The sequence below is a fragment of the Candidatus Binatia bacterium genome, from assembly GCA_036493895.1.
Taxonomy (GTDB): domain Bacteria; phylum Desulfobacterota; class Binatia; order UBA1149; family CAITLU01; genus DATNBU01.
Genome location: DASXOZ010000033.1, coordinates 1 through 55665, shown reverse-complemented (window position 1 = coordinate 55665; position 55665 = coordinate 1). Strand labels below are relative to the sequence as shown.

General features: G+C 64.9%; 60 protein-coding genes, 1 tRNA gene and 1 pseudogene (1 of these 62 only partly in view). 27 read left to right on the top strand and 35 right to left on the bottom strand.

Annotated features, from left to right (window positions below; genetic code table 11):
- The 4 genes from VGK20_08960 to VGK20_08945 form a co-directional block, all read right to left on the bottom strand.
- Positions 1–331, bottom strand: partial view of a glutathione S-transferase family protein gene (locus VGK20_08960; GenBank protein HEY2774166.1) — the 5' portion only. It extends 320 nt beyond the left edge of the window; the window shows 331 of its 651 coding nt (coding positions 1–331); it begins with the start codon at positions 329–331; its stop codon lies off the left edge, out of view.
- 442 nt (positions 332–773) lie between these two features.
- The gene (locus tag VGK20_08955; GenBank protein HEY2774165.1) at positions 774–1046 is read right to left on the bottom strand and encodes a DUF5985 family protein; all 273 of its coding nucleotides are present in this window, start codon (positions 1044–1046) and stop codon (positions 774–776) included.
- A gap of 1 nt (position 1047) precedes the next feature.
- Entirely contained in the window at positions 1048–1305 is a 258-nt protein-coding gene (locus tag VGK20_08950) for a DUF5985 family protein (protein ID HEY2774164.1), read from the bottom strand.
- A gap of 1 nt (position 1306) precedes the next feature.
- Positions 1307–1738: a hypothetical protein gene (locus VGK20_08945; GenBank protein HEY2774163.1), complete on the bottom strand. Its 432-nt coding sequence runs from the start codon at positions 1736–1738 to the stop codon at positions 1307–1309.
- Positions 1739–1892: 154 nt separating this feature from the next.
- Between VGK20_08945 and VGK20_08940 the strand changes: the two genes are divergently transcribed.
- Positions 1893–2492 carry a sulfotransferase gene (locus VGK20_08940; GenBank protein ID HEY2774162.1) on the top strand — a complete coding sequence of 200 codons (600 nt, stop codon included), beginning with the start codon at positions 1893–1895 and terminating at the stop codon, positions 2490–2492.
- Positions 2493–3036: 544 nt separating this feature from the next.
- On the opposite strand, the gene VGK20_08935 is transcribed toward VGK20_08940, so the two are convergent.
- The gene (locus VGK20_08935; protein HEY2774161.1) at positions 3037–3804 is read right to left on the bottom strand and encodes a hypothetical protein; all 768 of its coding nucleotides are present in this window, start codon (positions 3802–3804) and stop codon (positions 3037–3039) included.
- A 183-nt stretch (positions 3805–3987) separates the two neighbouring features.
- On the opposite strand from VGK20_08935, the gene VGK20_08930 reads away from it, so the two are divergent.
- Complete coding sequence (locus VGK20_08930) at positions 3988–4380, top strand: hypothetical protein (GenBank protein ID HEY2774160.1); 393 nt, start codon at positions 3988–3990, stop codon at positions 4378–4380.
- Between the two features lie 256 nt (positions 4381–4636).
- On the opposite strand, the gene VGK20_08925 is transcribed toward VGK20_08930, so the two are convergent.
- From VGK20_08925 to lipB, 10 genes are all read right to left on the bottom strand, one after another.
- Positions 4637–5587, bottom strand: a complete 951-nt coding sequence (locus VGK20_08925; GenBank protein ID HEY2774159.1) for a DUF1566 domain-containing protein — start codon at positions 5585–5587, stop codon at positions 4637–4639.
- A gap of 265 nt (positions 5588–5852) precedes the next feature.
- On the bottom strand, positions 5853–6380 hold the full coding sequence (locus tag VGK20_08920) for a hypothetical protein (protein ID HEY2774158.1): 528 nt from the start codon (positions 6378–6380) through the stop codon (positions 5853–5855).
- A complete protein-coding gene (locus VGK20_08915; protein ID HEY2774157.1) occupies positions 6377–8314 on the bottom strand; it encodes a hypothetical protein in 1938 nt (645 codons plus the stop codon). The genes VGK20_08920 and VGK20_08915 overlap by 4 nt, the downstream gene beginning before the upstream one ends.
- Entirely contained in the window at positions 8311–8799 is a 489-nt protein-coding gene (locus VGK20_08910; GenBank protein HEY2774156.1) for a CHC2 zinc finger domain-containing protein, read from the bottom strand. The genes VGK20_08915 and VGK20_08910 overlap by 4 nt, the downstream gene beginning before the upstream one ends.
- Before the next feature lie 127 nt (positions 8800–8926).
- Positions 8927–9226, bottom strand: a complete 300-nt coding sequence (locus VGK20_08905) for an AlpA family phage regulatory protein (GenBank protein ID HEY2774155.1) — start codon at positions 9224–9226, stop codon at positions 8927–8929.
- A gap of 76 nt (positions 9227–9302) precedes the next feature.
- Positions 9303–9965, bottom strand: a complete 663-nt coding sequence (locus VGK20_08900; protein ID HEY2774154.1) for a hypothetical protein — start codon at positions 9963–9965, stop codon at positions 9303–9305.
- Positions 9962–11158, bottom strand: a complete 1197-nt coding sequence (locus VGK20_08895) for an integrase arm-type DNA-binding domain-containing protein (GenBank protein ID HEY2774153.1) — start codon at positions 11156–11158, stop codon at positions 9962–9964. Before VGK20_08895 ends, VGK20_08900 begins: the two co-directional genes overlap by 4 nt.
- 194 nt (positions 11159–11352) lie before the next feature.
- Positions 11353–11429, bottom strand: a tRNA-Met gene (locus VGK20_08890).
- 125 nt (positions 11430–11554) lie between these two features.
- Positions 11555–12559 (bottom strand): methylmalonyl Co-A mutase-associated GTPase MeaB, encoded by a 1005-nt coding sequence (gene meaB / locus VGK20_08885; GenBank protein HEY2774152.1) that lies wholly within the window; start codon positions 12557–12559, stop codon positions 11555–11557.
- Between the two features lie 22 nt (positions 12560–12581).
- Positions 12582–13331: a lipoyl(octanoyl) transferase LipB gene (lipB, locus tag VGK20_08880; protein ID HEY2774151.1), complete on the bottom strand. Its 750-nt coding sequence runs from the start codon at positions 13329–13331 to the stop codon at positions 12582–12584.
- A gap of 105 nt (positions 13332–13436) precedes the next feature.
- Here lipB and VGK20_08875 point away from each other — a divergent pair, with 105 nt between their 5' ends.
- The 10 genes from VGK20_08875 (at position 13437) to VGK20_08830 (ending at position 24942) form a co-directional block, all read left to right on the top strand.
- Entirely contained in the window at positions 13437–13757 is a 321-nt protein-coding gene (locus VGK20_08875; GenBank protein HEY2774150.1) for a hypothetical protein, read from the top strand.
- Positions 13758–14046: 289 nt separating this feature from the next.
- Entirely contained in the window at positions 14047–15369 is a 1323-nt protein-coding gene (locus VGK20_08870; GenBank protein ID HEY2774149.1) for an ATP-binding protein, read from the top strand.
- Positions 15369–17249, top strand: a complete 1881-nt coding sequence (locus tag VGK20_08865; protein ID HEY2774148.1) for a hypothetical protein — start codon at positions 15369–15371, stop codon at positions 17247–17249. Before VGK20_08870 ends, VGK20_08865 begins: the two co-directional genes overlap by 1 nt.
- The gene (locus VGK20_08860; protein HEY2774147.1) at positions 17197–18600 is read left to right on the top strand and encodes a sigma-54 dependent transcriptional regulator; all 1404 of its coding nucleotides are present in this window, start codon (positions 17197–17199) and stop codon (positions 18598–18600) included. Before VGK20_08865 ends, VGK20_08860 begins: the two co-directional genes overlap by 53 nt.
- 138 nt (positions 18601–18738) lie before the next feature.
- Positions 18739–19938, top strand: a complete 1200-nt coding sequence (cofG, locus tag VGK20_08855) for a 7,8-didemethyl-8-hydroxy-5-deazariboflavin synthase CofG (protein ID HEY2774146.1) — start codon at positions 18739–18741, stop codon at positions 19936–19938.
- Positions 19935–21212 carry a 5-amino-6-(D-ribitylamino)uracil--L-tyrosine 4-hydroxyphenyl transferase CofH gene (gene cofH, locus VGK20_08850; GenBank protein HEY2774145.1) on the top strand — a complete coding sequence of 426 codons (1278 nt, stop codon included), beginning with the start codon at positions 19935–19937 and terminating at the stop codon, positions 21210–21212. Before cofG ends, cofH begins: the two co-directional genes overlap by 4 nt.
- A 49-nt stretch (positions 21213–21261) precedes the next feature.
- Positions 21262–22329: a 2-phospho-L-lactate transferase gene (gene cofD, locus VGK20_08845; protein ID HEY2774144.1), complete on the top strand. Its 1068-nt coding sequence runs from the start codon at positions 21262–21264 to the stop codon at positions 22327–22329.
- The gene (gene cofE, locus VGK20_08840; protein ID HEY2774143.1) at positions 22326–23075 is read left to right on the top strand and encodes a coenzyme F420-0:L-glutamate ligase; all 750 of its coding nucleotides are present in this window, start codon (positions 22326–22328) and stop codon (positions 23073–23075) included. The genes cofD and cofE overlap by 4 nt, the downstream gene beginning before the upstream one ends.
- Positions 23076–23080: 5 nt before the next feature.
- Positions 23081–24322 carry a metallophosphoesterase gene (locus tag VGK20_08835; protein ID HEY2774142.1) on the top strand — a complete coding sequence of 414 codons (1242 nt, stop codon included), beginning with the start codon at positions 23081–23083 and terminating at the stop codon, positions 24320–24322.
- On the top strand, positions 24319–24942 hold the full coding sequence (locus tag VGK20_08830) for a YceI family protein (protein HEY2774141.1): 624 nt from the start codon (positions 24319–24321) through the stop codon (positions 24940–24942). Before VGK20_08835 ends, VGK20_08830 begins: the two co-directional genes overlap by 4 nt.
- A gap of 21 nt (positions 24943–24963) precedes the next feature.
- Here VGK20_08830 and cysK read toward each other — a convergent pair whose 3' ends face one another.
- Positions 24964–25905, bottom strand: coding sequence for a cysteine synthase A (gene cysK, locus VGK20_08825; protein HEY2774140.1), 942 nt, complete (start codon positions 25903–25905; stop codon positions 24964–24966).
- Positions 25906–26133: 228 nt separating this feature from the next.
- Here cysK and bioB point away from each other — a divergent pair, with 228 nt between their 5' ends.
- On the top strand, positions 26134–27123 hold the full coding sequence (bioB, locus tag VGK20_08820) for a biotin synthase BioB (protein HEY2774139.1): 990 nt from the start codon (positions 26134–26136) through the stop codon (positions 27121–27123).
- A gap of 40 nt (positions 27124–27163) precedes the next feature.
- Complete coding sequence (locus tag VGK20_08815) at positions 27164–27976, top strand: phytanoyl-CoA dioxygenase family protein (GenBank protein HEY2774138.1); 813 nt, start codon at positions 27164–27166, stop codon at positions 27974–27976.
- A gap of 100 nt (positions 27977–28076) precedes the next feature.
- On the opposite strand, the gene VGK20_08810 is transcribed toward VGK20_08815, so the two are convergent.
- Positions 28077–28439: a cyclic nucleotide-binding domain-containing protein gene (locus VGK20_08810; GenBank protein HEY2774137.1), complete on the bottom strand. Its 363-nt coding sequence runs from the start codon at positions 28437–28439 to the stop codon at positions 28077–28079.
- A 132-nt stretch (positions 28440–28571) separates the two neighbouring features.
- Between VGK20_08810 and VGK20_08805 the strand changes: the two genes are divergently transcribed.
- On the top strand, positions 28572–30101 hold the full coding sequence (locus VGK20_08805) for a glycosyltransferase family 39 protein (protein HEY2774136.1): 1530 nt from the start codon (positions 28572–28574) through the stop codon (positions 30099–30101).
- Between the two features lie 18 nt (positions 30102–30119).
- Here the strand turns inward: VGK20_08805 and VGK20_08800 are convergent, their stop codons facing one another.
- The 14 genes from VGK20_08800 to VGK20_08735 form a co-directional block, all read right to left on the bottom strand.
- Positions 30120–30572, bottom strand: a complete 453-nt coding sequence (locus VGK20_08800; GenBank protein HEY2774135.1) for a hypothetical protein — start codon at positions 30570–30572, stop codon at positions 30120–30122.
- 132 nt (positions 30573–30704) lie between these two features.
- Positions 30705–32393 carry a hypothetical protein gene (locus VGK20_08795; GenBank protein ID HEY2774134.1) on the bottom strand — a complete coding sequence of 563 codons (1689 nt, stop codon included), beginning with the start codon at positions 32391–32393 and terminating at the stop codon, positions 30705–30707.
- 441 nt (positions 32394–32834) lie between these two features.
- The gene (locus VGK20_08790; GenBank protein ID HEY2774133.1) at positions 32835–33488 is read right to left on the bottom strand and encodes a superoxide dismutase; all 654 of its coding nucleotides are present in this window, start codon (positions 33486–33488) and stop codon (positions 32835–32837) included.
- Positions 33485–35098: an FAD-dependent oxidoreductase gene (locus tag VGK20_08785; GenBank protein ID HEY2774132.1), complete on the bottom strand. Its 1614-nt coding sequence runs from the start codon at positions 35096–35098 to the stop codon at positions 33485–33487. Before VGK20_08785 ends, VGK20_08790 begins: the two co-directional genes overlap by 4 nt.
- A 93-nt stretch (positions 35099–35191) precedes the next feature.
- The gene (locus tag VGK20_08780) at positions 35192–35524 is read right to left on the bottom strand and encodes a YtxH domain-containing protein (protein HEY2774131.1); all 333 of its coding nucleotides are present in this window, start codon (positions 35522–35524) and stop codon (positions 35192–35194) included.
- A 53-nt stretch (positions 35525–35577) separates the two neighbouring features.
- Positions 35578–35958 (bottom strand): hypothetical protein, encoded by a 381-nt coding sequence (locus VGK20_08775; GenBank protein ID HEY2774130.1) that lies wholly within the window; start codon positions 35956–35958, stop codon positions 35578–35580.
- A gap of 4 nt (positions 35959–35962) precedes the next feature.
- The gene (locus VGK20_08770) at positions 35963–36175 is read right to left on the bottom strand and encodes a hypothetical protein (GenBank protein HEY2774129.1); all 213 of its coding nucleotides are present in this window, start codon (positions 36173–36175) and stop codon (positions 35963–35965) included.
- Positions 36175–36450 carry a hypothetical protein gene (locus VGK20_08765; GenBank protein HEY2774128.1) on the bottom strand — a complete coding sequence of 92 codons (276 nt, stop codon included), beginning with the start codon at positions 36448–36450 and terminating at the stop codon, positions 36175–36177. Before VGK20_08765 ends, VGK20_08770 begins: the two co-directional genes overlap by 1 nt.
- Complete coding sequence (locus VGK20_08760) at positions 36447–36920, bottom strand: hypothetical protein (GenBank protein HEY2774127.1); 474 nt, start codon at positions 36918–36920, stop codon at positions 36447–36449. Before VGK20_08760 ends, VGK20_08765 begins: the two co-directional genes overlap by 4 nt.
- Before the next feature lie 147 nt (positions 36921–37067).
- Positions 37068–38243 carry a BON domain-containing protein gene (locus VGK20_08755; GenBank protein ID HEY2774126.1) on the bottom strand — a complete coding sequence of 392 codons (1176 nt, stop codon included), beginning with the start codon at positions 38241–38243 and terminating at the stop codon, positions 37068–37070.
- A gap of 127 nt (positions 38244–38370) precedes the next feature.
- A complete protein-coding gene (locus tag VGK20_08750) occupies positions 38371–38550 on the bottom strand; it encodes a DUF1328 domain-containing protein (GenBank protein ID HEY2774125.1) in 180 nt (59 codons plus the stop codon).
- A gap of 56 nt (positions 38551–38606) precedes the next feature.
- Positions 38607–38849: a CsbD family protein gene (locus VGK20_08745; GenBank protein HEY2774124.1), complete on the bottom strand. Its 243-nt coding sequence runs from the start codon at positions 38847–38849 to the stop codon at positions 38607–38609.
- 408 nt (positions 38850–39257) lie between these two features.
- Positions 39258–40811: a DUF6600 domain-containing protein gene (locus VGK20_08740; protein HEY2774123.1), complete on the bottom strand. Its 1554-nt coding sequence runs from the start codon at positions 40809–40811 to the stop codon at positions 39258–39260.
- 70 nt (positions 40812–40881) lie between these two features.
- A complete protein-coding gene (locus VGK20_08735) occupies positions 40882–41097 on the bottom strand; it encodes a hypothetical protein (GenBank protein HEY2774122.1) in 216 nt (71 codons plus the stop codon).
- Between the two features lie 419 nt (positions 41098–41516).
- Between VGK20_08735 and VGK20_08730 the strand changes: the two genes are divergently transcribed.
- The 4 genes from VGK20_08730 to VGK20_08715 all read left to right on the top strand — a co-directional run bounded on the left by VGK20_08730 (position 41517) and on the right by VGK20_08715 (position 44281).
- Positions 41517–41909, top strand: coding sequence for a hypothetical protein (locus VGK20_08730; protein ID HEY2774121.1), 393 nt, complete (start codon positions 41517–41519; stop codon positions 41907–41909).
- A gap of 75 nt (positions 41910–41984) precedes the next feature.
- The gene (locus tag VGK20_08725; GenBank protein HEY2774120.1) at positions 41985–42155 is read left to right on the top strand and encodes a hypothetical protein; all 171 of its coding nucleotides are present in this window, start codon (positions 41985–41987) and stop codon (positions 42153–42155) included.
- 221 nt (positions 42156–42376) lie between these two features.
- Positions 42377–42952 carry a hypothetical protein gene (locus VGK20_08720; protein ID HEY2774119.1) on the top strand — a complete coding sequence of 192 codons (576 nt, stop codon included), beginning with the start codon at positions 42377–42379 and terminating at the stop codon, positions 42950–42952.
- A gap of 72 nt (positions 42953–43024) precedes the next feature.
- Positions 43025–44281: an MFS transporter gene (locus tag VGK20_08715; protein HEY2774118.1), complete on the top strand. Its 1257-nt coding sequence runs from the start codon at positions 43025–43027 to the stop codon at positions 44279–44281.
- A 34-nt stretch (positions 44282–44315) separates the two neighbouring features.
- On the opposite strand, the gene VGK20_08710 is transcribed toward VGK20_08715, so the two are convergent.
- Positions 44316–45107, bottom strand: coding sequence for a DUF1566 domain-containing protein (locus tag VGK20_08710; protein ID HEY2774117.1), 792 nt, complete (start codon positions 45105–45107; stop codon positions 44316–44318).
- 103 nt (positions 45108–45210) lie between these two features.
- Positions 45211–46086, bottom strand: a complete 876-nt coding sequence (locus tag VGK20_08705) for a hypothetical protein (protein HEY2774116.1) — start codon at positions 46084–46086, stop codon at positions 45211–45213.
- On the opposite strand from VGK20_08705, the gene VGK20_08700 reads away from it, so the two are divergent.
- Complete coding sequence (locus tag VGK20_08700; protein HEY2774115.1) at positions 46085–47005, top strand: SDR family NAD(P)-dependent oxidoreductase; 921 nt, start codon at positions 46085–46087, stop codon at positions 47003–47005. The genes VGK20_08705 and VGK20_08700 overlap by 2 nt on opposite strands.
- An 82-nt stretch (positions 47006–47087) precedes the next feature.
- A complete protein-coding gene (locus VGK20_08695) occupies positions 47088–47765 on the top strand; it encodes a methyltransferase domain-containing protein (GenBank protein ID HEY2774114.1) in 678 nt (225 codons plus the stop codon).
- 45 nt (positions 47766–47810) lie between these two features.
- On the opposite strand, the pseudogene VGK20_08690 reads toward VGK20_08695, so the two are convergent.
- A pseudogene (locus VGK20_08690) lies at positions 47811–49357 on the bottom strand (IS3 family transposase).
- 419 nt (positions 49358–49776) lie between these two features.
- On the opposite strand from VGK20_08690, the gene VGK20_08685 reads away from it, so the two are divergent.
- The 6 genes from VGK20_08685 to VGK20_08660 all read left to right on the top strand — a co-directional run bounded on the left by VGK20_08685 (position 49777) and on the right by VGK20_08660 (position 54826).
- Positions 49777–51183 (top strand): ATP-binding protein, encoded by a 1407-nt coding sequence (locus tag VGK20_08685; protein HEY2774113.1) that lies wholly within the window; start codon positions 49777–49779, stop codon positions 51181–51183.
- Positions 51184–51188: 5 nt separating this feature from the next.
- On the top strand, positions 51189–52151 hold the full coding sequence (locus VGK20_08680; protein HEY2774112.1) for an O-methyltransferase: 963 nt from the start codon (positions 51189–51191) through the stop codon (positions 52149–52151).
- On the top strand, positions 52148–53293 hold the full coding sequence (locus VGK20_08675) for a DNA cytosine methyltransferase (protein ID HEY2774111.1): 1146 nt from the start codon (positions 52148–52150) through the stop codon (positions 53291–53293). The genes VGK20_08680 and VGK20_08675 overlap by 4 nt, the downstream gene beginning before the upstream one ends.
- On the top strand, positions 53197–53706 hold the full coding sequence (locus VGK20_08670; protein ID HEY2774110.1) for a very short patch repair endonuclease: 510 nt from the start codon (positions 53197–53199) through the stop codon (positions 53704–53706). Before VGK20_08675 ends, VGK20_08670 begins: the two co-directional genes overlap by 97 nt.
- A gap of 95 nt (positions 53707–53801) precedes the next feature.
- The gene (locus tag VGK20_08665; GenBank protein ID HEY2774109.1) at positions 53802–54047 is read left to right on the top strand and encodes a helix-turn-helix transcriptional regulator; all 246 of its coding nucleotides are present in this window, start codon (positions 53802–53804) and stop codon (positions 54045–54047) included.
- Positions 54044–54826, top strand: a complete 783-nt coding sequence (locus tag VGK20_08660; protein HEY2774108.1) for a hypothetical protein — start codon at positions 54044–54046, stop codon at positions 54824–54826. Before VGK20_08665 ends, VGK20_08660 begins: the two co-directional genes overlap by 4 nt.
- A 3-nt stretch (positions 54827–54829) precedes the next feature.
- Here the strand turns inward: VGK20_08660 and VGK20_08655 are convergent.
- On the bottom strand, positions 54830–55665 hold an 836-nt coding region (locus VGK20_08655; GenBank protein ID HEY2774107.1), incomplete at its 5' end, for a DNA cytosine methyltransferase.

Sequence of the window (55665 nt, the reverse complement as noted above, 5' to 3'; positions counted from 1 at the left end):
ATCCGTTGTAGATGTTCTCGGTGATGCGCAGCTCGATGCGGCGCTGCCACATGCGCGTCTCGGCACGCTCCTTCGCGTTGGTCCCGATGAGCGCCGGCGTCCGATGAAGCTCTTCGAGGTATTCAAAGATCGCGACGGTCTCGGCGAGCACCGAGCCGTCGTCGAGTTGCAGCGACGGAAGCTGTCCGCCGGGATTTCGGTCGGTGTAGGGCGGGCGGCGGTTCTCGCCGCCGACGAGGTCCACTTCCGTCGTCGCGATGTCGAGTCGTTTCTCTGAGAGGAAGATTCGCAAGGCGCGGGGGTTGGGGCCGAAGGATCCGTAGATGTGCATGGCGTTTTCCTAGTCGTGGGGCGGCGACTTCACAAGGGGCCGTGCGACACGGGTCTGGGGATCGCGGGGTTGGTGGTGGCGAGGGCTGCGATGGCGATGCGGCTTCGCCCTGAGCGCAGTCGAGCGTCAAAATCCGGATCGCCGAGCGAGTGGTGCGCCGCGGGGCTACTGCCGAGAGTCGTATTGCCGGCCGTCCTCGCTTTCCATTGCGCTGGCTCTCGAATTTGGCGGAGTGCGGATTCCAGAAGTACGTGTCCCAGCCGACTGTGAAGAGGTCGCCGACGACTTCGTGATCCTCATCGAAAGGTGAGTAGAACTTGCCTTTCTTCGGTCGTGGGATGCACGCCGGCCCCTATATCTGGCGAAGTTTCGAGCCGAGCGCGGCCCTGATTTCGCCTTTCAAAAGAGCGTAGCCGATGCGGCGGGTGAACGGACGCTCCTGTCATCGGTTTTTGGAGCGATTCTTGTCGAGGATCGCCGCCAGGATGAGTCCAAACGCGACGAGGCGAATTCCATAGCGTGACAGGGTTCCCTCGTTCGGCGAGGCCGAGAGTGCCTGTGCCACTCGGTTGACCCCCTCGACGAAGAAAGACAATGCGAACAGAAGGAAGAACCGATCTCCGCCGTCCCGCCAGAAACGCAGAAAGAACACGCCGATGACGAGCGATGCCATCGCGATGGCGCCGATCAGCGTTTCGTTAAGCGCACTCGTCATGTCACCTCGACTCCCAGATCAGGCCGTATAGCAGCAGGGACAGCCCGGCGAGCGCGGTCAGGTTGCGAAGGAGGAAGAGGTCGACTGACGGGAAAACCAGGAGATCGACCGTCAGCAGTATATTGTTGACGGTCAAGACCACGAAGCACAAACCACTCCACAGCAGAAGGCGAGTTCCGGTACGGGCGTAGGCGCGAAGCAGAAGACCGGCGCAGGCCAGCGCCGTTGCGGCGCACGCGGTATAGGCCAGTGTGGCCATCTCAATTCTCCTTTCGCAGCCGGAACGCATCCGCGAACTGACGGACGCTTCGGCTGGGCTTGGAGTGAATCGCCGTGGTAACTGCGATCAGCGCGCGCGAATAGCTATCCGCCAGTTTACCTACGACCGAATCCAGCTCGGACGTCTTCGGCGCATATCGGTACGCCTGGCCTTCACGGGCAAAGAACCCACGATCGGCCAGGATGCCGAGGAGATACTCGGCCACCGTCTCGCTGACGTATAGTCTCTGACCCGCCTCGGTTGCGGTCCACTGCCGGTGAGCGTCCTTGCGAAGGAGGAGTATCGCTTCGAGCTCTGGGACCGAATCAATGGATTCGGCGATCAGAAGTCTGACGTCTGCGGGCAGCTCCTCAGCGGGCACATTGAATTTCTTGTCCGGCCGACCGGGAATTTCAATTGCAATCCTCTCCAATGGAGGGAAACTTACCCAAGCTGCCGCGACGAAGCGGCGACCGGGAACGGGCAGTGCAAGGATGCCTCCGGCACCGCGAGGGCGCAGCCTCCAGGCCCGGACCGTGATGGAACTCTGACGCAGCTTCCGGTGCCGCGTCCCGGAGGACGGAAACATGTCACTACGAATCGTCGGAGCAGGACTCGGCCGCACTGGAACGCTGTCGCTCAAGCTCGCGCTCGAGCAGCTTCTCGGCGCGCCGTGCTACCACATGGCCGAAGTCATGGCGCATCCCGAGCACGCGCCTGTCTGGAAGGAAGCCTTTTCCGGACGCACACCGGACTGGACGAAATTCCTCGCCGGCTATGACGCGGCAGTCGACTGGCCGGCGGCGGCGCTGTGGAAGCCGATATCGGATGCTTTTCCGAGCTCGATCATCCTGCTGTCGGTTCGCGATCCGCAGTCATGGTGGGAAAGCGCGAGCACGACGATTTTTCCGCGAAGCCGCGAGGCCGAGGGCCCGTGGCGGGAGATGATCGACGCGATGTTTGCGCACACCTTCACAACGAAGCTCGACGATCGCGATGCCTGCATCGCCGCGTACGAGCGCCACAACGCCGAGGTGCGCGCGACGGCCGACCCGTCGCGGCTCCTGGAGTGGACGACCAAGGACGGCTGGGAGCCGCTGTGCCGTGCACTCGGAGTGGCGGTGCCGAAGGACCCATTTCCCCGCGTCAACACGAAGGAGGAGTTCGTCGGGCGCTGGAAGGGCTGATGCCGGGTGCGGAGTTCGTCGGCTTCGTATTGACCTATGTGACCGGGATAGACCGTGTGATGGTGGTGGCGATGGGTGCCACCGACATAGCGCGCTAAGTAGGCTCGCCGTATAGGATTACGTGCATCGAACGCGTGTCGATGCCCCCAGATATGCCCCCAAATATTTCAGTGCCCCTGCCCTGCCCGCGACCTTGCCGCGCGAACGCGCATCGCTCGAAGTACCGATATCAAAGCATGCCGCCACGCGTTCTGCGATTTCGCTGCGGGGCAGCATCGCATGTGCGCGCCGATCCACGACGCAAGGCGTGATGCCGAGCGAACCGCGTCGAAGCCTGGAGCCAGCACGATTCGAACGCGCCAACGCTGCACCGCGCAAGGCCGGGGGAGGGGCCGCTCGGCCCCCCGGCTCGCGCGGTCGCTAGCGGCGTCCGACTCCGGCTGCGGTCAATGCGCGGTGTACCAGCCAATGCGTTCTGGGGAGGCAATGGCAGGTCAAGTAGCACGCGGATAGGGCTGGCATAGCCCGAACGTGCACCCCGGCACTACGGCCGCGTCGCGCCGCCCAGCCTGGCGAACGGCTTCCCGTATATTCCGCTAGGAGCCCTGATCGAAATGCCAACCACTTCCATCGACGTGCAAGGAGGCAGTCCTGCGTTTCCCGCTCCCACCCGAGGAATCAGCGCCTCGGCAGTGCTGCTATTGATCGCGATCATCCCGTCCTTGGGAGTCGAGTAGGAGAAGTCCACGGGGTAATCCATGACCGTCATATCGCCGCCGGCTGCATCGTCGAGAGTCATGCGGACGACGGCGTGAAGGTACCAGCCGCCGTCTTCGCCCTTGATCGGAGTTACGCCGTCAGCTTGATAGATGCCCGTACACTTGCTCTTGACGAAAGTGACCTGGCAGGGGTTGGCCGACAGGCCGAGCGGCGCGCCCGAGGAGTCGGTCAGCGTCGAGCAGTCCTCCACAAGTTTCCAGGACATGGACAGCGTGCATCGGCCTTTGTCCCCAAACGTATAATCCGTCGGGACGCCAACGCCGTCAGGGTGCCGGCGCACGGCGGGCGTTACCGGTGTGCATGCGCTGGTGCCGGCACTTGTGTGCGTATTCGCATGCGCAGTCGGATGCTCGGTTCCGGCGCACGGCGCATAATCCCGCACCATCGATCCTTTGATCCCCTTGGCGTTCGCGACATTGAAATCGCACTGAGCCGCGGCTGTGCCCGCGCCTGCCGCTAAGGCAAAAATAGCCGCAAGAGCCAAAGCTCGGCCCTTTCTACGCCGGGTAGTCCCCGGGGTCATCGTTCCCATTGGTTCCCTCCGCCTCCGCCTGTTCTTCCCGAGCGCGTGATACGCGTTGCGACGAACGCCGCCTTACCTATCACTCGTAGCCGGTCCAAAACCATCGGCTATGTGACAGCCGACTCAGCAGCCGCCCATTTCGACGCGCTCGGCGACATTGCCAGTGCCTCAGTGGCCGCTACAATGCTGCCGATGACTAAAGCTCGCCATATCGGCCAGCTCGACCGCCGCACGGCGCTGCGCAAGCGCCAGCAGGCCTTCCTGCGCGCCTTGGTGGAGTGCAGCGGCTCGCGCGTCCGAGCGGTCGAAGCCTCGGGTATACCGCTCGGGACCGTCTTGCGGTGGCAGTCAGACCCTTGGTTCGCTGAGCGTTACGAGGAAATCCGCTCGATGCTCGCCAGTGACGCGCAGGCGCTGCGCGCCGATCTCATGGAAAAGTGCATTGCGACGGCGCTTGGCGAGTACCGCGGTTTGGCAAAGCCCGCGGCGCTGCGGCGAATTCTGGACGGGCTGGATGCGGCGGAGGACCGGCTGGCGTCGAGCGCGGAGCTGGATGCGCAGATTCGCGAGTTGCTGCGGCGGTAGAGCGCCGCCCTGCTGTGCTTGCCGCGCTAGCGCGACGCGGCGCGTCTCCCCCTGTCGTCGGTGCGGAAGTATCGCCTAGCGTCTGGGCGGCGCTTCCTGCGGTTTACCGGAAACGCTTCGTGGAATGCCGGCGAAGCGTCGAGGCGAGTGCGGATGTCACCGCTCGGTGTCGATATGCACCACGGCCCTGTGAAGTGTCCGGGGGCTGCGCCCCCGGACCCCCAATGGTCAAATTACAAATGATCGAATCATCGAGCTAAGAGCCGGCGCGAACAGCACGGACGTATTCGAGGTCCGTCTTGCCGGCCGCGTCCGTGTACCCAACGACGAAGTACACGAACCACGCGGACGACGGGAGGTCCTGGTACGTCGAGGACGACCAGTAGCCGCCCGACTGCGTGCAGCTACACGTCGCAACGGTGCAGCCGGCCGTGCAGCCAGCGTTGAAAGCCGGGTAGGTTCTCGGAATGCTGGCACCCAAGTCCATAAGCGTCTCCAGTTCGAAACGGTTCGGAATTCTCCAGTCGGTATGACCGGCGAAACCGCCCGCGCTGTTCATGTTCGCGAGAAACACCGTCGTAATCGTGCCGTCCATGTTGTTCGTTCCGGTTGACCAAGTGTAGGTGTTGTTCAGGTCGTGGAGACCGCCTGAATTGTCTTTCTTCTCCCACATGAGGCCGGTGGTGTTGTCCGTGATGGTGCCGTCTCCGTTATCCGTGAACGAGCGCGCAGCGCCCTTCTGCAAATCACCGTCCGACCCCGTGCCGTAAGACGTCGTCTCGCCGGTGCGCAGTGGCGGCCTTACGCTCGCCACGCAGTCGGAGTGGCAGACCGCGAGGCCGCTGTTGCAGGACGCGAGGTCGATCGGACAAGTGTCGGGGATGCCGCCGCCACCACCGAGCGAGGTTGCAACGCGCCCGGCACAGTCGTCCATGTAGGTTTGGATCGGTGACTCGTCACCGTTCGTCGGGCACGCTCCGGCCGCCTTTGTCTCCGCATCAGTGAATTTCGAAAGGTCGCACTTCGAGTAGTTCACCGGATCGCCCGTCTTGAGCGCCTGGGATTCCGCGTTCAGTCGGCACGAACCGTACTTGGCCGTCAGCTTGAGCTTGCTCGCCTCGCAAGTAAGGGCCGCATCTCCCGCAAGCGCCGCGGTTGAATAGAAAAGGATGCCGATGGCGATGAGGCCGGACGCTACGCTTCGCATGTGAATCCTCCCGGAACAGGCGTGTGTGGCGGCCTCGGCCGTCGGCCCTACTTGGTCCGGGCCTTTACTCCCGCGGACGGGGGTCACGCAAAGCGGTATCAGTGGCAGGGGGTCAATTCGCTACAGGTCGGTGATCCCGATTACTTTCTGCAATGACCGGCCGGGAAGCCTGACCGGCGAGGGCGGCCGGTGGCAGTGATGCGGTCCGAAAGAGCGGAATCACGACCGCGTAGGCTTTTAGTGCGCGGAGGAAGCGCGAACGTGTTCACGTCAGCCGCCTCCACTGCCCGGTCGGCGTTCGGCCGTAGCTGACGCCCGGCGGGAGCGGCGCGCCCGCGGTGCGGATCTGCCGCTTTTCCTCTTCGGTCAGCGGACGCAGGCCCGGGCCCGGCTGGCGGTCGTCGGGCAAGGGGACCTCGTTGGCGGCCCGCAGGGCGTCGATGCCAGGCCAATCGATGTCGTCGCCCTCGGGCGTGCGCGGGTAGAGCGACGACCATCCGGCAGGAAATTCCCAGCGGCCGTCGCGCCGTCGCGTCCAGCCATCGGCAAGGGCTGCTGCTTCGGCCTCTGGGTCGGGCACGACCTCCGGGAAGTCAGGATCGAGGCGGCACATGCCCGCCCCAGCTTCGCGCGTCTTCGTGCGCAGGAGCGCAAGGATCTCCGCCTTGTGCTCGCGTAGCCGATCAACCGTCCCCGCATCGGGAGTCGGCTGGAGGTGGAGCCCTCCATCAGTCGTGACCGATAGTACGATCCCGGCGGCCTCACAGGCCGTCACCAGAGCGGCGGCGATCACAGCGTGATGCCGTTGTCAGGCAGTTCGGGCCGACCTTCGTTCGGTATCATCGCGTCCGAACCTCGAATCGACGCGTCATCGCCGTCATGAAGGTCATCCTGACCCTCGGCCGACTCGGTTCGTGACGTCGATGACGCCGATGACACGCTGGGACGAACGCTGGCCGTTTCGGGTCGCGCGATGCTGGCAAGCGTCAGGATACGAGTCGTCGCTCTCCGCTTCTCCGAAAAGTCGATACCGACGCGCCGAAGGGCCGGTGCTGCCCGGCGAATGCGGTCGGACATGCCGGTGGCGCTGGTCGGCCATCCCTTCGTCTTGGCCGGGCCGCCCGGGCGATCAGCGTAGCGGCCCAAATCCTGGAACAGCACGGTCGAAGTGCCGGACCACTCCTTCGGCTCGCCTGTCCATCCGGCGGTAGTCGGAAGCCAAGCCCGAAGTTCAGACGCCACGACATCGGCGTCCAAAACGGATTCGGCAGCACCCGCCCGGTTGCCGCGGTACGCCGCGAGAAAATTACCCTCCTCCCACCGAATCTCGGTCCCGTCGGGTGCTTTGCCGATGACGGTCCCGACCAGAGCGGGCTCGCACGCTGCAACCCATCGCGCAAAGGTTGCCATTCTCGGCATGTTCTTCACCGTCGTCGTCGGCAGGTTCCGCAGGCCGCACATACAAGCGCGCAACAGTGCGCCAAAGATTCTCGGCCTCGCCCGGTCTTGCATCTCGACGAGGGTGTCGTCGTCGATGCGCGCCGCCTCCGGGATGGGTTCAAGATTGATGAACATTGCGCGGTCGGCCAGGTCGCCCGCCGTAATGGCCTCGGAAATGCCATTGAAGATCATGGGCCGACCGCCACGCAGCACGGTCTCCAGGTCATTCTCGTAGTGGGTCCGCTTGCCGAGACTGCCGCCGTCCCCCATGCGGCAGAATGCATCCGACAACCACTGCGGGACGCTCGTCAAGTTGTCGAAGGCGAGAACCAGCATAGCCTGCGCCGCGCAGAACAGGTCATCCTCGTTGCGCGGCGGTGACCGCAGGTCGGAGTTTGCCGGATCGACCAGCGACCTGACCATGACGGTATAGGCGCTCTTCCCGGAGCCCTGCTCGCCGCGCAGCACCGGGTGGACGTACTTCGGTTTTCCCCGAAGAACCTGAAGCAGAAACGCCACAGTCAGAATAAAATCAGCCGGGGACTTCACGTTAATGAGCGGCAGCAGGTCGCCGACGCTGCCCCCGTCCATGAACTCTGGCATAGGCAGCGATTCCTTGGTCCGTCGGAACCGGACGTCGGGGTTGAAGTCGTAGCCGAACCCATCGGCTGTCACCTTGATCGCGCTCCAGTCCTCCCTCCCACTGTCGATATAGATTGCCGACCCGACGTTCGCACTCCGAAGATGGACCTCGTGACGTACCACGGGGCTGGCGAACAGCGCGCGGGCCTCGATGGTGGCGACAGCCTGGGCAATGACTTCGCCGCGCGCTGCCTTGCCGTTGTCGGCATAGTACCGCGACCGCAAGACATCGCGGAAACTCTTGGAATCGACCTTGTGTGTCTCCCGGTGCCCATTGATCTCGACGTCGGCGAACGCGGCTTCGCCGCGCGCATCGATAAACAGCGCAAAGTCTTCTGCGTAGGCGACCAGCCGGTCCGCCTGCGTAAGATCGTCACCACCATCATCGCTGTCACCCGCCGGAGCTTCGCACTGCCGCAGGCCCCCAACGCGCACGTCGATGGCAGTCGCAATACTCTTGCACGAGATCGCGCGGTCATCGTCGTCGAGCTGTCGCCATGCGACCATGACTGCCTTCTTGGCATCGTCGCTCCCGGTCTTGCCGCACCGATCAGCCATGGACCGCACCTCGCCCAGCGTTGGCGGCTTCGGTGCAACCTCCCTGAAAGCCTTCTCGGCCTCCTCGCGTGCCTGCTCCGCGTTCACTGGGCGGCTCCCATGGCGAGCATCGAGTCGAGGGTTTCGTCGCACTGCCGGGCGGAGATGAGCGCGTCAAGGCGCGTGGTCACGTCCCGCTCTTCGTCGTCGGCGATCTGATCGAGTACGTCTCGCAGGCACGCGATCTGCCTGAAGAGGCTGCCCTCGACCGCACCAGCCTCGCGACGCGCGTCAGCGGGCTTCTGGGAGCGTTGTCGCAGCACTCCGGATGGCGCCGCGCCGAGAGCCTTGGCGGCAACAATGAACGTGGCCCCTGTTACGAGCCGGTAGAGCGCGACGATGTCGCCAGACCAGCCGCAAGACCAGCACTTGAACAGTTCCCCCTTCGGCCAGTAGCTTAGCGACGGGGTCTTGTCATCGTGGGCCGGGCACAAGGCCTTGCGGTCGCGTCCGAAGACGATCCCGCAATGGCTCGCGGCCAGTTCAATGGACCTGGCCTTGAGCGGCGCGAGATCGAACGTTGTATGTTTCATGGTCAACTCCAAATCGAAGGAGCGACCCTGGCAAAAGCGGTGACGCGCGGACGTCGTTCGTGGTAGTCTCGCGGCTGCTTACCAGCACACCGGTCGGATTATCCCGAACGGAACGACGCGCCGCCCCTCAGTCCAGGGCGGCGTTGTCGTTTTTGTGAGAAGTTGCGGGTGTAGGTTGGTCGCCCGTTTTCGTCGGAGCGCAACCCGCGGCCTCGGCAAGGCTCGCAATCAGCGCCCGGATGTCTTCCACACGCCACGCGGTAGTGCGCGGGCCGAGCTTCACCGGAGCTGGGTAGCGCCCCGACCGCACGCCCGCCCACCACGAACTCTTGCAGACCGGGATGAGGGGTTCGACTTTGGGACTCGCCCTCCGGTCGCCAAGAATCTGACGAAGACGGAAGAAGCCCGTTTCAGGGAGCTTGTGCATCGCGATTTCTCCTCGTGCGTTTTCGGACGAGGAGAATGTGCGCGCGATGGCGCCGTTCGTGCCCTAGTACTTTGATCTATTTTCCGACGCGTTTGTTAGGGTCGGCAGCTGCGGCTTCGATTCCGCGCTTCACCTCGCCCGCAGTCAGCTCGGGGAAGTACGTCCGAAGGACGCTCTGAACGAACCGGACCAGCGGAGTCTGGTGAAGCTGGCCGCTCTTGACCGCCTTCGAGGACTGGTCCCAGGTAGCTTTGGCCTCATGACCAGTGCACCGACACCAGCTCCTTGCCACGTCACGGGCGGCGTACTCACCTCGACGTGCATCGGGGACGGGATTCAGCCCGCTGATCACATCGAGGAGAAGCGCCTTGTTGATCTCTCCCAGGGCGTTGGCCGCGTACTTTGCCGCTTCGCCGTCGCCCGCGGCAAGTGTGGCAAGCTTGCCACGTACAGACTCGTACTTGGCGCGTTCTTTTGCGGGGAGGCCTCCGCTCCCCTGCGCCCACTTTGTCGCCGCAGCGAAGGCTTCCCGCAGGACTGCCACCCTAGCTGCCGAGGCATACGCACACGCGAGGTTGGTCGCGACGGCGATACTCTCGTTGGACGCCGCGACCGCCTTTCGCGCGTTCGGCAGAAGGTGCGGAGGTAGGCCGGCCTGTGCAATCAAGCGTTCGCTCTGTGTTGAGAAATCGATGGTGACGGCGGAATCCTGTTCGCGCTTTTGATCGCGGCGCGTCACTTCGCCTCCTTGATCGTGTCCAGGTAGTCGGCCCACCGCTGCATCATGTCGCGGCGTTCGGCGAGAAACGTCGTCCGATTGTAGGCGCGCCCGAGCGGATCGCGAACGGCGTGCCCGAGCTGGTGCTCGATCAGGTCCAGCCGAAAGCCGAGTTGCTCGTCGAGCATCGTTCGTGCCATTGCCCGGAAACCGTGGGGTGTCATTTCGGTTGCAGGGACCCCAAGGTCGCGCATCGCGTACAGGAGCGCGTTTTCGCTCATCGGCCGCTTGTGCGTCCGCTCAGACGGGAAGACGTACCGACGGCCGCCGGTCACCGGCTGCAACTCGCGCAGAATCGCCACCGCCTGCCGTGACAGCGGCACAATGTGCTCGCCTTTTGTCTTCGAGAGCGTGAACCGCCATTCGACTGCGTCAAGGTCCATCCCGACCCATTCAGAAGCACGCAGCTCCCCAGGTCTGACGAAGACGAGCGGAGCCAGTCGCAGCGCGCACGAGACCGTCAGTGTTCCGCGATGCCGCTCAAGCGTTCGCAGGAGTTGGCCAACCGCCTTCGGCTCCGTTACTGCGGCGAAGTGCCGGGCAGCTTTCTTCTTGGTCAGGGTATGGCGGGGATCGGGACTCGGATCGCGGACCGCACGACCGATTCCAATTGCGTACTGAAACACGCCCCGGCAGCTCGCCAGTACCCGGTGGGCCGTCTCGATCGTGTCGCGCGCTTCGATACGGCGCAGGCAATCGAGCACTTCCGTGGTCTCGACGTCGGCAACGGGGCGCGCCCCGATGTACGGGAAAACGAATCGTTCAAGGCGGCTCAACACACGCGAACTGTGGGACGTCGCCCAGGTCTTCGACCGCGTCCCATGCCATTCGCGCGCCAAGGTCTCGAAGGTAGCCGAAGCCTTCTCGACCGCTTGGGAAGCGGCCTGCTTAGCGGCTCGCCTTTTCTCCGCAGGGTCGGACCCTGACCGCAGTTCCTCGCGTAGCTCGTCGCGGCGCGTCCTGGCTTCGCGGATCGAGACTTCGGGGTAGCTGCCCAGGCCCAGCCGCTTCTCGAGGCCCTTGTGCCGGTACTTCCAGCGCCAGTGTCGCCCCCCGGTCGTCGAGACTTCGAGGTAGAGGCCGAGGCCATCGGCTCGACGGTATGTCTTCTGAGTGGGTTTGAGGCTGCGAACCGAGCGGTCCGTCAGTGGCATGGGGGCACCCTCCAGGGATTCCGGGGGCATTTTCGGAAGCGGTGCCCCAGGAAATTTCGGTATGCCCCCAATCGTGCCCCCAGAGCACGGCGGCTGTCAATGGACAAGATTGGCCTAGGCCGCACAGATTGCGCAGTCTTTCTGGTGGCTTAATGCTAAGCGCGGATCGGGTTGGACTTGGATGGAGTGCTATGTGGTGGCGATGGGTGGACTCGAACCACCGACCTAGGGATTATGAGGCCCTCGCTCTAACCACCTGAGCTACATCGCCATTCGCAGGAGTGTGGAACCGGGCTTTTTTGCCGCCCCCCGCCCGGATGTCAAACCCGCGCGGCCGCGGCTCGATGCCGGATACGGAAAGCATCGACGCTGCCCGCACAATTGACCGCTGCCGCGCTACTCGACCCGCGTCGAAAGTATCGTCGCCAACTCCCCGCGATCCTCGAGAATCTCCAGCGCCGCGTTGTACGGATCTTCCTTTCCGTCCGAGACGCGCGACAGAACCTCCCGCACCACGTTCTTCGATGCTGCCGCGACGAGCCGCCGCATCACTTCTTCCTCGCAGATCTCCATCACCTCCGCGCGAAGCCGTCTTGCCGTGCGGTCGCGCTGCGGATGCTCGCGGCGGAAGTCGCGGTGGCGAAACGCCGCTTCGAGCACTTCGTCGACGCCTTCTCCGAGCGATGCCTTCGTCATCAGCACCGGCGTCCGCCAGCCGTTCTCGTTCTGGTCCTCGCTCGATTTGAGCGAAAGCATCATCTCGAGCTCCGTGCGCATGCGCACGGCGCCGTCGCGGTCGGCCTTGTTGACGACGAAGATGTCGGCGATCTCCAGGAGACCGGCCTTCATCACCTGCACCGTGTCGCCGGCCTCGGGCACGAGCACGACGACGACCGTATCGGCCACTTCCATGATGTCGAGCTCGGTCTGCCCGACCCCGACGGTCTCGATGATGATGATGTCTTTGCCGGCTGCATCCATCAGGCGCACGATGTCTCGGCCGGCGCGCGTCAGGCCGCCGTGGCTGCCTCTCGTGGAGAGGCTGCGGATGAACACGCCCTCGTCGAGGAAATGCTTCTGCATGCGGATGCGGTCGCCGAGCACCGAGCCGCCCGAGAACGGGCTGGACGGGTCGATGGCGATGACGCCGACCGAAAGGCCGCGCTGGCGGCAGTAGCCGATCAGCTCGCTCGTGATCGTCGACTTGCCGGCGCCCGGCGGCCCGGTGATTCCGAGCGTGAACGCGTGGCCGCACTTGCGATAGACCTTCGACATCACCGCGGCGGTGTCGGCCATGCGGTTTTCGACGACAGTGATCAGGCGGGCGAGAGAGACGCGGTCGTCGCCGGCCAGCATGGCGTCGGCAAGCGCGTGGGGGTCACGGCGGGGTCGCGTGGTCATGGTATCTCGATTCTCGCGCGGCTCAGGATCGTTCGTTCGTCGGCGTTCGGCGTGTGGCAGGCGCGATGCCGGGGCGCCGTTCGCGCACCTGGCGGATGCTTGCCGCGACGTGACGCACGAGCATGCTTGCGACGGCGTCGTCGTCTACCGCGCGACCGGTCTCTGCCGCGATCGTCGTCACACGTTCGCCGCGCACGCCGCAGGTGACGATACAATCGAACACCGACGCATCCAAACCGGTGTTGATCGCGATGCCGTGGTAGCTCGTCCCTCGTGAAATCCGCAGGCCGAGCGATGCGATCTTGCTGCCGCCTTCGGGCGCAGTCCAGATGCCGGCCGTCGAAGCGCGGCGATGACCGGTGACACCGAATCCTGCCAGCGTTGCGAGCACCGCGCCTTCGAGAAGACACACCCAATCCTTCACGCCGAGGCCGAGATCGGCGATCGAGACAATTGGATAGAGCACGACCTGTCCGGGTCCGTGGTAGGTGGCGCGGCCGCCGCGGTCGCTGCGCGCGACGACGATGCCGCGGCGCTCGAGCTCGGCGCGGTTCAGCACGATGTCGGCCTCGGGCGCGTGGCGGCCGAGCGTGAACGTCGGCGGATGCGCGACGAGGACCAGCACGTCGCCGATCTGGCCGGCGACGCGGCGGGCATGCAGCTCGAGCTGGCGGGCGAGCGCTGCTTGGTACTCGACGACGCCCCAGACCTGCACGGCGATGTCGTCGAGGCGATCGGACGACGGATCGACTGGCTGCGACACCGGGGCCATCGCCGGACGATAGAAAGGCCGCCGTCCTCGCTCAACCGCCCTCCTCTCCCATCGCCCCTCCCCCGCTGCTAGACCGGATGCGTGGCTCGCCCCCGCTCCAACCTGGTGACGATCATCGGGGTGTCGCTGATCGCCCTCGGCATCGCCAATGCCGCGGCCGGGTGGATCAAGATGGATGAGTACCGTGACCACAAGCATGAGGCGGTCGCGGCGGGCGGCGAGCCGGCGCGGCTGCCGTTCTCGGGCACGCCCTCCATTCTCGACCCAGCCACCGACGCCCAGCTCCTCTACGAGCTGGCCGCGATGAAGTACGACTACTACGAGGTCGTGCGCACCGGCGGCTTCGTCTTCATTGCGGCGGGATTAGCGATGCTCGGCGCGCTTCGCGTTTCGCGATCTCTTGCAGCACGGCGCACGGAACACTGATCCGGCGCGAGCGTCGCTCGCAAATCCACCGCACGACGCGGATTTCCGGCATCGCGGCAGCGGCCGCGAAATTATCCGCGCAAATATGTACCGATCCTGCGTTTCGCGCCCTGGCCGGAGTTGACCCTCCGGGAAGCGGCACTGTATCCTGCTTGGACTGATCGCCGCGGGGCCGTCTCGGCTCCTGATGTGGGCGGTGGAGGATGGGGATGTGCGGTAGCTGCGATCGGGGTTTCCCGATCCGAAAACGCTGGTGTCGGCTCTGCCGGCGGCCGCTGCGGAGGCTGCCGTGAGGGTTTCGTCGGCCTCGCGGCCGCGTCACGCCGAATGCGCCTATCTGCTCGACCGCGCGGTCAAGAATCCCGCCTCCTCCGAAGACTTCGCGCGTGCCGCCCTCGACGTCGTGCGCCTCGCGCTGCGACCCGGCTACGCAGCCATCGTCTGCCGCAGCGGCAAGAAGATTTTTCACTGCGGCGACGCGGCTTTGACGGCCGATATCGATGCGGTGGCCGAGATTCTCTCGAAAGCGCCGCGATCGATCCTGGCGCATCCCCAGACCATCCGCCGAAGCGAAGCCGCCGAGGTCGGACTTCTGTCTCTCGAACGGGCCATGACGGCCGCCGCGCTGGACCTGGTCTACCCGATCGCCGACGACGGCGCGCTTCTCGGCGTCATCGGCGTCGGACCGAAATCAGGCCGCACCGTCTACTCCCGCGACGACCTCGAGTTCTGCGATCGCATCGGCGCGCGCATCGTTCAGGTGGCCGCGCGCGAGGCGCTGGCCGTCGAAGCAGCGGGCCTCAGGGCCGCTGCCGTCAGCTCCGAGCGCCTCGCTTCGGTAGGCCGCATGGCCGCCGGCCTCGCCCACGAGATCCGCAACCCTCTCGTCTCGATCCGCACCTTCACGCAGCTCCTTCCGGAACGGCATGCAGACGAGGAATTCCGCAGCGGTTTTCTCGACCTCACCCTGGCGGAAATCGATCGCATCACGACGCTGGTCGGCGAAATCCTCAGCTTCTCGCGGCCGGGCGAAGGCGCGGCCGGCGGCGACGGTGAAGCAGCGAGCGTCGATGCGGCCGAATGCGTCGACCGCACCTGCCAGCTCCTTCGCAGCCATGCCCGCAGCACCGGCGTCGCACTTCTCGTCGAAGTGGGCGAGTCGGTCCCGCGCGCTGCGATCGACGAGGACAAGCTGAGGCAGGTCGTCATCAACCTCGTCGTCAACGGCATCCAGGCCTGCAACGGGCGCGGCCGCGTACGCGTGCACGTCGCTGCCGACCAGAACCCGTCGCGCACCGTGATCGAAGTACGCGACGACGGGCCGGGCATCGAGCCTTCGGTGCTCTCGCGCATTTTCGAGCCGTTCTTCACGACGCGCGAAGAAGGCACCGGCCTCGGCCTCGCCCTCGTTCGAAGAATCCTCGACGAAGCGGGCGCGAGCATTGACGTTTCGAGCACTCCCGGAAGCGGTACCGCATTTCGCGTGGTGCTGGCGCCCGCGCTCGAAGTCGCAACGGGCCTCGATGCGGCGACCGCCTTGCGACACCGCGCCGCCGTCATCGAAGACGACGATGCGCTTCCGTCGCTCGTGCTCGCGGAGACCCTCTCCTGATGAGCCGGATTGCCGTCGTCGCAGCATCGCCGGGCACCGTGGTTGCGGTACGCGCAGCGGCGGACGGACACGAGGTCGTGGAGGCTTGCGAAGCGGACATCGGCTCCGATGCCGCGCTGGTCGTCACCGAAGATCCGCAGGTCGCAGGTCGCATCGTCGCTTCGACGCCCTGCCTGCTGCTGGCGGACCGTGCCGCCGTGCGCAAGGTCCGTCTCAAGGACCGCAAGTGCACGATCGTAGAAAAACCCTGCGATCTCATTGTTCTGCGTTCGAAAATTCGACTTTTGTTGGAACTTTCCGGTCAGTCGGCCGCCGCAACACTTGCGGCTGACGACCTGGCCTCGTGGCTGGCCCCGCCCCGGATCGCCAAGCCTGCCGCCGTGGCCCTGGCCTCGGCCGGCAGGTTCCGGGGTGCGGTCTTCATCGTCGGTGAACGCGGGACGGGCACCGACGACGTCGCCGCGGCGCTGGGCCGCGTTTGGGACGAGCGCGAGCCCCTGATCTGGCAGGAGCCCGATCTCCTCGAGTCCATCACCGCGCGTCTGGCCGACGACGAGCGCGTGCTGTGGGTGCCGGCGATCGATGAGCGGCCCGCTCGCGATCAGATCGCGTTCGAGCGCTGGCTCGCGTCCGCGCGACGACGTCGCGTGATCGTCACGGCTTCGGACGATCCGGCTTCGACCGTGGCCTGCGGACGCCTTTCGGCCACTCTCTTCGATCGGCTGTCGCGTCTGGCCGTGCGCCTCGCGCCGCTTCGCGAGCGCAGCGCCGATGTCGGCGCCCTCGCCTCTTCGATCGGCTCTCGCGTCGCGGCTGATGCATTCGGCGCGTCGCTCAGGATCTCGGATGCTTCGAGCAGGATGCTCGCGGACTACGGGTGGCCGGGCAACGTCATTGAACTGGAGGCCGTGATCACGCGCAGCGTGCTCGCGCTCGAAGGCGCCGCCGTGCTCGATGCGGGCGATCTTCGTTTCCTCGCCGAACTCGCCGCACCGGCAAGCCCGGTTCCATTGTCCGGCGAGACCGAAGCGCCGTCGATTCCCGACGTCGCAGCGTCGCCGCCGCGCATCAAGGGCATCGTCGTCCCCCTGGGTCAGCCACCTTCACGCGTGGCTCGACCGGGCGATGGCGGCATTTCGCCCACTGCCGAGACGGCGCCGACCGTGGCGACGACCGCCGAGGTGGAGTCCGTTCTGGCCGGCTTCGCCCATGATCTGAGGAACCCGCTCTCGACGATACGGACGTTTACCGAGCTGAGCGCAGGCGACGAGCGCATCTCGGGCGCGCTCGGCCCCCTGGCGGTCGAAGCGTGCCGCCGCGTTGACGACCAGCTCAACCTGCTGCAGCGCTACTCCGACCTCGCGCCCGACATGGCTGCAACGGCCGCAGACCTCGTGGAACTCTTCACCGAAGCCGCCGAAGCGACCGTAGAAGAATCGCAAATCCGTATCGACGCCCGCGCGCCGGTCCATGGCGTCGGCAACCCCTCGCTGCTGCGCTTCGTCGCCGCTGCGATCGTTGACGAGTGCTGCTGCCGTGCAGCCGAAGCTCGCAGGCTGGGCCGTGCCGGCGACGAGGCCGTCATCGACACGAGCCCGGACCGAAGTGCCGTGACGATTCGTATCGCCGCGGGCGCCGCGGCGGCCAGCCACCTCGACACCTGGACCTCCGGGGCCGCCCTGCCGTGGAGGCTGGCCCTCGCTCGCGAAGTTGCGCGGCGGGCCGGAGGCGACCTTTCGATCCAGATCGAGGACGCGGAGCTTTGCCTGAAGTGGCGGGCCGGCTCCGCGTTCCGCACCGACAAGCAAGAGACAGAGGAACCCAACGATGGCGACCAAGCCGGTAGTACTGATCGTCGACGACGAACCCGGAGTTCGTGAATCCATCCGCATGGTCCTCAAGGACTCGTTCGACGCGGTAGCGGTCGAGTCCGGAGAGGCCGCGCTCGAATGGATGCAGGCGGGCCGCTGCGAGCTCGTCTGCCTGGACGTGCTGATGCCGGGCATTGACGGCCTGGAGACGCTCGAGCGCATCCGTGCACGCGACACGAAAGTCGCCGTCGTGATGCTGACGGCGACCAAGACCATCAAGACCGCCGTCACTGCGATGAAGCTCGGCGCCTTCGACTATCTCACCAAGCCGTTCGACATCGACGAGCTGAGGCTGGTGGCTCAGAGGGCCACCGAGCACTCGCGACTGAAACACGAAGTGGAAGAGCTGCGCGAAGCGGTCGGCCAGCGCTACCGTCTCGAGAACATCGTCGGCGAGTCGCCGCAGATGCAGGCGGTGTTCAAGACCATCTCCGCGGTGGCGGCCACGCGCTCCACCGTGCTCGTCACCGGCGAGTCCGGAACGGGCAAGGAACTGGTCGCGCGCTCGATTCACTACCAGAGCCCGCGCGCCGCCAAGCCGCTGGTAACCCTCAACTGCGCCGCGATTCCCGACCAGCTTCTCGAAAGCGAGCTGTTCGGCCACGAGAAGGGCTCGTTCACCGACGCCATCGACAAGAAAGTCGGCCGCTTCGAGACCGCCGATGGCGGTACCATCTTCCTCGACGAGATCGGCGAGATGAGCGCGGGGCTGCAGGCAAAACTGCTGCGGGTTCTCGAAGAGGGGGAAATCCAGAGAGTCGGTGCCGCAAGGCCCCAGCACGTGGACGTCCGCGTGGTGGCTGCCACCAACCGCAACCTGTCCGAGGCGATCGCCGAAGGACGCTTCCGCAAGGACCTCTTCTACCGGCTCAACGTCGTCTCGGTGGAGCTTCCCCCGCTGCGGGCACGCCAGGGTGATCTTCCCCACCTGATCCGCCACCTGCTGACACGCAAGAGCACCGAGCTCGGCCTGCCGCCCAAAGAACTGGCACCCGCGCTCGTCGACAGGCTGCTGGCGCACCGCTGGCCGGGCAACGTTCGCGAGCTCGAAAACGTGCTCGAGCGCCTGCTGGTGCTGAGCGGCAACACGGCGGTGATCGGAGCGGACCAGCTTGCCGACGATTTCGAGGCCAACTCGACGGCGGCGGCCGGCAACGGCGACCCCCGCTCGGCCGTGCTCAGCGGGAGCAAGTCGCTGTCGGACGCGGTCGACGAGTTCGAGCGCGACATCATCGGTGAGGCTCTCGAGCAGACATACTTCAACCAGACTCGCGCGGCCGACCTGCTCGGAACCACGCGCAGGATCCTCAAGTACCGCATGGACAAGCTCGGGATCGACTGTCCGGACATGGCCCGTTGACATGGCCCGTTGACATCACTTGGGCCGCTGCCTAAACCCGCGCTGCGGCCGCGGTTTTCGGCTCGATCGCGCCGCCCGACCGTGGACGCGTCGGCAACCTGACGAGGCAGCGCGCCTCGAGGGAGCAGCGAAGTTTCGATGGCGAATCCGGCCGACATAGCCCTGGAAAAAGCTGCGCGGCACGAGCCGCTCTCCGACGACGACGCATTCGCGCTGCTCCAGCTTCCGGCTTCCGACACCCACACGCTCTGCGACGTCGCCTCGTCGATGCGCGACAGCGCGCACGGCAACACGCTCACTTATTCGCCGAAGGTCTTTCTACCCGTCACCAACCTCTGTCGTGATCGCTGCAGCTACTGCACGTTCCGTCGCGATCCCGGAGACGCCGGTGAATGGACGATGTCGCCCGACGAGATCGGCGACTGGTCGCGGCGCGGACACGAGCTCGGCTGCATCGAGGCGCTGATGTGCCTCGGCGACAAGCCCGAAATCGCCTTTCGCGGCTTCCTCGAATTTCTTGCCTCCCACGGGGTCCGATCGACGGCCGAGTACGTCGCCCTCGCTTGCAGGGTCTCGCTTTGCGAAGGGCTGTTGCCGCACACGAACGCCGGCCTGCTCACCAAGGCCGAGATGCAGATGCTGCGTCCCTTCAACGTCAGCATGGGCCTGATGCTCGAGAACGTCAGCCCGCGCCTTCGCGACCGCGGCATGCCGCATCACCACGCGCCCGACAAGGATCCGGAAAAGCGTCTTCGCATGATCCGCGAAGCCGGCGAGCTGGCGATTCCCTTCACGTCGGGAATCCTCGTCGGCATCGGCGAGAACGAAGCCGAGCGCATTTCGAGCCTTCTCGCGCTGCGCCGCCTGCACGAGCGCTACGGTCACATCCAGGAAGTGATCGTGCAGAACTTCCGCGCCAAGGAATGCACGGCGATGGCCGGCGCTCCCGAGATGACGGATTCGGAAATGGTGCGGACCGTTGCGCTCGCGCGCATCGTGCTCGGCGCCGAGATGAACCTGCAGGCTCCGCCGAACCTCAGTCCCGACAACCTCCACCGCCTGATCCGCGCCGGCATCAACGACTGGGGCGGAATCTCGCCGCTCACTCGCGACTACGTCAATCCCGAGGCCGCGTGGCCGGCGGTCACCAAGCTTTCGTCGCTTTGCCGCGAGTCCGGCTTTACGCTGGAGCCGCGCCTGCCCGTCTACGACGCGTGGATGGACGAGCACTGGATGGAGCCGGCGATGATCGATGCCGCAGCGCGCGTGCAGTCGGAGCGCGGCATCACCGCCCGCCCCGCCGCATCGATGCCTGCACCCGGAGAGCTTCTCCAATGAGCTACCAGACCGAAGCGAACGCGGACCGCGTCGAGTTCCTGCTCGACGACGACCGTCCGCTCGAAGCGCGAATCGCAGGCGTCGACCCGTACACGGCAGGGATCCTCGAGCGTGCGCTTGCCGGCACACGGCCGAGCGTCGATGAAGGCGTCCACCTGTTCACGCGTCGCGGCAACGATCTTGCCGCCCTTGTTGCCACTGCCGATCGCATCCGCCGCGACGACGTCGGCGACGTCGTCACCTACGTCGTCAACCGCAACGTCAACTGGACCAACATCTGCTTCGTCGGCTGCAAGTTCTGCGCGTTCGCTCACTTGAAATCGAGCCCGCTCGCTTACGACGACCCCGTCGAGAGCGTCATCGAGCGCATCCGCGACGGCGTGCGCCGCGGCGCCACCGAAGTGTGCATGCAGGGCGGCATCAATCCGGAAATGCCGCACGACGGCTATTTCAAGCTGCTGCGCTCGATCCGCGAAGCGTTCCCTTCGCTGCACATCCACGCGTATTCGCCGATGGAGATCTTCTACGGATCGCGGCGCGCGGGAATGGACTACCGCAGCTACATCCGCGAGCTCGTGGCCTGCGGCCTCAACACGATCCCCGGCACCGCGGCCGAGATCCTCGACGACGACGTGCGCGAGATTCTCAGCCACAAGAAGCTCGACGTCGCCAGCTGGGTCGAGATCATCCGCACCGCCCACGAGCTCGGCGTGCCGACCACATCGACGATCATGTACGGTCACCTCGAGACGCCGATGCACCTTGCGCGGCACGTCGACCTGCTGCGTTCCATCCAGGCGGAAACCGGCGGCTTCACCGAATTCGTGCCGCTGCGTTTCATCTGGCAGGAAACCCGGCTCTTCGAAGAAGGCCTCGTCGCGCCGATCCCGCAGGGACAACTCGATCTTGCGGTCTACGCGACCAGCCGCCTGATGCTTCGCGGCCTCATCGACAACCTGCAGACGAGCTGGGTCAAGCTCGGCCACGAGCTGGCCACGCTGTCGCTGGCAGCCGGCTGCAACGATCTCGGCGGAACGCTGATGGAGGAGAGCATCTCGCGCGAGGCCGGAGCCGATGCGGGCGAATTCACGTCGGTCGAGGAACTCGAGGCGATGATCCGGCGCATGGGGCGCGTTCCGCGCCAGCGCAACACCGTCTACGGCGACGTCGACGACGAAGAGGCGCTCGCGGCTGCGCGAAACGTCACGGCCGCAGATGTCTTCTCCCACGTGATGCGCCGCCCTGCGGCCGCTGCCGCAGCGGCAACACCCTGAATCCCGCTTCGGCCTCGCTCCCGGTCGGCGCGGCCCGGCACGGAAAATCGTGAAAATCACGTTGCTGGCCGGGGGAGTCGGGGCTGCTCGCCTGTTGCGGGGACTCGTTCGCCTGGTTCCGGCCGCCGACCTGACCGTCGTCGTCAACACCGGCGACGACGAAGAATTCTACGGCCTGGCCGTCTCACCCGACATCGACACCATCGTGTACACCCTTGCAGGGCTGGCGCCGCTCGAGCGCGGCTGGGGAATCGACGGCGACACGTTCCGCACCCGCGACGAGCTGGATCGGCTGGCCGGCCCAGGCTGGTTCGCGCTCGGCGACCGCGACCTTGCCACCCACATCCAGCGCACCCGCAGGCTTCGCGAAGGGGCTTCGCTTTCCCAGGTTACAGCCGAGCTGGCGCGCGCCCGCTCGGTCGACGTTCGCGTGCTGCCGATGAGCGACGACCGCGTCCGCACCATCGTCGTCACCGACGATGGCAGCCTTGCGTTCCAGGACTACCTGGTGCGGCAACGCGCAAAGCCGAACGTGCGCGCAGTGCGTTACCGCGGTGCGCGCACGGCCCGTCCTGCGCCCGGCGTCATCGACGCGATACGTCGCGCGGACCGCGTCATCCTCGCGCCGAGCAATCCTTTCGTCAGCCTCGGGCCGGTGCTGGCCGTGCCGGGGATCCGCCGCGCGGTTGCCGCGGCAAGAGATCGCGTCGTTGCCGTCAGTCCGCTGATCGCCGGACGAGCCGTCAAAGGACCGCTTGCCGCGATGCTCAAATCGATGGGAAAACGGGCCGGGATCGAAAGCATCGCTGCGCTGTTGCGGCCGTTTGCGGCCACGCTCGTCGTCGCGCCGGGCGACCGCTCCATCAAGGGTGCGGGCAAAGATGCGGGCGAGGCTGCGAGCGGCATCGCGCTCGTCGAACACGACATCCTGATCGTCGATCCACGTCGCGCGGAAAAACTCGCGCGCTTTCTCGTCGGTCCGCTGTCGCAGCAGTCCGATTCCCCGCCAGCGCGGCGCGGGCGTACCAAGACCGCGACGCTTCGTGCAACTCCGCAGCGACGCAGGGCTGCACGAGGGGCGGCAAGGCCCTTGCAAGCCCGGGGCACTGCGAGATGAAAACCGTTTCGGTCATCGGGCTCGAAGGAATGCCGGCGATCCTCCCCGGCGACGACCTTGCGGCGCTCATCGGCGATGCTGCTGTGCGTGCGGGCGGCCTGGCCTGGCGCGACATCGTCGTCGTCTGCCAGAAAGTCGTCTCCAAGTCCGAAGGCCGCATCGTGCGCATGGACAGCGTCGAGCCTCGCGACAAGGCCAAGGCGTACGCGAAGAAGTACGAGAAAGACCCGGCGCTGATCGAGCTCGCGCTGCGCGAGGCCACCGAAGTGCTCCGCATGAACGACGGGCACCTGATCACTGCGACCGCCAAGGGATTCGTCGCTGCCAACTCCGGTGTCGATCGCTCCAACCAGGCGTCGAACGACGAAGCGACGCTGCTGCCTCTGGATTCGGATGTCTCGGCGGCGGGTCTTCGCAGCCGCCTCGCCGCGCGTTTCGGCTTCGATGTCGCCGTCGTCATCACCGATACGTTCGGCAGGCCGTGGCGTCTCGGGCAGATCGATTTCGCGATCGGAACGGCGGGACTCAAGGTGCTCGACGACCACATCGGAAGAACCGACTGGTCGGGACGCACCCTCGAGCATACGATCATCGCGGTTGCCGACCAGGTTGCGGCGGCCGCAGGACTGGTTATGGCCAAGGCAGGCGGAATTCCTGCGGTACTCGTCCGGGGATTCGATTACGTGGCCGGCGAAGACGATGCCGGGGCGCTGATACGACCCCGGGCCCAGGACCTGTTCCGCTGAACCCGATGGCACTTGTCCGCTTCAAGCGCGCATTCTGGCGATCCTTCTTCCGGCTGGTGATCTTCACGGCGGCTCTTGCCGAGTGGATCTGCCTTGCATGGGTGGCAGGCGTGATGCTCGCCGTTCCCATTCCGTGGTTCGCCCACCTCCTGGGGCCGGTCGGGCTGCACCTGCTCAACCGCCGCGTGCTCGGCTCCCGGCCCGGACCTGCGGCGACGCGGCGCACTCCGTTCGTGCGAGCTTACGTCGGCGTCGTCTTCACGTGCCTTTTCGGGATGATCGCGCTGCTCGTGAACGCGGTGCTGTGGGCCGCCGTCGCTGTCGTGTTCGCAGTCGTCTCCCACATGGGCGCGTCGCTTTCACCGGCGGACGTACTCTGGCCGGCGCAGGTAACCGGATCGGTGGCGCTTCTCGTCGTTTCTGCGCTGCTCGCCTGGGGGTACGGGCCCGGGCAGCGCGCCGTGCGCGTTCTGGAAGTCGAAGTCCCGGTGCACGAGCTGCCCTCGGCTTTCGACGGGTTTCGCATCGCGCAGATCAGCGACATCCACCTCGGCGGCTTCATGGACGAAGAACGCCTGGCGGCCCACATCGAACACGTCAATTCGCTCGGCGCCGATCTCATCTGCATCACCGGCGACATCACCGACGGGCTCGACCATGCGCCGCGGACGTTTCCCGTTCTCGGTCGCCTTGCCGCTCCCGACGGCGTGATCGCGATCCTCGGCAATCACGATTTCTATACCGGCGCGGACGCTGTGACCGCGGCCCTGTGCGAGCTGACGTCGATCCGGGTGCTGCGCGACGAAAGCGTGGCGCTCGAGCGCGAACACTCGCGTCTTCACATCCTCGGCGTCGACGACGCCGGCGTGGACTGGACGCGAGGCGTGCGCGAGCACCGCGCCCTTCCCGCGCTGATCGAAGCGATTCCCGACGGTGAGACGCGCATCCTGCTGTCCCACCGGCCCGAGCTTTTCCACCAGGCCATCAGCTTCGGCATTTCGCTGACGCTTTCCGGCCACACCCACGGCGGCCAGATCGCGGTGCCGTGGCCGCTGCGCCGGCCTTCGTCGCTGGCCCGCTTCATCAGCGACTTCCCGCGCGGCACCTACCGCGTCAACGGCTCGGTGCTGCACGTCAACCTCGGACTCGGGGTGACCGGACAGCCGGTTCGGTTATTCTCTCCCCGCGAGATCACGCTGATTACTTTACGAAGAGCCCAGCCCGGCAACGAAGGAGCACGCTCATGAACCGTTTTTTCTTCGCCCCGGCCAGCCTTGCGCTGGCGGCCACCCTCGCCTTCAGCTTCTGCGGAACTGCGCGCGCCGAGGTCCAGACCTTCGAGATCGACCACGCCCACTCGAGCGTGACGTTCAAGATCCGCCACCTGCTGTCGACGGTGCCGGGCAAGTTCAAGTCGTTCAAGGGTACGATCAAGATCGATCCCGACAAGCGCGATTCCGTGCAGGTGGACGCGACGATCGACACGGCCAGCATCGACACCGACGAGACCAAGCGCGACGACCACCTGCGCTCGCCCGACTTCTTCGACGCCGCCAGGTTCCCGACGATCAAGTTCACCGGCAACAAGCTGACCGACGTCAACGCCGACCACACCAAGGCCAAGCTCGAAGGCATGCTGACGATGCGCGACGTCACCAAGCCCATCGTGCTCGACGTGCAGTGGCTCGGGATGGCCACCGACCCGATGAAGAACCTGAAGGCGGCGGGCACGGCGACGGCGTCGCTCAACCGCAAGGACTTCGGCATCGTCTGGAACAAGACGATGGACAACGGCGGGCTTCTGGTCGGCGACGACGTCTCGATCGAGATCAACGTCGAGGCGCAGATCCCGAAGCCGGTGCAGTAATCTACGCGGCCCCGGCCCCGATCACGGTTCGGGGTCGGAGCCCTCTTCGATGCCCGCGAACAGCGGCGTCGAAAGATAGCGCTCGGCGGTGTCGGGAATCATCGCGAGCAGCACCGAGCCCGCTTCGGCGCGCGCCGCGACCTGCATCGCGGCGGCGACCGTCGCGCCGCCCGAAATCCCGCAAAAAATTCCTTCTTCGCGCGACAGGCGGCGCGCCCACTGCACGGCATCGGCATCTGCGACGGGCAGCACTTCGTCCGGAATGCCGCGGTCGAGCACGGCGGGCACGAAATCCGGCGTCCAACCCTGGATAGCGTGGGGCTTGAACTCTCCTCCTGAAAGAAGCGGTGCGTTGGCCGGCTCGGCCGCAATGATTTTCACGTCCGGCCTCGCCAGGCGGATCACTTCGCCGGCGCCGGTCAGCGTTCCTCCCGTTCCCCATCCCGTAACCCAGTAGTCGAGACGGCGGCCGACGAAGTCGCTGACGATCTCGGGGCCCGTCGTGCTGCGGTGGTAGGCCGGGTTGGCAGGGTTCTCGAACTGACGCGCGAGGAACCAGCCGTGTTTTGCAGCAAGCTCCTCTGCCTTGGCGACCATTCCCTTGCCGCGCCCGGCGGCCGGCGTGAGGATCACCTTTGCACCGAGCGCGCGCATGATTTTTCGTCGCTCGATCGAAAACGTCTCGACCATCACGGCCACGAACGGATACCCCTTGGCCGCACAAACCATCGCCAGCGCGATACCGGTATTTCCCGAGGTTGCCTCGACCACTGTCTGGCCGGGCGTGAGCGTGCCGCGTCGCTCGGCGTCTTCGATGATCCCGATCGCGAGGCGGTCCTTGACCGAGCCGAGCGGGTTGAAGAACTCGCACTTGGCGTAGACGGTGACGTGGTCCGGAGCGATACGATTGAGCCGGACCACCGGCGTGCGCCCGATCGTTGCAAGAATGCTGTCGTAGATCATCGCGATTCTCCCTTTTCCTTTCGGCAGGCCGTGAGCGGCGATCACGCCTGATCGCGGGCGGACCGCCCCTGCCGGTCGCTGGCCCGCAGCATGATGGAACGCAGCCCCATCCGAGGCGCGTCCAATACCGGCGCCGGACTCGAGACGCGACCTCGTGCCCAGAGTCACGCCGCCGCACCTCCGTCGGGCTTCCTTGCACCCCCGCCCCCGCCCCGCTACAGGAGCGCGATGCACAGCTCCGCCCTTCGTCACGACTGGACCTGCGCCGAGGCGCGCGCGATCCACGACCTGCCGCTGTCCGACCTGCTGTACCGGGCCCAGGGCCTGCACCGCGAGCACCATGCTGCCGCGCAGGTTCAGCTCTGCTCCCTGCTGTCGATCAAGACCGGCGGCTGCCCCGAGGACTGCTCCTACTGCCCGCAGAGCGCCCACTACTCCACCGGCGTCGACAAGGAGCCGTTGATGGATGTGGCCGCCGTGCTCGACGCCGCCAGGACGGCGCGCGATGCGGGCGCGTCGCGATTCTGCATGGGCGCCGCGTGGCGCGAAGTGCGCGACGGCGCCCAGTTCGACAGCGTCTGCGAGATGGTGCGCGGCGTGACGGGTCTCGGCATGGAAGCCTGCGTGACGCTCGGAATGCTGACGGCCGGGCAGGCGCTGCGATTGAAGGACGCGGGCCTGGTTGCCTACAACCACAACCTCGACACGTCGCGCGAGTTCTACGGCAACATCATCACGACGCGCACCTACGACGACAGGCTCGAGACGCTGCAGCACGTGCGCGACGCGGGCATCACCGTCTGCAGCGGCGGCATCATCGGCATGGGCGAGACCGTCGACGATCGCTGCGCGATGCTCGTCGAGCTGGCCAATTTGCCAGCGCATCCCGAGAGCGTTCCAGTCAACGCGCTGACGGCCGTTGCCGGCACTCCTCTCGGGCAGCGCGAGCCGGTTGCCGCGTTCGAGCTGGTGCGGATGATCGCGACGGCGCGCATCCTGATGCCGGCATCGATCGTGCGGCTGTCGGCCGGTCGCAGCGAGCTCAGCGACGAAGCCCAGGCCTTGTGTTTCCTCGCGGGCGCCAACTCGATCTTCTTCGGGGAAAAGCTTCTGACCACCGGCAACCCCGACTGCGAGCACGACCGCGGACTGTTCGGGGAACTCGGCATCACGCCGCTGGTTCCCGCCCACCTGAAGGATCGCGAGCAGGCGGCCTGACGCAGCACACGTCAGGCCGACTCCGAGGAGCATTCGCGCGATGTCTACCGCTTCCAGATCCGTCGCCGAGCACGCGGCGGAAATTTCCGAAAAGGGCTACACCATCCTCGAGAACGCCATCGAGGCAGACCTCGTCGACGCGATCGCCGAGTCGCTCGCGCGCCTGGAAAAGGAGCTCGGCGCAGTCCCGGCGGGAAATCCGTTCGAAGGCGCAAACACGGTGCGGATCTACAACCTGCTGGCCCGCGAACGGATCTTCGAAAAAATCCCTGCCCATGCGGCCGTGCTGCCCATCGTCGAGAGCGTGCTCGATCCCGGTTGCCTCGTCTCCTCGTTGTCGTCGATTGCGATCGACCCGGGCGAGAGCGCGCAGCCGATCCACGCCGACGACCAGCTCATTCCGTTCGCGAAACCGCACGTGGCGGTCGTCTGCAACACGATGTGGGCGATCACCGATTTCACCGAGGAAAACGGCGCGACGCGCATCATTCCCGGCACTCACCACAAGGACCACTCGCCGATGTTCGGGAAGCATTACGACTCGATCGCGGCCGAGATGCCGCGCGGCTCGGTGCTCGTCTGGCACGGCAGCCTGTGGCACGGCGGCGGAGCCAACCGCAGCGGCAAGCGCCGCACCGGCATCGCGATGAACTACTGCGCCGGCTACATGCGCCAGCAGGAGAACCAGCAGCTCGGCATCCCGCCGGAGCTGGTGCGCGGGTTCGAGCCGAGGCTGCAGGAGCTTTGCGGCTTCGGCATCTACAGCGGCCTGATCGGCCACATCGACAAGAAGGCGCCGGCCCAGTTCCTCTTCGGCGAAAAACGCGTCGCGGGGATGGTCTGGGAAAGCTAGGCCCGGGATGCGTATATGTAATGGGGTCAGGCACCAGGGGAATAGTGCCTGACCCCATTCTTCTGGTGCCTGACCCCATTACATATCGGAATAGCGGCTTCTATGTGCGCGAGCTGCTGCGGCGCATGCGGGCGACGAGGACGCGCATCACGTGCAGCGCGAAGAACGGCGTCTCGACGACCATGTTCAGGAACTCGTTCTCGTCGACCCGCGCCAGGCGCGCCTCCGTGCGGGCCACCGCTGACGCGCTTCGCTGGTTCGAGTCGATCAGCGACATCTCGCCGACGAGGTCGCCCGGCCCGGAGATGTCGATGAGACGGTCCCCGATGAAAATGTCGATCGTCCCTTCGACGACGACGTACATGTAATTGCCGCTGCTGCCCTCGGCGAACACCACGTCACCGGCCTCGAAATGGTCGATGACCTTGGAGTCCGAAAACAGCTTGTCGAGCCTGAGCAACACCGGTGGCATGCCTTTCCTTCCGTCCCCCGTCGCGCACCTGTCATCACTGGTGAGCGCGCCGAAAACTGGCATCTTGGGGGCGCCTGAAGCCAATGACAAGCCCGGCTCGAGGCAAGCCCAGCGGCAGCGGTAATGACGAGCACGCAAAAGACTCCCCTGCCCTACGCCCGGGACTGGACGGCCTGGGCGCCGGTGTGCACGGCCGCAGTCCTCGTCCTTTTTGCCGCATCGCGCCTTTCGATCGCCGCCTTCCCGACCGAGCGGGAATACGACGAGGGCGTCTACCTCCTGTCGGCCCGCGCGCTGCTCACCGGCCACGCGCTGTTCACCCAGGTGTTCTCGTCCCAGCCGCCGGCCTTTCTGGAGACCCTCGCCCAGGCGATGCGAATGGCCGGGGATTCGCTGTGGAACGCACGTGTGTTGAGCATCACGTTCGCGGTGGCCGCGCTGGCCGCCATTGCCGACATCGGTCGACGCATCGGCGGCGCCGCGGCCGGTCCGGTCGCGGCCTGCGCGCTGGCGCTCTCGTTCACCTTCGTGGACCTCGGCCATATCGTGCAGGCCGAGACTCCGTCGCTGGCATTCGCGCTGTTGTCGATCGACGTGGTGCTCAGCGCGAGGCGTCGCGATTGGAATCGGCGACTGCTGCTGGCGGCCGGGGTGCTTTACGGCGTCGCGTTGATGTTCAAGCTGCTTGCGATTCCGCTGGTCGTGCCGCTGGTGCTCGTGGCATTCCTCGCTGCAGCAGATGACGACGAAAACCGGTGGCGCGTGGACGGCCGCGGCATCGCGCTGCTGCGCGCGTCCGCGTTGCGGATCGCCTGGATCGGGGCAGGAGCGATCGTGGTCGTCTGCATTCCGCTGTTGGCGTTCGACCGCGGCGCGCTCATCGACCAGGCGGTCCTTTTTCATTTCGCCAAGCACGAGGCCTACCACCTGCACTCGCTCGCGAACATGGAACGTGCGTGGGGCGTGGCGCTCGGAGACGGCGCCATCAGCGCTGCGGGCGCGGCGGCGCTGCTCGTGGGCGCGTGGCGACGACCCCTCGTTGCAGCGTGGATCTTTGCATGGCTTGCAGCGTCGCTGGCATTCCTGGCGGAGCAGACGCCGCTTTTCTGGCGCCATTTCGTGCTGATCGCTCCGCCTGCGGCGCTGGCGGCGAGCCTGTTGCCCGCGCTCGTCATACCGGCATCCCTGCGAGGCGGCCGGCTGCTCGCCGCGCTGGTCATGATCGGAGCATGGGTTGCCATGCTCTCGAACAACGTCGGCAAGGGAGAAGCGATGTTTCCGCTGCTGCACGACCCGCGCAATCACGCGGCGGCAAGCCGGGTCGAGACGACCGCTGCCTGGGTGCGCGATCACACTCGCCCCGAAGACGAGATCCTGACCGACGATCCGATCCTCATTTATCTTGCGGGAAGACAGACGCCGCCGGGTCTTTGCGACACTTCGGAAGCGCGCATCGTCTCCGGTTCCCTCACCCTGCGCGACGTCGTGGTCCAGAGTGCGGGCGTGCACATGGTCGTGATTCACAGGAAAGGACGCCTGCTGACGCTGGCCGGCATCCTGCCGTGGCTGAAGAAGAACTTCACCGAGATTTCGCCGGAGCAGAGCGGGCTCGACTCCGACCGCCTGATCTGGCTGAGATCGTCGCGGATCTGACGACCCGCCAACGCAGTTTCACGGAGCCTTGAACATCCTCAGCGCGACGAACGCGAACATCGCCGACAAACAGACCAGGTGATCGATCGCGATCGAGCGCGCCAGGCTCGCTCGCACCGCCGGCGGATCGGCCGCGGCGCCGAGGCGCACGGCGTTCGGGAACACCCGGCCAAGCGCAAGGCCGATCGGCACTCCGCACAGCAACAGCGATCCTGCGGCGATGCTGCGCCCACTGCCGCCGAACAGCTCGACGGCCAGGACCCCGACGATCGAAGTCATCACCGCGCTGATGAGCAGGTTCATCGGAGCGGCGTCGGTGGTCACTCGTCGATAGTACGTCTCGATCTTCGCGAGCGAGTCTTGGGAGACTTCGCCGCTGCTGCCGCGACCGAGAGCGAGCACATCGAACATCAGGTCCATCCAGATCACGGCGACGAGAAAGCCGCCGCCCGCGCACAGGTATCCATTCATCGGTTCTCTCCAGGCGGTCGCGATTCTTTGCCGGCTCGTTGCCACGCGCGGCAACGCGGCGCAAAAAAACGGGGGGCGCCCGAAAAACCGGACACCCCCCGTGCACTTGCAGGCTGGCGGGCCTGCGTGTTCTTACATCGCTTTTGCGCCGTAGATGTTCATCGCACCCTTGGTCAGGATGCGAGTGTCACCTGCGGTCGCGCAGCCCATGATCAGGTCGATTCCGACCGCCGACCCACCCGTCGGAACGTAGCGACCGTTCAGCGAGAGCACGCCCTTGGCCGTCGTCGTCGAGCTGCCGATCAGCAGCGTATCCGAAGAGTCGATCACCGTGGCGACGCCGTTTTCGACCGCCGTCAAGGTGCAGGTGACCTGCTTCGCATTGTTCCCGAAAGGCGCGTTCACCTTGGCATCGATCAGGTAGTTAGTGACGCCGGTGACGTGCTGCGAGAGCACGTCGGTCGTCACCGAGCTGATGTTTGCGGTCGCGAAGTTCTGCGTCCATCCGGGCGACTGGCCGTCCTGGCCTGCCGTTCCCTGCGCACCCTGGGTGCCGGCATTTCCCTGCGGGCCGGTCGCGCCAACCTGTCCCGGAGGGCCTGTCGATCCTGGAGGTCCCTGGACGCCGTCCTGTCCAGGAGCTCCGGCAGGGCCGGCGGCGCCGGTCTGTCCCGGAGGTCCGGTTGATCCCGGAGGTCCTTGGACGCCGTCCTTGCCGGCAGGGCCGGTGGATCCGGTCAATCCCGGAGGGCCTGTCGATCCCGGCGGTCCGGCGGCGCCGTCCTTGCCGTTCTGACCCGGGGGTCCCGTCGATCCCGGAGGTCCGGGAATTCCGTCCTGGCCCGGGGGTCCGAGCGCACCAGACGGGCCGACCTGCCCCGGAGGGCCTGTCGATCCCGGAGGTCCGGGAATTCCATCTTTGCCGGGCGATCCTGGAACTCCGGTCGCGCCGGTCTGTCCCGGAGGGCCCGTCGAGCCCGGAGGTCCGGCAACTCCGTCTTTGCCCGGATTACCCTGCAGTCCCGGAGGTCCCGTCGATCCCGGAGGTCCGGGGACTCCATCCTTGCCTTGCAAGCCTGGCGGACCCGTGGCGCCCGGAGGTCCCGGAATGCCGTCGTGTCCCGGAGGTCCTTCGAAGCCGGTCGGACCGGTGGGGCCGGGACCGCCGTTCTGCCCCGGAGGGCCCGTCGATCCCGGAGGTCCGGGAATTCCGTCGTGACCTGCTTCACCGGGAGTGCCAGCAGGCCCGGTGGGACCAATCGGTCCCACGGATCCCGCGGTTCCCGTATCACCTTTGGCGCCTTGGGAACCCGGCGCACCTTGCGAGCCGGGTGCTCCTGCTGCTCCTGCTGCTCCGGTGGGACCAGCAACACCTTGCGCACCCGCAGATCCGGCCGGACCTGACGGTCCGATGTCGCCGGAATCGCCCTTGTCTCCCTTCGGGCCTGCGTCGCCTTGGACGCCTGCCGTACCCTGAGTTCCGGCCGCACCAGCCGGCCCTTGCGGTCCGGTGGGGCCCGCCGGCCCCTGGCAGTCGAGAACATCGCAGCTGCCGTCGCTATTGACGTCTTCGGCGGCATCGCAGATCGCGTTGCCGTTGACATCCCAGCAGAGGCCCCCGCCGCTGCCGATTGCTGCCGGACATGCGATCTGAACGTTCTGCCCGACCGCAAAACGCAGGAGTTTCAGCGCATCGGATGCGACGACGGCGCCGCTGCCGTCGACATCGCCACAGATGTTCGTCGAGACCTGCGCCCGTGCTCCCGTCGCTGCGAACAGCAACGTCGCGAACGCCGCCGCAGTGACCGTGGTATTCCTCATTTTCCTGACTCTCCCCTGTGGCGACCCCGGTGGAATTACCGGGTTCGATGGACGTCCGTCCCTAGGCACCCGTCCACATTGGTTTCGTACCCTCTAAGCGTGCGTCTGTAAAGCGAAATGGCGCGGGCGCCGTGTTCTTCGACACAGTGCGAACCAGGGCTCCGCCGCCTCGACTCTCCGTGCCCTTTTCTACACGGGATTTTCACCGGCGCGACGATCGTCGCCATCGAAGCGGTCGTCCGCCAAGCCCGCGAAATCGCAAGTCGTTGCGGGGGTGCGGCGAGTCCGCCTCAGGGCCCGGCGCGACCGGCGCGCCGGCGCGAGGCGTTTCAGTTTGCCGAATTCGCGACAAGCGGGGATCCGGGCCCCTGTGACTTATCAATAATTCAGGACGAGTCGGGCCTCAGGCGCCGATTCCAACGCTCGAACGCCGGCGGGCAGTCAGGCCGAGCGCCGGGCCTGCATCTGGCGCCGGCCGGGCGCGAGGTCGAGGTCCAGCTCACGCACGTGCGAGAACCGCGACGCGACGTCCTGCCAGTTGACGAGCTTCCAGAACGCCGAGACCCAGCTCTTTTTCCCGTTCTGGTACTGCAGGTAGTAGGCGTGCTCCCACATGTCGAGCACGAGCAGCGGCACGGTGCCGTTGCCGATGTTGCCCTGATGGTCGTAGATCTGCTCGACGACGAGCATCTTTCCGACCGGTTCCCACGCCAGCGTCGCCCAACCCGAGCCCTGCACCGCGATGGCCGCCTCGGTCATCTGCGCGCGCATCGCGTCGACGCTGCCGAAGTACTCGCGCACGGCGGCGTTCAGCTCGCCGTCGGGGTCACCGCCGCCTTTCGGGCACATGTTGTTCCACAGCAGCGAGTGCAGCACGTGGCCGGAAAGATGGAACGCAAGGTTCTTCTGAAGCTGGTTGATCGCGCTGAAATCTTTTTTCTCGCGCGCCGCTTCGAGCTTCTCGAGCACCGCGTTCGCGCCTTCGACGTAGGCGGCGTGATGCTTGTCGTGGTGCAGCTCGAGCTGCTTTGCGGAGTAGTGCGGCTCCAGCGCCGAATAGTCGTAAGCAAGCTGGGGCAATGTGTACTTTTTCATCGCGGACTCCCGTGGTGCGGTTGGTGGGCAGAAGGGCCGGCGCCCGGCGCCTCGATTTCGGCCTCCGGTTCCGTCTCTGCCGGTTGCAGGTCCGAGTTGGCTGGCCCTTCGATCACGCGGCCGAGCGCATCGAAGCGCGAGCCGTGGCATGGGCAGTCCCAGGTATGCTCGGCCGAATTCCAGTGCACGACGCCGCCGAGATGCGGACAGACAGCCGACAACACGTGCACGTTGCTCTCTTCGTCGCGATAAACCGCGACCTTGGAAAGGCCTCGGCGAAGAATCGCGCCGCAGCCGGGCCTGAGCTCGCCGACGCGCGTCGTGGCCCCAGGCGTCAGCCAGTCCGTGTACTGCCAGGCGGTGTTGGTATTCTCCGCTGCGTAGCGCACGACGGCCTTGAGCGATTTGCGCGACGGGTCGTAGAGGCGCGCCCACTCGTTCTCGCGCTGCATGATGAGGTCGGTAAGAAGCAGGCCGGCGATCGTTCCGTGAGTCATGCCCATGCCGCAATCGCCGGTCGCGACGTAGACGTTCTCGCTGTCCAGCGGGTTGTGACCGATGAACGCGATTCCGTCGATGGTCTCCAGCACCTGGCCGGACCACGAGTCGATGGGACGCCCCACCACCGGAAAACGGCCGCGCGCCCAGTCTTCCAGACGCAGGTAGCGGTCGGCGGCATCGTCGCTCTGCCCGGTCTTGTGGTCCTCGCCGCCGATGATCAGCGTGTCACGCAGGGACTCGCGGCCTTCGCCGTCGGCGCCGGTGTAAAGTCGCACGTAGTGGTAAGGATCGGCCGTATCCCAGAACAACGCGTGCGGTGCGGAACCAGGCTCGACCTTCATCGAGATCGCGTAGGTGCGGTAGGCGGCCTGCTTCGTGTGGATGGCCACGCGATCGTTGATCGGCGTGTTGGTCGCGACGACGACGGAGTCGGTCGCCAGGACGTCGCCATTCTCCGTATGAACACGAGCAGGCCGCCCACCGCTGATTTCGCGGGCGCGGCTTCCGCAGAAGATGCGCCCGCCGAAGCTCTGCAGTGCCGTAGCCACAGCGGCCAGGTACTGCATCGGGTGGAACTGGGCCTGGCGCGGGAAGCGCAGGCAGGGGCCGACGTGGAGCTGCTCGAACGGTGCACGCTCGAGGCGATCCACCGCCGTGAGGCCGGCGCGGCGGACCGCGTCGAGCTCGTAGTCCAGCTCGTCCACGTCGCGTCCGGCATTGGCGAACAGATAACCGTCGACGCGCTCGAAACCGCAGTCGATGCTTTCGCGCTCGACGATCCGCTCGATGCAGTCGATCGCGGCGCCATGGCTATCGGCCACCAGGCGCGCGCCATCGCGGCCGTGCAGCCGCTCGATCTCGTGGTAGCGCGCATCGATCGCAGTCGACAGATGGGCTGTGGTGCGGCAGGTCTGCCCGCCGCCGATCGGGCCGTCGTTGAGTACGACCACCGATCTTCCTTCGTACGCGAGCAGCAGCGCCGTCGTCAGTCCCGCAACGCCGGCTCCGACGATGCAGACGTCAGCCGAGACGTCGCCGCCAAGGCGCCCGAACCCGGGAGTCGCGCTGGACATCCAGATGGAGGTGCTCTGTCCCGGATGTTCCGTCATCGAAAGACTCCTGGGATTTGCGATGCGCTGAAAAGCCTGGGATTGCGCGCGTGGATGCGCGCGCAATCCCAGGCAATTCCGCACGAACGCTGCTTAGACGTTGCGGCCGGACGACATGTACGCCGAGCGTGACTGGGATTCCGCGCTCGGTCGCGACGATTCGCTGCCCATGCTTTCCGACGCGGAGTCGGCCGCGTTTCGCGCCTGGCGGCCGAACTGCTGCATTCCATCGCTCAGGTCGCGGCGCATCTCGCTGCCAGGCTTCGGCGCGAACAGCAGCGCCAGTGCTGCGCCGATCAGCACGCCGGTGCCGAAGATCCCGAGCGTAGAAAACACATCGGCAGTCGGATTGCGGGTTTCCATGCCGACGGCCTTGGCGATGTCTTCACGAGTCGGAAGAGACTGGAGGATGTTGTCGAGGGTCATGGGGCCTCCTGCGCGCAGTGCTCGCGCGGCATTTTCCTGGATGTTCTGCATCATCATCTTGACCCTGCCGGCGCCGTCGAGGGCAAAGCACCGAGTTCGCGTGCGACCACGGCCACCGCCAGGCGCGAGCCGATCCCTAACGCGAGGCGGGTAATGCTGGAGCCGAGTCCGCCGCCTAGCAGGTAGCCAACGCCCGCGGCCGTCGCGACGGTGGCGATCGGGCGTTCGCGTGCGTAGTCGCAAATGAAATCGACCACCTCGCTGCGCGCCGACGACGCGTGCGACGCCAGGCTCTCGACGTCACCGCGAAGCTGGCGGCCTGCTTCGGTCAGGGACTGGGGAAGCGACGTGCGCGAAGTCGCGCGCGAGGAAGTCGAAGGATTGCCTCGCGGTCCGACATTCATTCCGTTGGGAACTCCGGTTTCTGCTGTCATCTCGTCACCTCCTCGACACGAGGCGTGCGACGATGAAGCCGAGCCCGAGCGCGCCGAACACCGCCACCAGCGGGCGCTCCCGCACGAAAGCCTCGATCTGCTGCTCCAGGCCGGTGGCCGTCGTGCGCACGGCTGCCACGTCGTTGCGGACGCTCGATGTAAGATGTTGCAGGGGTCGATCCTCGCCGTTGCTCGAGTAGTCTTCTTCGCCGATCATCATCCTCTCCTGCGATGCGCCTGGAACGCCGACTCGCTGCGATCGAAGCCGAGCCAGAATCCGAGGCAGAAAGCGCCGGCCAGCCACTGGATCGGCGCGTCACCGATGTAACGGGTCACGTCGAGCTTCTGCTCGGTGGCCTGCGCGAGTTCGTGCACGGCCTCGCGCAGGGTCTCCTCGTCCTGCTCGATGCTCTGCAGAAGCTCATCCTCCCTGTGCGAGACCTGCCTGTGCGAGACCTGCCTGTGCGAAACCTGCGACCGGTCCTCGGTCATCGCGTGTCCCTCGCGGTGAAAGCGGCGTTGTCGCCGGAGACTGGTTGGTGCGTGACATTTCCTTCGTGCTCGCTGGCGAGTTTGCGGCGAGGACGCGTCACGACGATTGGAATGACGATCAAGGCGAGCACGAGGTTTACCGCTGCGAACAGCAGGAGCTGCAGCCGGTAGTCCCGTCCCGGAAGCATGTACGGCACGACTGCGCGCAGCGCAGTGAACCAGGCCGCGAGCCCGGCGACCACGCCGAATGCGAGGAACGACGCCTTGATGAGAAGCTGGGAGATCAGCTCTTCGTTCTCGAGCATCACCAAGTCGATCCGCTTGGCGATGACCCTGTGAGTTGCCGAAGCAAGTTTTTCGAGCGCTGCAGGCACCGACGGCGCCGCAGCGGCCCCGGCAGGATCGGCGGGCGGCGGCATCGGGGAAGATTGCCTTTCGCGCCGCGACGGAATGTTTTGCACCTTCATCATCCGCTGCCCCTGTTTCCTTCCACGAAGGCCGCGAGGGGCTCGCCTCGGAACCGGTTCTCCTTGCGGGATCCGCGGTTCCGGGCGGCCACTCGGCCGGATGCGGCTGCTCTGGACGCATCCGGCCTGTGCGCCTCTGTCAGCGTGCGGTCATTCGTGCAGGCGAACGTCGTTCTGCACCGAGCAGACGCCACGCGTCGCCCGGGCCACCTGGCTCGCCTCGACCTTCTCCTCGCCCGACGGCACCGTACCCGACAGGCGAACCACGCAATTTTTCACGTCCGCATTGACGTCCTTCAAGTCGTCACGCGCTTTCAGCCTCTGCTTGACGTCGGACTCGAGCTGGTCGTCCTTCGCCGTCACGTCCGGCTTCTTCGCATCGGCAACGACCTGCAGCTCGTTCTTGACGCTGCGAACGCCGGCAACCTTGCGCGCTTCGTTTTCCGCTTCGTGACGCGCCTGCTCGCTGGGGACGATGCCGAACAGCGTGACGTCGCCGCCGGTGGTGTCGACGTTGATGTCCATCGCCGGAGTTTCACGGTCCGCCAGCAGGCGCATCTTGATCATCGAAGTGGCGTACAGGTCGGTGGCCGCATCGGCAGTGGTGCGGGCCGCGCCCGCAACGGCATGGCCAGTGTCACGCGCGATGTCTTCCGCCTCGCGTCCGGTCTTTCGCGCCGTATCTTTCGCTTCGCCCGTCAGGCTGCGGTGTTCATTCGCAGCGGGCGCGGGCGGAGGCTCGTTGGAGGCCGAGTAGCGCGATTCGTTCCAGATCTGCGAATCCGCCAGCGCGTCGCTGCTCTGGACTTCGCTGGCGACCCGCCGCACGCCCGGAACGCCGCGAGCGGTCTGCACCGCGGTCAGGTGGTCGGTCAGGCTCCTGGCATTTCCCTTGAGCAAGACGACGCCGTTGTTGACCGACGCGACCGAGATGCTGCTGCTCTTGAGGGAAGGCTGGCTCGTCAGCGCGTCACTCACCTGCCTGGAAATCTCGGCATCGGTGCGCTGTACCGCGTTCTCGCGCGACGCTGGGACCACCTGCAGGAGGTCACGAACATTGCTCACGCCGTCAATGGAACGGACGGCCGTCTCCGCTTTCTGCTTTTCGTCGGCGCTGGCCACGGTGCCGTGCAGCGTGACCTGGTGGTCCACCGTGTCGACGTTGACGGAATTGGAGCTCACGCCCTCGGAGGTCATCAGCGCGAGCTTGGCCTTGGTAGTGATCCACGCATCAGCGGGTGTTTTCGCCCAGGCAGGGCCGGCAAGCGCAAGGACCGCGCAGCAGGCGCCAAGCCTGAACAGTTTCGAAATGGATTGCGGCTTCATGGGCTTTTCTCCTCGGCGGCGGCGCAACTCGATTTCCAACGGTTCCTGGCGTCGCCGCCTCGACGGCTGCTGCCGGCAGCCGGGCAAGGGTGCCCGGCTGCCGCTTCAAACGTGCAGCGCCGTGTCGTCAAGGAATCGTCGTGATGTTGCCGCCGCGACCACCGCCGAGCAGCGCCACGACCAGGAAGATCAAGGCGAGGACGGCAAAGAGCCAGCCGATCTGGGCGGACATTCCCGCCACTCCATTGAAGCCGAGCACTGCAGCAATCAGTGCAATGACGAAGAATACGATCGCGTAATGTAACATGCCTTTCTCCTTGACGGGCGACCCCGGTCTGAGGGCCCCGTCGTGGACGGCTACCGTCAGTGGGAGCTGCGTTTAGCCCGCTGCTCCATCTCCACGTCCTCGTCGAGGCTGGTCTCGTACTTCGAGATTTCGTCTTCGACTGCCTGCTTGGCCATGCCGTACTTCTTCTGAAGCAGACCGGCCAGCTTGTCGCGCTTGCCGCCGATGGTCGACAGTTCGTCATCGGTCAGTTTCCCCCAGCGCTCTTTGACGCCGCCCTTGAATTGCTTCCAGTTGCCTTCGATCTGATCCCAGTTCATTTGCGCTCTCCCTTGAGATTTTCCGCGTCGCCGCAGCGCTGCGCGGAGCACTCATGTTCGTCGAACAGTCAGCGTTTCGATGCCCGCCGTCCTTCGAAATTCAACATAAATGGGGCAAGCGGGTCCGTGAAGGGTTTTCTTTTCACGCAGGCGGATGCGCACGCATCTGCGCACAATCATCCCTCATTCGAGCGACAACCGCGCTTGCAACCGCGCTTGAGGGAAGACGCAGATGCACACTTTGTGATGATGCTGCGCGTGATCGCGCACGACCGTTGAGTCGAACCAACGAGGCAACAAGGGAACGTCGCCGCTTGCGACTCTTGCAGCCGGCGTCCTGCGCGATGGAACGCGAGCTCGCCTGCGCTCGATGCAATCGCAGGCGAGCTCGTTGCTCATGCTCGACGATCAGTGCGCCGGCTGGCGCTCTCCCTCGTTTCCGGATGCGGGAGCCGGCGGCTGACCGGGTGCGCCTTCGCCGTGCGGGCCTCCTTGCTGCGGGCCCCCGCTGTGGGGCGCGGGCGCCGGGCCGCCGCGCGGCGGCTGCTCGTTCGTTCCATGCTCCTGCGGCTGCGGATGTTGCGGCGGCGGCTGCCTTTGCTGTTGCTGCTCGCGCTGCTGCATCTGCTGCTGGCGCCGCTGGTCCTGCTCCTGCTGGCGCTGTTGCTGTTCCTGCTGCTTTTGCTGTTGCTGCTGGTCGCGCTGCTGCACTTGCTGCTGGCGTCGCTGATCCTGCTCCTGCTGGCGCTGCTGCTGTTCCTGCTGCTTCTGCTGTTGCTGCTGGTCGCGCTGCTGCACTTGCTGCTGGCGTCGCTGATCCTGCTCCTGCTGGCGCTGTTGCTGTTCCTGCTGCTTTTGCCGTTGCTGCTGGTCGCGCTGCTGCATCTGCTGCGGTTCACGGCCGCCCGGCTGGTTCTCCCGGTTCTGGCCCGCATCCGCATTCGGCCGCGCGTTCTCGCGCTCGACTGCGGAAGGCGCCGCGCCGTGCTCGTCGTGTCCCTCGCGCGGGTGCTGGCGGCCGGTGGCGGTACGGTCCTTTTCCGGCACCGCGTCGATGCGCTGCTTTTCCTTGCGGATGGTGTCGGCCTCGTGCGGCTGCTGCGAAGCCGGTTTTGCAAGGCCCAGCCGATCCGGCGTCCGGTCCGGCGTCTCGCGGACGTGAGGGCGGAACATCTGGATCCGGTCGCTGTGGGCGTCGTGGTTCGTCACCGGCCGGTCCGACGTCTCGACGTGCACCGTACGCACCGGATGACCGACCGCTCGTTCGATCATCGTGCGATCGATGCTGTGCCCGATCTGCTCCGGCCGGTTCTGGTCGAAACGCGTCACGTCACGCGACTGGCGGAAGATGTCGTCGCGTTCGCCCATGTCGCGAACCGCAAGGCGACCGACGCGATCGGACGTGAAATCGCGGTCGCGCGTGAAGATCCAGCGGTCCCAGTCGCGGTCGTGATTGCGGCTGTCCCAGTCGCGGTCGTGGTCCCAGGAGTCCCAGCGGTATTCCGGATGCTCATCGAAGAAAGCTGGCCACAGCGGCGCCCATCCGACGTATCCGGCCTCGGATCGCCAGCTCACCCACGCCGGGGCCCAGACGTGGCCCGGTATCCACGACCAGCCGTAGTAGGGATCGAAGTACCAGCGACCGTAGTGGTACGTGGCCCAGCCCCACGGCTCGTCGGAAACCCAGGTCCAGCCGTAATCGTCCGACCATTCCCAGCGACCTTCGGTGTACGGGCGCCAGCCTGGACCGACGTGAGTCGGATGCCACGCCCACCCGAGATCGGCCTGGTAGAACCACTCTCCGTTCGGCGCGAGCGCAGAGTAGAAGTACGCATCGTCGATATCCTGGGCTGCGGCGACGGACGGTGCCGCAAGATCGGCGCTCAGCATCGCGACGCTGCTGCACGCGACGAAGCCCGCCATCGCCAGCGGCGCGCAAAAGGCGAGTCGGTGAAATCTCATGATGACAACCTCCGATGGGTCCGATGGATTATGGCCGCCGCAGAGGGCTTCGTCTCGAGGTGACGCACGCTCAGCGCCGATCGAGAATGAATATCAACACACCGCCGCCGACGGCGACGGCGCTCATCCACTGCGGAATCACGACGTTGCGCGTTTCCTTGACGGCAAGATCGAGCGGCCCGAGCTTGGCCTCGTGGGTTTCCTGCGTGTAGCTGAATTGTCCGTATGCCAACGCGGCCGCACCGCCGGCGATCAGCAGGATTGCGAGGATCTTCACTGGGCTCATCGACCTTCCTCCGGCGGCGCGGCCGCTGCCGCTGATGGCAACTGCGCCGCCTTCTTGCAGGCAGGGCTGGAATGACTACACCTGCGCGTCATTCTAACCGGGGTTTGCACCGGTAAACAGAACCCTCGCAACCGGGACTTGCAGAAGCGACATGCCTCACATGCTGCGCGGACGGTCATTCGCGCTCTGCGACGATGGAGTGGCCGGTTCATTCGAGAATCACTCGAGCATCCGTCGGGCATCGCGCCCTGGATGCGCTCCACACGCATTTGCGCACCGGGAAGTTGCCCCGCTTGCGCACCGCCCTCGCGAGTGGGCGAAGATGAACAATGAGTGGAGCGGAACGTCTTGCAGGCAGCGACGCGGGATTGCAGTGTCGCCATCTGGCCCGTCAGGATCACGCAGAAGGAGAATACCCTATGAAGTCCTACAGATCGCTAACTTCCACTACCCTTGGCGTAGCCCTCGGCGTCCTGGCCAGCGTCGCCGTCGCTTCCGCCCAGACCGTTACGACCAGCTCGTCGAAAACGACCACCTACTCCGGTGTCGTTTCCGAGATGAATCCCTCGACGTCGACGATCATCCTGAAATCGGACGAATCGTCGGCACCGGTTACGTACAACTACTCGAAGGAAACCACGTTCGTCGACGCCAACGGCAAGACCGTCTCTTCGGAGGCGATCCTGAACTCCCCGGTAACGGTGGAGTACTCCAATGAAGGCGGCCGCACTGTCGTGACGCGCGTGGTGCAGACCGGCCCTGCGCGCACCGTCAAGGAGAGCACCACGCACTCGGAGACGACGACGCGATAGCGTCCGGTTAGACGTCCGGCCCTCGTGCGCGGGGTTCCCCGCGCCGCGAGGTGCCCGGCCGGAAGGAGAAAAGCCATGCGAAAAGCCATTACCGTTCTGAGCCTTCTCGCTTTTGTCGGGGTTGCCAGCGGCTGCAGCAGCGAGCACGTCACTCGCCAGCAGACGACGCGCGAATCCGTGACTGTCCCGGCCGACCCGACGGTGACCGAGCACAGCACGACGACCCATACCGAGACTCACTACTGATCCTGCGGCCTGCGGGTCGTGATGATCGGGAGCGGTGCGGGCACGCCGGCGACGGCGTGCCCGCACCGTGCCGATTTTTCCCTTTCCACGAATTTCCGGTTTTCGAGGCTCCCGCCGCGGCTCCCCACGGGGTAGGCGCACGCGCCGTGCTGTGCTATGTCTTCGAGCGCCCGGCGCAAGAGCGCCGGCGCGAAACGCGTCGCAGGCTTTCGGGGAATTCGATGGCTGATCTCGAGTACCGCTGTCCTCAGTGCCGCCAGCCTCTGGCATCCAGGCGCAACGGGGATTTCGACACGTGGGAATGCACCCAGGGACATGGCGTCGGCCTGACTCTCACCGAGGCCTACGGGCACCTGCAGGAAGACGAAATCCACGCGATCTGGAAGGCAGCCGCCGGTGCGCCGAAATCGGCGCTCGCCTCGCCCCTTCTCGGGCACCCGATGGTGGCCGTCACGGTTGTCGTCGACGACGACGAAGTCGAAGGCAACACCGGCTCCGGAGCTCATCCGGTCACGCTCGACGTTGCCGTCGATGAGCAGTTCCTGTGGTTCCACGTCGTCGACTTCAAGGCGATGCCGGCCGATCTTCCAAACCCGCCGCCGTCGGCTGCCGACGTTGCACGCCTCGACAGCCTGAAGGACCAGTCGTCTCGCTGGGTCGCTCGCGATGCGGACTCCGAAGAGAGCGCGCTCTCCAAGCTCGGTTATCGCTTCGGATCGCGCGCGGCCGCGCTGCTGCACCTGACGAGCTTCACCAGGAAGCTCGGAGAAAAGGCCCGCGCCGAGCTCGACGGCTGAGACGCCCGGGCCCGGCCCCCGCGGCGTGCGCCTCGTCGCCGGTGCCTGTCCCCAGCCGCTTCAGACCGCAGCGTGGAAATACGATCGATGACGTTTCGCGGGCTTTTTTCGAGCCTGACGCCTTCGGAGCGTCATACCTTCGTTGCGGCGGTAGCCGGCTGGTCGCTCGACGCCTTCGACTTTTTCATCTTCGTCTTTTGCCTCAAGTCGATCGCCGGTGAGTTTCACTGCGACGTCAAGGCCGTCGCCGAAGGCATTTTCCTTACGCTGGCGATGAGGCCGCTCGGCGCCCTCGTGTTCGGCGCGCTCGCCGAACGTTACGGACGCCGCCCCGTGCTGATGATCAACATCGTCAGCTTCTCGGTGTGCGAGCTCGCCTCGGCGTTCGCGCCGGATCTGCGCACCCTGCTCGCGCTTCGCGCGCTGTTCGGATTCGCGATGGGCGGCGAATGGGGAGTCGGCGCCGCGCTGGCGCTCGAATCGCTGCCCGCGGCCGGCCGCGGCTTCTTTTCCGGCGTCCTGCAGGAAGGTTATGCGATCGGTTACCTGCTGGCCTCCGCACTGTTCGCGTTCGCGTTCGATGCGCTCGGATGGAGAGGAATGTTCATCGTCGGCGCGATGCCGGCAGTGCTGGTGCTGTACATCCGCGCCAGCGTCGAAGAATCACCGGTATGGCTGGCGGGGCAACGGCAGCCTGCGCTGCGTGGGCGCGACGCACTGAAGGCCGTACGCGCGTCGTGGCCGCTGCTGCTGTTCATGGTGCTGCTGATGGGATGCTTCAATGCCTTCTCGCACGGCTCCCAGGACCTGTACCCGACGTTCCTGCAGACCCAGCACGGTTTCGACGCGCGGACGACGGGTTCGATCGCGATCGTCTACAACCTCGGCGCGCTGTGCGGCGGAATCTTCTTCGGCGGCCTGTCGGAAAAACTCGGGCGCCGGCGCGCCATCGCGCTCGCTGCGGTGCTCGCGCTTCCGGTCATTCCGCTGTGGGCCTGGTCATCGAGCGCCCTGCTCTTCTGCATCGGCTCATTCCTGATGCAGTTCATGGTGCAGGGCGCGTGGGGAATCGTGCCGGCGCACCTGAACGAGCTGTCGCCCGCTGCGGTACGCGCGATCCTGCCGGGCTTCGCCTACCAGCTCGGCAACCTCGCAATGGCAAGGATGGGTCCGTTCCAGGCTGCGCTGGCCGAAGCGCGCGGCAACGACTACGCGACGGTGCTCGCGACGACGATCGCAGTGGTTTCCGTCATTCTCGCCGTCGTCGTCTCCGCCGGCCCCGAAGCGACGAACGTCAACCTTGGAATACCGGGGACAGGCACGGACTAAAGCCGGTCGTGCCGCACTCCAGTCCCCCTGCCCGCTACGATCCGCTGCGCACGGCGCGCACGTAGTAGCTGTACGTCTTCGGGATCGAGCTCGTGACGCCGGCGTTGAACAGCACGCCCCACTTCTCGAGCGTGCTGCCGAGGTTCGTCGTCGACGACCAGTAGAAGTTGGCCTGCCCGCAGCTGCACGTCAGCACCGTGCACGAAACGGCGCAGTCGGAGTTGAAGACCGGATAGACGGCCGGATCGCTCGCGCCGAAGTTCTTGAGCGATTCGAGCTCCGAAATGCTCGGCAGGCGCCAGTCGACATGACCTGCAAAGCTCGCGGAGTTGAGCGACGCGATCTTCCCGAACGCATCGTCCCACGTATAGCTGACGCTTTCGTCGTGGACGCTCGTATCGAGCGAGAGCTTCTCCCACATCAGGCTGGTCGTGTTGTCGGTGATGGTGCCGTCACCGTTGTCGGTGAAGCTGCGCGCCAGACCCGTCTGCAGCTCGCCGTCCTGCCGCGTGCCCGCGCAGCCGGCCGCATTGCCGTCCGAATCGAAGCACGTGGTCTGGCCCGTCTTGATGATGCCCGCGGCTGCTCCCGATCCGGTCACCGGGCACTGGACGGTGACACCCTGGCCGACGGCCTTTTTCAGCACGAGCAGCGCGTCGCCCGAGGTAACGCTGCCGGAGGCGTTGACGTCGCCGCAGGGATTGACGAGCGAGCATTGGCTGGCCGCGTCCGGCGCTGCTGCCGCATCGGGCAGCCCCATTCGGGCCTGCGCCGCGCTCGAGACGAGCACCAGCGCGAGCGCAATGCGTGGAATCGGATTCTTCATCGACGTCTCCCGCCCGCCGGCAGGACCGAGGCAGGCCCGTCGATTGTATCCTACTGGGCGCGCGGCCGAAGCCCGCGGTGTTCGAAAAGTCGCGGTTCCCTTCCTACTCCTGCGCCTGCGAAAGTGTCGGCGTCGATTCGTGCGCAGCCGTGGGATTCTCCGGCAGTTGCCGTCCGGTGGCCTGGCGGAAAGCGTGGATCCACGCGATGACGGAAATCGGAACAGTCACCAGCACTCCGACCCCGAAGCACAAGACACCGAGAAGGTTGATGACCGCGACTGCCATGCTGAATGCCAGCATGCGGGCGGTCTGCCCTCGCAGGATCTTTGCGCTCTCCTGCAGCGCCTCGATGGCACCGCAGCCGCGCTCGACCACGAGGATCGACGCGAAATTGTAACGGATGACAAAAGTCGCCGAGAGAGCGAGGGCTGTGATCACGATGGCGGCAGCGACGCCGCCCTGCATGTGCGTGACGAACATCACGGCCAGCAGGGGCATCGCCACGATGACGAGCATCGTCCAGATGAGGATCTGCACACACAGGTAGCTGACAAAGCCTCGCGGATGCCAGAGGTCGGCAATGCGCGCCGCCTGCACATCTTCGTGAACCTTGAGAAAACACGACACCGTCCCGAGCGAGACCAGGACCGACACCAGGCCGTTGACGATCGCGCCGACGGCGATCGCCGGCGACGACAGGCCACCATGCTGGAGGATGAGACGCGGCGCGACGCCGAGGATGATGGGGACGGCGGCGATTCCCATCAGCCAGCCGCGACGCTGCCGGAACGTCTGGCGTCCATAGCGAAGGCACGAGCGAACGTCGATGGGATGCATGGAACGTGGCGGCGGGGCAGCGGCCGCGGGCCAGACTAATGCTACCGGTTGCACTGATGCAACGGCCGCCCGCAAAAGCGCCGTTGCAGGGGGCGTTGAACGGGCCTCGCGCAAGGTGATAGTTTTGGCACCCGCCGCCATGTCCCTCGTCTCCATCATCAAGGGCCGCCGCGGCCCGAGCGGCTTCGGCTACGCTTCGACGGCGGAGGAAGTCACCGCGGGCCTCGACCTTCGCGGCCGCACGATGCTCGTCACCGGGGTCGGCTCCGGGCTCGGCCGCGAGAGCGCGCGAGTGCTTGCGATGCGCGGCGCGCGCATCCTCGGCGTGGCGCGCAGCGAGCAAAGTGCAGCGGCCGCGTGCCGGATGTTCGGCGCGGATGCGGTACCGCTTGCCTGCGATCTGTCCGATCCGGCATCGGTGCGCGCCTGCGTCGAGAAAACCACGTCACTCCGTATCGCGCTCGATGTCATTCTTTGCAACGCAGGCATCATGGCGCTGCCGCAAAGGGAGCTGAAGCACGGACAGGAGCTTCAGTTCCTGACCAACCACATCGGGCACTTCCTTCTCGTCACCGGCCTCGTCGACAGCCTGAGTGCCGACGGCCGGGTGGTGATGCTGTCGAGCGATGCTCACACGATGGCGCCGAAAGCCGGCATCCAGTTCGACGACCTCACGCTCGAGAAGGGCTATCGGCCGTGGAAGGCCTACGGGCAGTCGAAGCTCGCCAACCTCCTGTTTGCCCGCTCGCTGGCGCGACGATTCGATGGCAGCGCACGCACGGCCAACGCGCTGCATCCCGGCGTCATCGTGACAAACCTCGGACGGCACATGAACGTCATTGCGCGCACTGCCCTTTCGGCGGCCAATTCCATTGCGCTCAAGACCATTCCCGAGGGCGCAGCAACGCAGTGTTACGTGGCCACGCACCCTTCGCTGGCCGGCGTCAGCGGCGAGTATTTCTACGACTGCAACGTTCAGCGCTCGTCGCGAAACGGCCGCGATCTCGCGATGGCTGAAAAACTCTGGCAGGCGACCGAAGAGATCGTCGCCAGGATCTGAAGGCACCTGCGACTCCAGCAACGTCCCGTTTCGCCGCGAGCCCCGGTAGCGCAGCGGCCGGATCCGTGAAAGTCTCGCCGCAATGTGCAATCCGGCCTGCGTCGATTTCGGCCGCCGCGCACTACTTGCGCCGGACGTCGCCGGTAAGGACGTGATCGAGGTCGGCTCGATGAACGTCAACGGCTCGCTGCGTGCCGACATCGAGCGGATGCAGCCGCGGTCCTACCTCGGCGTCGATCTTTCCGAAGGCCCCGGAGTGGACGAAATCTGCCGTGCAGAGGACCTGGTCTCGCGTTTTGGTCGCGAGGCCTTCGACCTCGTGGTCTGCACCGAGATGCTCGAGCACGCGCGCGACTGGCGCACGGTGGTCAGCAACCTGAAGAACCTGCTTCGGCCTGCCGGCGTCCTGCTCGTGACGACGAGGTCGCGCGGTTTCCCTTACCACGAGTATCCGTACGACTACTGGCGGTTCGAAGCCGAGGACATGCGCCTCATCTTCGCCGACCTCGACATCGAGGTCGTAGAGTCCGACACTTACATGCCGGGCATCTTCGTCAAGGCACGCCGGCCGGCGGAGTTCCACGAAGTCCCTACCGGCGGCATGCGGCTCTGGTCGATCGTCGCTGCCCGACGCTGCCTGCGAATTACCGGGCTCGACGTCCTGTTGTTCCGACTGCGCTATCCGGTCGAGCAACTGCTCAAGCAGGTCGTACCGCAGCCGGTCAAGGACTTTGTTCGGGTGCGGCTGCTCGGGGGATGAACTGGCGAGCGGTCGGTGTCAAAGTAGTTGCCGCCTGAGTTCGAATTACGCCGCCATGTCCTGAACCGGATTCGTCGCCACGGGCGCGTCCCGTGGATTGAGCTTCACCACCGTAACCCGCTCCCAGTTTCGCACTTCACCGCTCCATCGCCCAGGGTGACGCCGACGTGCCTTCTCGTAGACCGCTGTGCGGCGTTCGAGGATCGATACGTCGTCGCCGGCGTGACGCTGCGCCGGGGTGACGAAGCCGATCGCGCTGTGCAGGTGCTCGTCGTTGTACCAGCCGACGAACCAGATCACCCAGGCACGCGCTTCGTCGATCGAAGCGAATGGCCTCTGCGGGTACTCGGGCCGGTACTTGAGCGTCCGAAACAGCGATTCGGAATACGGATTGTCGTCGCTCACGCTTCGGTCTGCTGAATGACGCCACGATCCCGAGCCGCTGCAGCGTCGCCAGCATCGTCGAGCCCTTCATCGGCCCGCCGTTGTCCGAATGCAGCACGAGGTTCCTGGCATCGACCCGCATTGACGCCGTCGCCGCGGTGATCAGCGCGGCTGCATGTTCCATGTCCTCCTCGTCGTGCACAGCCCAGCCGACGATCTTGCGGCTCCATACGTCTTCGATCAGGTACAGGTAGTGGAATGCGCCGCGCACCGCGCTGCGCAGGTACGTGATGTCCCAGCTCCACACCTGCCCTGGTCCGGTGGCGGCGTGCTCGCGCGGCGCAGTCGCAGTCGGTCGCCTGGCCGGCGACCGATGCGCCATCGCACCGAAGTCGCGCAGCACGCGGTAGAAACTCGACTCGCTGCCAAAGTACTCGCCGAAGTCGGCCAGGTGCGGCACGATCTGCTTCGGCGACATGTCGCGAAACTGCATGCTCGTGGCCACCTCGATGATTCTCTGACGCTCGAGCGCATTCAGCTTGTTGGCAGGCTCTGTCTTCGGTCCCATGCGGCGGTCTCCGCCCGGTCCTTGAACAGACCAGCGCTGATAGGTTCGCACGTCCAGACAAACGATCTCGCATGCACGACGCTGCCGCGCGCCATCGCCCACGGCCTCTGCGACGATCACCATGACGTCCTCGCGATCCGCGCTCACGTGTCGTCGCCCCCGTCCCCCCAGATCGCGCGGACTTTTTTTTGGAGCACCAGTAGCGCCGCAGTTTCTGCCAGGGCCTTGTCCTTGCGACGCAGCTCCTTCTCGAGATCGCGCACGCGCTTGTCGGTAGCGTTCGCAGTCGCTGCAACCGTAACCTTGCCGGACAGCCCTTCGAGCGAGCTCTCGCGCCACCGCGTAAGGTCGGCTTCGTGGATCCCTTCGCGGCGCAGGAACTCGCCGAGCTCGTCGCCACTGAGAGCCGCAGCCTCGATGATAAGACGCAGCTTGTCTTGCGGGCTGCGTTGCTTTGAATGCGGCTTGGCCGACGGCGAGGGCTTGGACTTCATGCCACCGACGCTACTCGCGTCACGCAGCCAGCGCGACAGCGTCCCTTGCGCCACTCCGACTTCGGCCGAGAGTGCATTCGCACTCCGGCCGCCGGCGTCGTCATTCTGCCCACCATTTTCGATCGGAACTTCTCGGAGTATTTCAAACTCGATGCTCGTTTCCGCCCCGATCCTGTTTGTAAATGATCCGGCCGTTCCGGCGGATCAGATCAGGCGGCAACTTCCCTGACACAGGGGGAGAGCGTGACCAGCGTCGGACGATTGCAGCACAGCAGTCGCCCGTGAACTGATCCAAGCCGAGCTGGCGCGCCGCGGACAAGTACCAAAGATCTGAACTGAGGCTTCGAGGTCTGCGCCCCGCCTGCCAGGCGATGACGCGCTAACCCTGCCGCCGGACAGCGAGGAATCGCCCACCTGCTGTCGGGTTGAGTCGGACCTAGGCTCCGTGTCGTTGAAGTCCGCGAAAGTACGGCGGATTTGACCTATCTGCGGCGCTCCTCGACAAACGCCTCCAAATGAACCGGCCCGTCTTGCTTATGTTGCGGTAAGGGCCGAGGGAGGGGTGATGACGAGTTCTGCCAAACCTCAGGTCCGAACGGTCCAAGCGACTCCACATAAGCGATTCTTCATCGACATGATCACCCGCGACATATCGCTCGTCGCATGCGTGCTCGATCTGATCGATAACTGCGTCGACGGTGCAACTCGCGCCGTCGATCCCTCCCCTCAACGACGTTCCAAAGCGCCTAAGCCCCACCCCCTTAGTTCAGGGAGCAGCCGCTACAAGGGCTACAAGATCACCATATCGTTCTCCAAAACTCACTTCCGCATTCACGACAACTGCGGCGGGATACCTGTCGATATCGCTTGCGAGTACGCATTTCACTTCGGTCGCGATCCTCGAAAGCACACGAACGCCGATACGGAGGAGGGAATCGGCATCTACGGCATTGGAATGAAGCGTGCACTATTCAAGTTAGGACGCATCATTGGAATTAAGTCGGCCACTGATTCCGATTCATTCTCCATGAATGTTGACGTGGACGACTGGGCCACTGAGGAAACGTGGGACCTCGAGCTCACTCCCGCCAAGACTGGGAGTTCGAAGGCGGGAACGACGATCGAGGTAACTCACCTAAATCCAGGTGTCGCACACGAATTCGAGAATGATGCGTTCAAGCACCGCCTGATCAGTGCCACTGCACGAACCTACGCAGCGTTTTTGAACCAAGGCCTTCGAATCGTAATTCAGTCGGAAAGCGTTCGTCCGATCGACATCACCTTCCTCAAAAGCAAGCTCTTTCAGCCGTCGCACAAAAAGTGGAAAGAGTCAGTCGCGAGCCCGTCACCGCGATCGAAGAAAGTCGACGTTGATGTCGAACTCTGGGCCGGAGCTGCGAGCGCCGCGGACAATACGCGCCCGGATTCCGATGATGATGAAGACGCTTCGGCTTGGGGATGGTACGTGCTCTGCAACAACCGCGTTGTCCTCGCCGCGGACAAGTCCGATCGAACTGGCTGGGGAATGGCAGCGTTTCCGCAGTGGCATCCTCAGTACAATGGTTTCATCGGGATTGTCTCCTTCCGTTCCGATGAGCCGTATGTAGTTCCTTGGACAACAACGAAGAACGATGTGGATGTAGACAGCGTCATCTACAGACGAGCTCGAGCGAAGATGCAGGAGGCATCGCGGGATTACATTCGATACTCGCGAGCGAGAAAAGCGAACCCGGAGAAGGCAAAGGAGTTCGAGCGCGCGGCTGGCCCTGTCAAGCCGGCGGAGGTCTCTGTCACCCAATCCATGAAAACCCCTCAAGTTCCACGCGCCAGCCAGACGTGGGTCAACATCATCTACCAAAAGCCGAAACGCGAAGTTGCAAAAGTCGCCGCCGCCCTCGGCAAGTCGACTATGTCAGCGACACAGGTAGGCAGTAAGACGTTCGACTACTACTACTCAAACAACGTCGACTGACGCGAATGCAATCTTACGAGAAGATCAACTACGCCGTCCGGCCCAACAAGAGGACGCAGCGAAAGATGATTTTCGAGGCGCTCTCTCACGTGATTGGGCGGTTCTCCTCGAAGAAGTATGGCTACGTCGGCTTTGGGTCGATGTGGTTCTCCGATTTCCTCTACGCGCACCGCCGACTGCGTTTGACGTCGTTGACATCCATCGAGCGCTCGGAAGGCTATCGCCGCGCGGTATTCAATCGGCCTTTCCGCTGCGTCAGGGTTGTTGAAGGCGACTCGTCCGAAGTCTTGCCCAAGCTGAAATGGAAGAACGCCACGATTGTCTGGCTGGACTACGACTTCCAGCCAGAGCTCGACTCACTCGGCGACGTTTCGTTTCTGGCGGGCAATCTCGTCTCCGGGAGTGTTCTGATGGTGACTTACGACGCGAGGCCACCGTGGGGACAGGCCGCTGGATCGGAGGAGAAAACTGCGAGCTTGGTAAAAACGTTCGGCGAGCCGGCACGTTCGGTTTGGCGAAACAGATCAAAGATCGCCAAGCGGTACGGTGCGACGTCGGACATCGCCGACCTCTTCCCTTACTTGCTCGTGCACCTACTCTGGATGTTCTGCAAGGATTTGCTCATTCAGAACGGTAGGGCCGCAGCCGAAGGGTTGGCGTGCTATCCTCTATTTTCGTTCTACTACAAAGACGGAGCGCCCATGGTGACGTTGGGGCTTGCTCTAGTCGACGCGAAGGACAGAGCGACGCTCGATAGCGCTCCCTTGCAGTCGGAATTTCATTTTCTGACGGGCGAGACCCTATTCCCGATAGCCGTTCCCCCTCTAACGCCAAAAGAGCGTGCGGCGCTGGATCTCTGCCTCCCGAGCCGAACACCTCGCCCTTCGTTCCCGCTCGATGCCGAACAGATTCGAGCGTACGCCAATTTGTATCAGTACTATCCTTTGCTGGCCGAGGTCGATCTGTGACCAAAGCGGCTGTTGCTACTCGTCGCTCACAACGTGCGTCTCGAACCCCGCGCTCACCCGGAACGGCTCGCGATGTCTTCGTAGATCTGTTCTGCGGGGCCGGCGGAATGTCGTTAGGGTTTCAACACGCGGGGTTTCAGTTGGCCGCCGGCGTAGATTCGAGCGAGATCGCCGCAGAGATTCACGAACGCAATTTTCCTGATTCCGTCTCAATCTGTGCCGATCTTGAGGACCTCACCGGCGGAAAGATCCGAAGAAAAGCAAAGTTGGCTGGGAAATCGATCTCTCTCGTTGTCGGAGGACCCCCATGTCAAGGATTCTCGGTTGGAGGTAAGCGACGCAAAGGGGACCCGCGGAACCAACTAGTTCTAGAGTTCGCGCGCATCGTAGGCGAGTTGCGCCCGCGATACTTCGTTATGGAGAATGTGGCGGGGCTTCTGCAAAAAAAGTATCGCCGATTGATCTCGAGCTTTAAGCTGGCCGTAAAAGCCGAGGGCTACGCGATCGTGGAACCCATACGACTGTTAAACGCGGCAGACTTCGGGGTTCCACAACGGCGAAAGCGCGTGTTCATTCTCGGCTATCGCGTGGGTGAAGTTCCGCCCAAGTACCCTAAGATCCGGAGCCAGCACGTGTCGGTAGCGATGGCGATCGCAGATCTAAAGCGAGTGGAGAAGTCCAAACTCGTGGATGGGGATGGCTATAGTGGCAAGCTCAGAAAACCCAATCCGTATGTCCGCCGACTGAGAGCGATCAGAGTTGGGAAATCCAACGGAGTCATTACTGGCTTCGCGAGGACTGAGCACTCGGCCAAAACAGTTCGAAGGTTCGGTCGTGTTGAAGCGGGCGATGCAGACAAAGTTAGTCGCTTCATACGGTTGAAATCGTCCGGGGTCGCACCGACACTTCGCGCCGGGACCGGATTCGAGAACGGTCGGTTCATGGCGCCACGCCCGATTCACCCAGATCTTCCCCGCTGCATATGTCTTCGTGAAGCCGCAAGGCTTCACTCATTTCCTGACTCCTTCGTGTTCCACGATACCAAGTGGCATGGGTTTATGCAGATCGGCAACTCTGTGCCGCCCCTGCTCGCTCATGCTGTCGCCACCGAAATTCGGCGCGCCATCCGAAAAGGAAAGTGAGTAGAAGAACGCAATCCCCAGAAACTATCTCCCGCAGAATGGCTGCAGTTCGTAGCCGCAACACTGGCCCGGAGAGAGTAGTCCGCTCCTTGGTGAGCAGCCTCGGAGCGCGCTATCGACTGAACAACCGAAAACTCCCCGGTTCTCCCGATCTAGCCAATGCCGCTCGAGGCTGGGCGATCTTCGTCCACGGCTGCTTCTGGCACGCGCATGACGGCTGCCCAAGAGCCACGCGGCCTAAGTCCAACAAGGCTTACTGGAATAGGAAACTGCGCCTCAACCGGCAGAGGGATTTGCGGGTGCTCGCTTCCCTACAGAACAGAGGGTTTCGGGTGCTGGTTGTCTGGCAGTGCGAGCTTAGTACGACAGCACGTGTCGCCAACCAACTTCGGAGATTCGTGCGAGCCCGTTGACGGCAACGGCCACTCGGCGCCCTCGACTCGCGCCTGAGCTATTACGCTACCCATAGTCTGTAGACGCAAAGTCATCATACGGATAGCTGAGTTGCGTGAATTTTCCCGCAATACAACGCGCACTAGGCCAGATTGTTCGGGACCGTCGTCAGTCTCTGGGGCTGAGCCAGGAGACATTCGCGGAACGATGTGGCCTTCATCGAACTTACGTAGGATCGGTCGAGCGCGGTGAGAGAAATGTGACGCTCACCAACATGGACCGCATCGCTAAAGCACTCGGCGCCACTCTCACCGAAATACTCTCCGACGCGGAGAAGGCCGTTGCGAAGAGCAAACGGTGAGTCAGGAGGATCACAAAGCGTTCGCCGCTTTGGCTGGCCGGCTTGATCCGGTTCGACTCCGCATTCTCGTCAGGATGGCCGAAGCACTTGCGACCGAAGTGCGCTCCACTTTAAACCCGTCAAGCGATTTCCTCACACCTAGCTTAGGGTCCGCGCTTGGATCCCAGCTCCTGCTCCACCACGCTACGCATGAGGAAAAGCTCAACAAGAAAACTTTCGAGTACATTCTGAAGTACGGGTGCGAAGCGGTCGGTCATCGCGTTACTCTCAATGCGAACCCCACGTTCCCCGCTGAAGACTTGAACATCAATGGAACGAGTTTCTCTCTGAAGACGCAGGCGGATAAGGGCATAAAAGCAGCTTCGGTCTACGTGCAGAAGTTAATGGAAGCACGTTGGATTCGGGACTTTTCTACGTCTGAGGAGCTGACGGCGGAAGCTCGACAGAGGATCGGAACGCACCTCGCTCAGTACGAGCGCATGCTCGTTCTCCGCGCATTCGACGTGCCCGGCAATGGCTACCGCTATGAGTTAGTTGAGGTGCCTCTCCCCGTACTTCGCCTAGTATCGTCGCTACCTGACGGCGCGTTCCCGGGGAAGAACAAGGCGGGAAGCAGCGGAGCGGACGTGGGCGATCACGGCGGAGTAGCCTTCCGCGTGCTCCTCGACGGAAGCGTGGAGAAGGTTCGTGTATTTAACCTTCGCATCGATCGCTGCATCATTCACGGCGAATGGCACATCCCGCGGCTGGTCGTCCCTGGCAAGAGCGACGAAGAATAAGCGTCAGAACAGGGAGATTTGGGCCGACGGAACGTGCGATGGCTTCAATGAGACCATTGGCTTCCGCACAATGTCGCCCGGCCGGAGGTGCGTATCGGGCAGCACCAAGTCTGCGAGTGCCGGACGCTCACCGGTCAAAATCCAGTTTGCGACGTGCGCGAGTTGAAAGCTCACCAGCGGCGGGACCGCGTCACCGACCATCCTGTACAGGTTCTTTCGGCTCCTGCCGACGAAGCGATAGTGGTTGGGGAATCCCTGCAAGATCGCCATTTCTCGCACTGAACACAGCCTGTGTTGTTCGGGGTGAGCATAGCGACCGTTCCCAATGTGGGAGCACTCGCGCTTGATGGTTGGTGCCGGCTTGTCCCACGCCATCCTCCCGTACACGTCGCAGAAGTGATTGAGGGTACCTGCCTCGATCGACCGTTGCATCGACGGAATCAGGAGTTCGTTGGAGTCGGGATGACGTGTCCAATCGAACCACGACCCGCCGTCAGCGGGAGTCGCCAAGAGTCGTCGGAGCTGAACACCATCGGAATGGGTGCACGTGTGTGCCGGGTCGTCCGGGCATCTCCTTCCAGCTTCAATCGGACGGAGGTGTCCGATGGCCCGGCGAACGGTGAGCGCCTCCGCCTTGACGGCGTGTGCTTCCCAAAGATCTTCCAAAGTTCGGAGGACGAGCGGGCGCTCGACAGCCACCACCACCGCTCGCTCGCGGAACTGAGGGAGACCGAAGGAGGTAAGAAAGTGCGTGCGCATCGAAACGTCGTAGCCCAGCGCTTCGAGTTGTTCTTGAAGAGCTTCGACGTGGTGTAGGAACTTCCCCATCACTAGTTCGC

What these genes read in the sequence shown, in the direction of transcription:
- VGK20_08695 (HEY2774114.1), top strand. Translation starts at nt 47,088, where the DNA reads ATGTGCAATCCGGCCTGCGTCGATTTCGGCCGCCGCGCACTACTTGCG.
- VGK20_08745 (HEY2774124.1), bottom strand. Translation starts at nt 38,849, where the DNA reads ATGAACTGGGATCAGATCGAAGGCAACTGGAAGCAATTCAAGGGCGGC.
- VGK20_08905 (HEY2774155.1), bottom strand. Translation starts at nt 9,226, where the DNA reads ATGCACAAGCTCCCTGAAACGGGCTTCTTCCGTCTTCGTCAGATTCTT.
- VGK20_08805 (HEY2774136.1), top strand. Translation starts at nt 28,572, where the DNA reads ATGACGAGCACGCAAAAGACTCCCCTGCCCTACGCCCGGGACTGGACG.
- lipB (HEY2774151.1), bottom strand. Translation starts at nt 13,331, where the DNA reads ATGGCCCCGGTGTCGCAGCCAGTCGATCCGTCGTCCGATCGCCTCGAC.
- VGK20_08925 (HEY2774159.1), bottom strand. Translation starts at nt 5,587, where the DNA reads ATGCGAAGCGTAGCGTCCGGCCTCATCGCCATCGGCATCCTTTTCTAT.
- VGK20_08955 (HEY2774165.1), bottom strand. Translation starts at nt 1,046, where the DNA reads ATGACGAGTGCGCTTAACGAAACGCTGATCGGCGCCATCGCGATGGCA.
- VGK20_08860 (HEY2774147.1), top strand. Translation starts at nt 17,197, where the DNA reads ATGGCGACCAAGCCGGTAGTACTGATCGTCGACGACGAACCCGGAGTT.
- VGK20_08775 (HEY2774130.1), bottom strand. Translation starts at nt 35,958, where the DNA reads ATGACAGCAGAAACCGGAGTTCCCAACGGAATGAATGTCGGACCGCGA.
- VGK20_08795 (HEY2774134.1), bottom strand. Translation starts at nt 32,393, where the DNA reads ATGAGGAATACCACGGTCACTGCGGCGGCGTTCGCGACGTTGCTGTTC.
- VGK20_08785 (HEY2774132.1), bottom strand. Translation starts at nt 35,098, where the DNA reads ATGACGGAACATCCGGGACAGAGCACCTCCATCTGGATGTCCAGCGCG.
- VGK20_08895 (HEY2774153.1), bottom strand. Translation starts at nt 11,158, where the DNA reads ATGCCACTGACGGACCGCTCGGTTCGCAGCCTCAAACCCACTCAGAAG.
- VGK20_08910 (HEY2774156.1), bottom strand. Translation starts at nt 8,799, where the DNA reads ATGAAACATACAACGTTCGATCTCGCGCCGCTCAAGGCCAGGTCCATT.
- VGK20_08725 (HEY2774120.1), top strand. Translation starts at nt 41,985, where the DNA reads ATGCGAAAAGCCATTACCGTTCTGAGCCTTCTCGCTTTTGTCGGGGTT.
- VGK20_08720 (HEY2774119.1), top strand. Translation starts at nt 42,377, where the DNA reads ATGGCTGATCTCGAGTACCGCTGTCCTCAGTGCCGCCAGCCTCTGGCA.
- VGK20_08830 (HEY2774141.1), top strand. Translation starts at nt 24,319, where the DNA reads ATGAACCGTTTTTTCTTCGCCCCGGCCAGCCTTGCGCTGGCGGCCACC.
- VGK20_08685 (HEY2774113.1), top strand. Translation starts at nt 49,777, where the DNA reads ATGACGAGTTCTGCCAAACCTCAGGTCCGAACGGTCCAAGCGACTCCA.
- VGK20_08940 (HEY2774162.1), top strand. Translation starts at nt 1,893, where the DNA reads ATGTCACTACGAATCGTCGGAGCAGGACTCGGCCGCACTGGAACGCTG.
- VGK20_08930 (HEY2774160.1), top strand. Translation starts at nt 3,988, where the DNA reads ATGACTAAAGCTCGCCATATCGGCCAGCTCGACCGCCGCACGGCGCTG.
- VGK20_08935 (HEY2774161.1), bottom strand. Translation starts at nt 3,804, where the DNA reads ATGGGAACGATGACCCCGGGGACTACCCGGCGTAGAAAGGGCCGAGCT.
- VGK20_08755 (HEY2774126.1), bottom strand. Translation starts at nt 38,243, where the DNA reads ATGAAGCCGCAATCCATTTCGAAACTGTTCAGGCTTGGCGCCTGCTGC.
- VGK20_08815 (HEY2774138.1), top strand. Translation starts at nt 27,164, where the DNA reads ATGTCTACCGCTTCCAGATCCGTCGCCGAGCACGCGGCGGAAATTTCC.
- VGK20_08780 (HEY2774131.1), bottom strand. Translation starts at nt 35,524, where the DNA reads ATGACCCTCGACAACATCCTCCAGTCTCTTCCGACTCGTGAAGACATC.
- VGK20_08950 (HEY2774164.1), bottom strand. Translation starts at nt 1,305, where the DNA reads ATGGCCACACTGGCCTATACCGCGTGCGCCGCAACGGCGCTGGCCTGC.
- VGK20_08790 (HEY2774133.1), bottom strand. Translation starts at nt 33,488, where the DNA reads ATGAAAAAGTACACATTGCCCCAGCTTGCTTACGACTATTCGGCGCTG.
- cysK (HEY2774140.1), bottom strand. Translation starts at nt 25,905, where the DNA reads ATGATCTACGACAGCATTCTTGCAACGATCGGGCGCACGCCGGTGGTC.
- cofG (HEY2774146.1), top strand. Translation starts at nt 18,739, where the DNA reads ATGGCGAATCCGGCCGACATAGCCCTGGAAAAAGCTGCGCGGCACGAG.
- VGK20_08835 (HEY2774142.1), top strand. Translation starts at nt 23,081, where the DNA reads ATGGCACTTGTCCGCTTCAAGCGCGCATTCTGGCGATCCTTCTTCCGG.
- VGK20_08760 (HEY2774127.1), bottom strand. Translation starts at nt 36,920, where the DNA reads ATGATGAAGGTGCAAAACATTCCGTCGCGGCGCGAAAGGCAATCTTCC.
- VGK20_08680 (HEY2774112.1), top strand. Translation starts at nt 51,189, where the DNA reads ATGCAATCTTACGAGAAGATCAACTACGCCGTCCGGCCCAACAAGAGG.
- VGK20_08710 (HEY2774117.1), bottom strand. Translation starts at nt 45,107, where the DNA reads ATGAAGAATCCGATTCCACGCATTGCGCTCGCGCTGGTGCTCGTCTCG.
- VGK20_08735 (HEY2774122.1), bottom strand. Translation starts at nt 41,097, where the DNA reads ATGAGCCCAGTGAAGATCCTCGCAATCCTGCTGATCGCCGGCGGTGCG.
- VGK20_08750 (HEY2774125.1), bottom strand. Translation starts at nt 38,550, where the DNA reads ATGTTACATTACGCGATCGTATTCTTCGTCATTGCACTGATTGCTGCA.
- VGK20_08800 (HEY2774135.1), bottom strand. Translation starts at nt 30,572, where the DNA reads ATGAATGGATACCTGTGCGCGGGCGGCGGCTTTCTCGTCGCCGTGATC.
- VGK20_08730 (HEY2774121.1), top strand. Translation starts at nt 41,517, where the DNA reads ATGAAGTCCTACAGATCGCTAACTTCCACTACCCTTGGCGTAGCCCTC.
- VGK20_08705 (HEY2774116.1), bottom strand. Translation starts at nt 46,086, where the DNA reads ATGGCGGCGGGTGCCAAAACTATCACCTTGCGCGAGGCCCGTTCAACG.
- VGK20_08770 (HEY2774129.1), bottom strand. Translation starts at nt 36,175, where the DNA reads ATGATCGGCGAAGAAGACTACTCGAGCAACGGCGAGGATCGACCCCTG.
- cofH (HEY2774145.1), top strand. Translation starts at nt 19,935, where the DNA reads ATGAGCTACCAGACCGAAGCGAACGCGGACCGCGTCGAGTTCCTGCTC.
- VGK20_08765 (HEY2774128.1), bottom strand. Translation starts at nt 36,450, where the DNA reads ATGACCGAGGACCGGTCGCAGGTTTCGCACAGGCAGGTCTCGCACAGG.
- bioB (HEY2774139.1), top strand. Translation starts at nt 26,134, where the DNA reads ATGCACAGCTCCGCCCTTCGTCACGACTGGACCTGCGCCGAGGCGCGC.
- meaB (HEY2774152.1), bottom strand. Translation starts at nt 12,559, where the DNA reads ATGACCACGCGACCCCGCCGTGACCCCCACGCGCTTGCCGACGCCATG.
- cofE (HEY2774143.1), top strand. Translation starts at nt 22,326, where the DNA reads ATGAAAACCGTTTCGGTCATCGGGCTCGAAGGAATGCCGGCGATCCTC.
- VGK20_08700 (HEY2774115.1), top strand. Translation starts at nt 46,085, where the DNA reads ATGTCCCTCGTCTCCATCATCAAGGGCCGCCGCGGCCCGAGCGGCTTC.
- VGK20_08740 (HEY2774123.1), bottom strand. Translation starts at nt 40,811, where the DNA reads ATGAGATTTCACCGACTCGCCTTTTGCGCGCCGCTGGCGATGGCGGGC.
- VGK20_08865 (HEY2774148.1), top strand. Translation starts at nt 15,369, where the DNA reads ATGAGCCGGATTGCCGTCGTCGCAGCATCGCCGGGCACCGTGGTTGCG.